Origin of the sequence: Delftia sp. DS1230 (assembly GCF_040112715.1) — a bacterium.
GTDB classification, from domain to species: Bacteria; Pseudomonadota; Gammaproteobacteria; order Burkholderiales; family Burkholderiaceae_C; genus Comamonas; species Comamonas tsuruhatensis.
Genome location: NZ_CP157763.1, coordinates 5408175 through 5464971 on the forward strand (window position 1 = coordinate 5408175; position 56797 = coordinate 5464971).

Annotated in this window: 51 protein-coding genes (2 of these 51 only partly in view); 5 read left to right on the top strand and 46 right to left on the bottom strand. The window is 64.5% G+C overall.

What is annotated here, in order from left to right:
* On the bottom strand, positions 1 to 89 hold the 5' end (the start) of the coding sequence (locus AAN986_RS24360) for a polymer-forming cytoskeletal protein (protein WP_016446423.1). 577 nt of this gene lie to the left of the window's left edge; 89 of the gene's 666 nt are visible here — the first part of the coding sequence; the start codon lies at positions 87 to 89; its stop codon lies off the left edge, out of view.
* A gap of 218 nt (positions 90 to 307) precedes the next feature.
* Here AAN986_RS24360 and AAN986_RS24365 point away from each other — a divergent pair, with 218 nt between their 5' ends.
* Both AAN986_RS24365 and AAN986_RS24370 read left to right on the top strand, forming a co-directional pair.
* A complete protein-coding gene (locus tag AAN986_RS24365; RefSeq protein ID WP_043789930.1) occupies positions 308 to 775 on the top strand; it encodes a MarR family transcriptional regulator in 468 nt (155 codons plus the stop codon).
* A complete protein-coding gene (locus AAN986_RS24370; protein ID WP_047217711.1) occupies positions 772 to 2151 on the top strand; it encodes an MATE family efflux transporter in 1380 nt (459 codons plus the stop codon). The genes AAN986_RS24365 and AAN986_RS24370 overlap by 4 nt, the downstream gene beginning before the upstream one ends.
* 41 nt (positions 2152 to 2192) lie before the next feature.
* Here AAN986_RS24370 and AAN986_RS24375 read toward each other — a convergent pair whose 3' ends face one another.
* From AAN986_RS24375 to AAN986_RS24470, 20 genes are all read right to left on the bottom strand, one after another.
* Entirely contained in the window at positions 2193 to 2684 is a 492-nt protein-coding gene (locus AAN986_RS24375; protein ID WP_047217712.1) for a thioesterase family protein, read from the bottom strand.
* Positions 2678 to 3472: an enoyl-CoA hydratase gene (locus tag AAN986_RS24380; RefSeq protein WP_013804194.1), complete on the bottom strand. Its 795-nt coding sequence runs from the start codon at positions 3470 to 3472 to the stop codon at positions 2678 to 2680. The genes AAN986_RS24375 and AAN986_RS24380 overlap by 7 nt, the downstream gene beginning before the upstream one ends.
* A gap of 16 nt (positions 3473 to 3488) precedes the next feature.
* Positions 3489 to 4319 carry a thioesterase family protein gene (locus AAN986_RS24385; RefSeq protein ID WP_034365068.1) on the bottom strand — a complete coding sequence of 277 codons (831 nt, stop codon included), beginning with the start codon at positions 4317 to 4319 and terminating at the stop codon, positions 3489 to 3491.
* A 37-nt stretch (positions 4320 to 4356) separates the two neighbouring features.
* Positions 4357 to 5259 carry an alpha/beta fold hydrolase gene (locus tag AAN986_RS24390; RefSeq protein WP_016451807.1) on the bottom strand — a complete coding sequence of 301 codons (903 nt, stop codon included), beginning with the start codon at positions 5257 to 5259 and terminating at the stop codon, positions 4357 to 4359.
* A gap of 104 nt (positions 5260 to 5363) precedes the next feature.
* On the bottom strand, positions 5364 to 6560 hold the full coding sequence (locus AAN986_RS24395) for an acetyl-CoA C-acyltransferase (protein WP_017405913.1): 1197 nt from the start codon (positions 6558 to 6560) through the stop codon (positions 5364 to 5366).
* A 140-nt stretch (positions 6561 to 6700) separates the two neighbouring features.
* Complete coding sequence (locus tag AAN986_RS24400) at positions 6701 to 9103, bottom strand: 3-hydroxyacyl-CoA dehydrogenase/enoyl-CoA hydratase family protein (protein ID WP_047217713.1); 2403 nt, start codon at positions 9101 to 9103, stop codon at positions 6701 to 6703.
* Between the two features lie 54 nt (positions 9104 to 9157).
* On the bottom strand, positions 9158 to 9598 hold the full coding sequence (locus AAN986_RS24405; protein WP_016446431.1) for a DUF2147 domain-containing protein: 441 nt from the start codon (positions 9596 to 9598) through the stop codon (positions 9158 to 9160).
* An 80-nt stretch (positions 9599 to 9678) separates the two neighbouring features.
* Positions 9679 to 11484: an acyl-CoA dehydrogenase C-terminal domain-containing protein gene (locus AAN986_RS24410; protein ID WP_047217714.1), complete on the bottom strand. Its 1806-nt coding sequence runs from the start codon at positions 11482 to 11484 to the stop codon at positions 9679 to 9681.
* Between the two features lie 62 nt (positions 11485 to 11546).
* A complete protein-coding gene (locus AAN986_RS24415) occupies positions 11547 to 12254 on the bottom strand; it encodes a TetR/AcrR family transcriptional regulator (protein ID WP_047217715.1) in 708 nt (235 codons plus the stop codon).
* Between the two features lie 144 nt (positions 12255 to 12398).
* Entirely contained in the window at positions 12399 to 12908 is a 510-nt protein-coding gene (locus AAN986_RS24420) for a hypothetical protein (RefSeq protein ID WP_349335501.1), read from the bottom strand.
* Between the two features lie 26 nt (positions 12909 to 12934).
* Positions 12935 to 13216 (bottom strand): hypothetical protein, encoded by a 282-nt coding sequence (locus tag AAN986_RS24425; RefSeq protein WP_139223824.1) that lies wholly within the window; start codon positions 13214 to 13216, stop codon positions 12935 to 12937.
* Between the two features lie 3 nt (positions 13217 to 13219).
* On the bottom strand, positions 13220 to 13900 hold the full coding sequence (locus AAN986_RS24430; RefSeq protein WP_047217716.1) for a hypothetical protein: 681 nt from the start codon (positions 13898 to 13900) through the stop codon (positions 13220 to 13222).
* Positions 13900 to 14799 (bottom strand): hypothetical protein, encoded by a 900-nt coding sequence (locus tag AAN986_RS24435; RefSeq protein WP_349335502.1) that lies wholly within the window; start codon positions 14797 to 14799, stop codon positions 13900 to 13902. Before AAN986_RS24435 ends, AAN986_RS24430 begins: the two co-directional genes overlap by 1 nt.
* A 25-nt stretch (positions 14800 to 14824) precedes the next feature.
* A complete protein-coding gene (locus AAN986_RS24440) occupies positions 14825 to 15532 on the bottom strand; it encodes a collagen-like protein (RefSeq protein WP_047217718.1) in 708 nt (235 codons plus the stop codon).
* On the bottom strand, positions 15532 to 20310 hold the full coding sequence (locus AAN986_RS24445) for a tape measure protein (protein WP_349335503.1): 4779 nt from the start codon (positions 20308 to 20310) through the stop codon (positions 15532 to 15534). The genes AAN986_RS24440 and AAN986_RS24445 overlap by 1 nt, the downstream gene beginning before the upstream one ends.
* A gap of 283 nt (positions 20311 to 20593) precedes the next feature.
* Complete coding sequence (locus AAN986_RS24450) at positions 20594 to 20884, bottom strand: DUF1799 domain-containing protein (RefSeq protein WP_016446439.1); 291 nt, start codon at positions 20882 to 20884, stop codon at positions 20594 to 20596.
* A 29-nt stretch (positions 20885 to 20913) separates the two neighbouring features.
* Positions 20914 to 21369 (bottom strand): hypothetical protein, encoded by a 456-nt coding sequence (locus tag AAN986_RS24455; RefSeq protein ID WP_012203259.1) that lies wholly within the window; start codon positions 21367 to 21369, stop codon positions 20914 to 20916.
* Positions 21370 to 21412: 43 nt separating this feature from the next.
* Positions 21413 to 22339 (bottom strand): phage tail tube protein, encoded by a 927-nt coding sequence (locus AAN986_RS24460; protein ID WP_012203258.1) that lies wholly within the window; start codon positions 22337 to 22339, stop codon positions 21413 to 21415.
* A 130-nt stretch (positions 22340 to 22469) separates the two neighbouring features.
* A complete protein-coding gene (locus AAN986_RS24465) occupies positions 22470 to 22955 on the bottom strand; it encodes a hypothetical protein (RefSeq protein ID WP_047217720.1) in 486 nt (161 codons plus the stop codon).
* A gap of 441 nt (positions 22956 to 23396) precedes the next feature.
* On the bottom strand, positions 23397 to 24011 hold the full coding sequence (locus AAN986_RS24470; RefSeq protein ID WP_026062523.1) for a S24 family peptidase: 615 nt from the start codon (positions 24009 to 24011) through the stop codon (positions 23397 to 23399).
* Positions 24012 to 24157: 146 nt separating this feature from the next.
* On the opposite strand from AAN986_RS24470, the gene AAN986_RS24475 reads away from it, so the two are divergent.
* Positions 24158 to 24670: a Mor transcription activator family protein gene (locus AAN986_RS24475; RefSeq protein ID WP_047217721.1), complete on the top strand. Its 513-nt coding sequence runs from the start codon at positions 24158 to 24160 to the stop codon at positions 24668 to 24670.
* A gap of 102 nt (positions 24671 to 24772) precedes the next feature.
* On the opposite strand, the gene slmA is transcribed toward AAN986_RS24475, so the two are convergent.
* From slmA to AAN986_RS24505, 6 genes are all read right to left on the bottom strand, one after another.
* Entirely contained in the window at positions 24773 to 25468 is a 696-nt protein-coding gene (gene slmA, locus AAN986_RS24480; RefSeq protein WP_012203254.1) for a nucleoid occlusion factor SlmA, read from the bottom strand.
* A gap of 82 nt (positions 25469 to 25550) precedes the next feature.
* Positions 25551 to 27038 (bottom strand): ATP-binding protein, encoded by a 1488-nt coding sequence (locus tag AAN986_RS24485; protein ID WP_047217722.1) that lies wholly within the window; start codon positions 27036 to 27038, stop codon positions 25551 to 25553.
* Between the two features lie 37 nt (positions 27039 to 27075).
* On the bottom strand, positions 27076 to 27795 hold the full coding sequence (locus AAN986_RS24490) for a response regulator transcription factor (RefSeq protein ID WP_016446445.1): 720 nt from the start codon (positions 27793 to 27795) through the stop codon (positions 27076 to 27078).
* Between the two features lie 121 nt (positions 27796 to 27916).
* The gene (argB, locus tag AAN986_RS24495) at positions 27917 to 28807 is read right to left on the bottom strand and encodes an acetylglutamate kinase (RefSeq protein ID WP_012203251.1); all 891 of its coding nucleotides are present in this window, start codon (positions 28805 to 28807) and stop codon (positions 27917 to 27919) included.
* 109 nt (positions 28808 to 28916) lie between these two features.
* Positions 28917 to 30020: a glycosyltransferase gene (locus tag AAN986_RS24500; protein WP_082138054.1), complete on the bottom strand. Its 1104-nt coding sequence runs from the start codon at positions 30018 to 30020 to the stop codon at positions 28917 to 28919.
* Between the two features lie 5 nt (positions 30021 to 30025).
* Positions 30026 to 30799, bottom strand: coding sequence for a glycosyl transferase (locus tag AAN986_RS24505; protein ID WP_047217724.1), 774 nt, complete (start codon positions 30797 to 30799; stop codon positions 30026 to 30028).
* Positions 30800 to 31147: 348 nt separating this feature from the next.
* Between AAN986_RS24505 and AAN986_RS24510 the strand changes: the two genes are divergently transcribed.
* Together AAN986_RS24510 and AAN986_RS24515 are read left to right on the top strand one after the other, a co-directional pair.
* Positions 31148 to 34939: a methyltransferase domain-containing protein gene (locus AAN986_RS24510; RefSeq protein WP_047217725.1), complete on the top strand. Its 3792-nt coding sequence runs from the start codon at positions 31148 to 31150 to the stop codon at positions 34937 to 34939.
* 152 nt (positions 34940 to 35091) lie between these two features.
* On the top strand, positions 35092 to 37602 hold the full coding sequence (locus AAN986_RS24515) for a hypothetical protein (RefSeq protein ID WP_227468576.1): 2511 nt from the start codon (positions 35092 to 35094) through the stop codon (positions 37600 to 37602).
* Positions 37603 to 37628: 26 nt separating this feature from the next.
* Here AAN986_RS24515 and AAN986_RS24520 read toward each other — a convergent pair whose 3' ends face one another.
* The 19 genes from AAN986_RS24520 to AAN986_RS24610 form a co-directional block, all read right to left on the bottom strand.
* Positions 37629 to 38489 carry a class I SAM-dependent methyltransferase gene (locus AAN986_RS24520; protein WP_016446450.1) on the bottom strand — a complete coding sequence of 287 codons (861 nt, stop codon included), beginning with the start codon at positions 38487 to 38489 and terminating at the stop codon, positions 37629 to 37631.
* A gap of 40 nt (positions 38490 to 38529) precedes the next feature.
* A complete protein-coding gene (locus AAN986_RS24525) occupies positions 38530 to 39426 on the bottom strand; it encodes a class I SAM-dependent methyltransferase (RefSeq protein ID WP_016446451.1) in 897 nt (298 codons plus the stop codon).
* 54 nt (positions 39427 to 39480) lie between these two features.
* Complete coding sequence (locus AAN986_RS24530) at positions 39481 to 40770, bottom strand: ABC transporter ATP-binding protein (protein WP_047217726.1); 1290 nt, start codon at positions 40768 to 40770, stop codon at positions 39481 to 39483.
* Positions 40767 to 41567 (bottom strand): ABC transporter permease, encoded by an 801-nt coding sequence (locus AAN986_RS24535; protein WP_034365077.1) that lies wholly within the window; start codon positions 41565 to 41567, stop codon positions 40767 to 40769. Before AAN986_RS24535 ends, AAN986_RS24530 begins: the two co-directional genes overlap by 4 nt.
* A 72-nt stretch (positions 41568 to 41639) precedes the next feature.
* The gene (locus AAN986_RS24540) at positions 41640 to 42584 is read right to left on the bottom strand and encodes a peptidylprolyl isomerase (protein ID WP_047217727.1); all 945 of its coding nucleotides are present in this window, start codon (positions 42582 to 42584) and stop codon (positions 41640 to 41642) included.
* 87 nt (positions 42585 to 42671) lie between these two features.
* Complete coding sequence (locus tag AAN986_RS24545) at positions 42672 to 44405, bottom strand: hypothetical protein (RefSeq protein ID WP_034365079.1); 1734 nt, start codon at positions 44403 to 44405, stop codon at positions 42672 to 42674.
* Positions 44406 to 44633: 228 nt separating this feature from the next.
* Entirely contained in the window at positions 44634 to 45068 is a 435-nt protein-coding gene (locus AAN986_RS24550; RefSeq protein ID WP_034365082.1) for a hypothetical protein, read from the bottom strand.
* A 58-nt stretch (positions 45069 to 45126) separates the two neighbouring features.
* The gene (gene gspD / locus AAN986_RS24555; RefSeq protein WP_082138053.1) at positions 45127 to 47601 is read right to left on the bottom strand and encodes a type II secretion system secretin GspD; all 2475 of its coding nucleotides are present in this window, start codon (positions 47599 to 47601) and stop codon (positions 45127 to 45129) included.
* Entirely contained in the window at positions 47598 to 48038 is a 441-nt protein-coding gene (locus AAN986_RS24560; protein ID WP_241150334.1) for a hypothetical protein, read from the bottom strand. The genes gspD and AAN986_RS24560 overlap by 4 nt, the downstream gene beginning before the upstream one ends.
* Positions 48039 to 48268: 230 nt before the next feature.
* Positions 48269 to 48844, bottom strand: a complete 576-nt coding sequence (gspM, locus tag AAN986_RS24565; protein ID WP_047217731.1) for a type II secretion system protein GspM — start codon at positions 48842 to 48844, stop codon at positions 48269 to 48271.
* Entirely contained in the window at positions 48841 to 50004 is a 1164-nt protein-coding gene (locus tag AAN986_RS24570) for a PilN domain-containing protein (RefSeq protein ID WP_241150335.1), read from the bottom strand. The genes gspM and AAN986_RS24570 overlap by 4 nt, the downstream gene beginning before the upstream one ends.
* A 95-nt stretch (positions 50005 to 50099) precedes the next feature.
* Positions 50100 to 50891, bottom strand: a complete 792-nt coding sequence (locus tag AAN986_RS24575) for a general secretion pathway protein GspK (protein WP_047217733.1) — start codon at positions 50889 to 50891, stop codon at positions 50100 to 50102.
* Complete coding sequence (locus tag AAN986_RS24580) at positions 50888 to 51568, bottom strand: prepilin-type N-terminal cleavage/methylation domain-containing protein (RefSeq protein ID WP_034365088.1); 681 nt, start codon at positions 51566 to 51568, stop codon at positions 50888 to 50890. Before AAN986_RS24580 ends, AAN986_RS24575 begins: the two co-directional genes overlap by 4 nt.
* Positions 51565 to 51939: a type II secretion system protein gene (locus tag AAN986_RS24585; RefSeq protein WP_264675414.1), complete on the bottom strand. Its 375-nt coding sequence runs from the start codon at positions 51937 to 51939 to the stop codon at positions 51565 to 51567. Before AAN986_RS24585 ends, AAN986_RS24580 begins: the two co-directional genes overlap by 4 nt.
* A gap of 29 nt (positions 51940 to 51968) precedes the next feature.
* The gene (locus AAN986_RS24590; protein WP_034365095.1) at positions 51969 to 52415 is read right to left on the bottom strand and encodes a GspH/FimT family pseudopilin; all 447 of its coding nucleotides are present in this window, start codon (positions 52413 to 52415) and stop codon (positions 51969 to 51971) included.
* A 61-nt stretch (positions 52416 to 52476) separates the two neighbouring features.
* Positions 52477 to 52917, bottom strand: a complete 441-nt coding sequence (gene gspG, locus AAN986_RS24595) for a type II secretion system major pseudopilin GspG (protein WP_034365098.1) — start codon at positions 52915 to 52917, stop codon at positions 52477 to 52479.
* Positions 52918 to 52949: 32 nt separating this feature from the next.
* Entirely contained in the window at positions 52950 to 54167 is a 1218-nt protein-coding gene (locus AAN986_RS24600) for a type II secretion system F family protein (protein ID WP_016446466.1), read from the bottom strand.
* A complete protein-coding gene (gene gspE, locus AAN986_RS24605; protein ID WP_016446467.1) occupies positions 54160 to 55866 on the bottom strand; it encodes a type II secretion system ATPase GspE in 1707 nt (568 codons plus the stop codon). The genes AAN986_RS24600 and gspE overlap by 8 nt, the downstream gene beginning before the upstream one ends.
* 199 nt (positions 55867 to 56065) lie before the next feature.
* Positions 56066 to 56797 carry the 3' portion of a type III pantothenate kinase gene (locus AAN986_RS24610; RefSeq protein ID WP_016446468.1) on the bottom strand. It continues 81 nt past the right edge of the window, so 732 of the gene's 813 nt are visible here — the last part of the coding sequence; its start codon lies beyond the right edge, outside the window; its stop codon occupies positions 56066 to 56068.

Genomic DNA, 56797 nt, shown 5'->3' on the forward strand with positions numbered 1-56797 from the left:
CCGGTGGCGCCTATGCCGCTGCCCAGGGTGTTGCGGGAGGTGAAAGCATCGTTGTCGCGCTTGCCAAAGAACGGGTTCTGAACAGCCATGGGTGGGTCTCCTTCGGAAAAATCCGATGCTACGCACACGAACTGGCAACAAATGCCGGCATCTCGCAAGAAAAGTAACCAGATGGTTCTCCCGTTTCATGTGCTTGCAAGCCTTTCTCGATCACACACCGCGCATGCGCAGGTCGCGCAGCGGACATGCGCAAATCAATAGGTGCATCTACACTCATTTCCATTCCAGGCCACCTGCCCCACGCCCCATGACCTCCTCCACCTCAAGCGCCGCCAGTCCGGTCTGCACCTGCTTCATGGTGCGCAGCCTGTCGCGCAAGATCTCCCAGCTCTATGACGACACGCTCGCGCCCAGCGGCCTGCGCGGCACGCAGTTCAGCCTGCTGGTGCAGGCGCGCAATGCGCCCGACGGCCCGCCCACCGTCTCGGCCCTGGCCGAGCAGTTGCACACCGACCGCACGACGATGACGCGCAACCTGCGCACGCTGCAGCAGGCCGGCTTCATCGACCTGGTTCCCGGCGCGGATGCGCGCAGCCGCTGCGTGGTGGTCACGCCCGAAGGCCGCGCCCGCATCCGCGAGGCTGCCGCCCTGTGGCGCCAGGCCCAGCTGCGCGTGCGCGAGCTATGCGGCAGCGAGCAGATCGGCGCGCTGGAAAGCCTGGTGCTGGGCATGCTGCCCGTGCTGGAAACCGCCACGCAGGAGAGCGCGGAATGAGCGCCGCCCTGTCCTCCGCAGCCCCTGGCGCTGCGGCCAGCGGGTCCGCGCATCCGTTGGTCAGTGGCCCCATCGCCTCCACCCTGATGCGCCTGGCCGTGCCCAACATGGTGGCGCTGAGCATGTCGGTGCTGGTCGCCGTGGCCGAGACCTACTACGTAGGGCAGCTGGGAACCGTGTCGCTGGCGGCCATGGCCCTGGTGTTTCCGCTGGCCATGCTCACGCAGATGATGAGCAACGGCGCCATGGGCAGCGGCGTGTCCTCGGCCATCAGCCGCGCGCTGGGCGCGGGCGACGGCGCGCGTGCCTCGGCACTGGCCCTGCACTCCATCGTCATCGGCACCATCGCAGGCCTGCTGTACTCGCTCATCTTCGTGCTGTGCGGCGCCACCTTCTACGGCTGGCTGGGCGGGCGCGGCGAGGTGCTGGCAGCGGCCACGGGCTTCGGCGCCGTGCTGTTCAGCGGCGCCATCCTGGTGTGGCTGTGCAATACGCTGGCCTCGGTGGTGCGGGGCACGGGCAATATGCGCATGCCGTCGGCCGTGATCTTTGCGGCCTCGCTGGTGCAGATCGCTGTCGGCGGCACGCTGGGGCTGGGCCTGGGACCCATGCCGCGCTGGGGCATGCCGGGCGTGGCCGTGGGCAACATCGTGGCCATGGCACTGGCCGTCGCAGTCTTCCTGGCCTATCTGCAATGGGGCCAGCAGCGCCTGCAACTGGACTGGCGCAGGCCCCGCCTGGCCTGGCCCATGTTCCGCGACATCCTGCGCGTGGGGGCCCTCGCCTGCCTGTCCCCCGTGCAAACGGCGCTGGCCGCGCTGCTGCTGACAGGCATGGTCGCCCGCCTGGGCCCGCTGGCACTGGCCGGCTACGGCATTGGCCAGCGGCTGGAGTTCCTGCTGATCCCCATGGCCTTCGGCGTCGGCATGGCCGCCGTGCCCATGGTGGGCATGGCCATGGGCGCCGGCCAGGTGGCCCGTGCGCGCCGCGTGGCCTGGTCGGGCGGCGCCATGGCAGCGGCCCTGCTGGGCGTGCTGGGGCTGGTGGTCATGGTCTGGCCGCAGCTGTGGTCGGGCATTTTCACCGGCGACCCGGCCGTGCGCGCCTACGCCGACCTCTACCTGCGCACCGTGGGCCCGGCCTTCGGGCTGTTCGGCCTGGGACTGGTGCTGTACTTCGCCTCCCTGGGCGCAGGCCGCGTCTGGGCACCCGTGCTGGCCGGCACGGTGCGCCTGCTGATCGTGGTGGTGGGCGGCGGCTGGCTCATGTCCAGCGGCCTGGGCAGTGCCCAGTCGCTGTTCATCCTGGTCGCCGTGGCCATGGCCGCCTATGGCGCAGGCACGGCCTGGGCCGTGTGGCGCGCGCGCTGGGGGTGAAGAGACGCAAAAAAGAAGGCCCGCAGTCAGCGGGCCATGCATCAAGAAACGATGTACGCCGCCGTCCCCGTGGACAGCAAGCTGCCATCGGCCCCCAGGAATTCCATGCGCGTGTTGGCCACGCGCGAACCCAGCCGCAGCACCTCGGCGCGCAGGGTGAATTCGCTGCCGATGCCGGGGCGCAGGTAGTCCACGCGCAGGTCGATGGTGCCCAGGCGCGAGAAGCGGTGCAGGCGCTGCAGCGGCGCGTCGTCCATGTGCTTGGCACCGATGGCGGCCATGACGGCCAGGCCGCCCATGGAGTCCAGGCCGGCGCTGATCACGCCGCCGTGGATGCGCTGGTAGGCCGCGTGGCCTATGAGCTCGGGCCGCATGGTGATGCGGCCTTCAACCCGCTCGGGCAGCACTTCGGTGATGCGCAGGCCCAGCACCTGGTTGAAGGCGATCTGGCGCTCGAACACCTCGCGCAGCCCGGCGATGAACTCGGGCTCGAACTGCACGGGCACCTCAGAGGCCTTCGTGGATTTCAGCACTGGCTGAAGTCCGGCTTGCGCTTCTCCATGAACGCGGTGAACGCCTCCTTGGCAGCAGGCCCGCCCATCAGCTTGCCGAAGCTCGCGCCCTCCTCGGCCATGCGCTCGCGCACCAGGCCGGACTGGCCGGCCTTCATGAGGCGCTTGGTCTCGATCAGGGCCGACAGCGGCTTGGCCGCCAGCTTCCTGGCCTGGGCCTGGGCCAGCGCATTGCATTCGCTGGGCGGCACGACGCGGTTGACCAGGCCCACTTCCAGGGCGGCCTCGGCCAGGAAGGGCTCGCCCAGCAGCAGGGCCTCGGCCGCGCGGTGGTAGCCGAGCATCTGGGGCAGCAGCAGGCTGGAGGCCGCTTCGGGGCACAGGCCCAGGTTCACGAAGGGCAGCGAGAAGGCCGCGTTGTCGCCCGCATAGACCAGGTCGCAGTGCAGCAGCAAGGTGGTGCCGATGCCCACGGCCGGGCCGCAGACGGCGGCGATCACGGGCTTGGGAAAGGCGGCAATGTTGTGCAGGAAGCGCCAGACGGGGCGCTGCTCGCCCTCCGGCCTGGCGGCGCCGCCGGCCGACTGCTTGAGGAAGTCGGCAATGTCGTTGCCCGCGCTGAAGATGGCCATGTCGCCCTGGAAGACCACGCAGCGCACGGCGGCGTCTTCGCCGGCCTGGGCCAGCGCATCGGCCATGCTGGCGTACATGGCCTCGGTGATGGAGTTCTTCTTGTCTGCGCGGTTGAAGGTGATGGTGCAGACACCGGCTTCGGTGTGCACGAGGATGTCCTGGGTGGTTTCGCTCATGATGGTCTTGCCTTGCTTATTCCTTGAAATACACGATCTGGTGGCTGCTCGCCAGCATCACGCCGGCCTCGCTCCACAGCTGGGCGCTCTGGTCGAAGAAGCCGTTGCGAAATTCCTGGCCGCGCGCCTGGGCCAGCAGGTGGCCCGTGCCTGCGGCGGCCAGTTCCTCGCGCCCCGCATGGAAGTAGACGGTGATGGACACCGTGCCCGCCGGGGTGCGCTGTGCGCGGCGCAGCCACACGCGCGGGAAGAATACGTCAGCCAGGCCGGCCAGCGCGCAAAAATCCAGTGCGCGCGGCGGCTCGTCGCGCACCCACAGGCGCGTGAGGCTGTCGGTCTCGCGGCCATCCCAGGTCTGGGGAATGATGCCGTCGAGAAAGCGCATGTCGTAGCGGTTGAGCCATTCCACGCCGCCCAGCGGCGGCACGCGCGGCACGGCGGCGGGCGACGGCACCTCGGGCATGGCCAGGTCGGTACCGCCCCAGGTGCTGCGCCGCACGGCCGTGACGGCCGTGGCCGTGGTCACGACCTGGGCATCGCCGTCCTGGTCGGGCTGGGTGATGGTCAGCAGCCAGTGCTGGGTGGAGCGGTTGGTGCGCACGGGGCGGGCCTCGATATCGAAGCGCCCCGCGCCCAGCGCGGCCGCGTAGTTGACGGTGATGGACAGCGGATCGCCCAGGCACAGCGGATGCTGCTGGATGGCCTGCACCAGTGCGGCGGCGGTGATGCCGCCGTACGGGCCCACCATGTTCCAGTAGTCCTGCGTGGTCTGGCCCTGGTAGTGGCCAACGGCGCCGGTGGGCGTGAGCGCCACGGCCTGGTCGAGAGGATGGATGTCTGTGCTCATGGCAAACGAGTGTGATGGCAAGCGGCGCCCGCGTCCGTCAAGCCGGCGACTCTGCGGGTGAGGGAAAGCGCGGGTGGGCCGCGGCGGCCGGCGCCTTGGTCCAGCCCGAGAACACGTCCACGGCCCGGCCCCAGAGCGCGTCGCGCATATCGGCGCGGAAGAAGCCGAAATGCCCTATGCGCCGCAACTGCAGGGCCTTGGGTTCGATGCGCTCGATGCGGCTGGGGGCATTGGCGTAGAGCGCGAACAGGTGCTCGGTGCCGCGCCAGGTCATGAGTTCGTCGTCGCTCATGGACAGCGCCATCACCGGAAAGCGCACGGCGGCGTAGCTGCGCGCGGCGGCCTCGCCCTCGGCACCCACGCTGTAGCGCGGATTCAGGCACCAGCGGCGCCACTGCAGCATGACGCCGGCCGGCAGGTCGCCCACCTTGCGCAGGCGCCGGCCCGGAAAGTAGCCGCACAGGCGCGTGGCCACGGGCACCAGCACATGCCAGAAATAGGGAACCATGCGCTTGAGGCGGGGCGCATTGTCGCGCCAGTAGCCGCTGCCGGCCGCAATGCTCAAAAGGCCGTCCACCAGCTGCGGGGAGCGCAGCAGGCCCGGCAGCTGGGCGCCCAGGCTGTGGCCGATCAGGAACAGCGGCTGGTCCGGCAACTGCGCCTTGGCATGGGCGATGACTGCCTCGTAGTCGCGCGCCCAGTCGCACAGGTCGGCACGCACCTGGCGCAAAGAGCCTTGCAGGGAATCGCCATGGCCCCGGTAGTCAAAGCTGGTCACCCGATAGCCCTGGCCCGCAAGCCAGGTGGCAAAGGCCTCGTAGAAGGCCTGGCGCACCCCCATGGCCCCGCCGATGACCACGCTGGCGCGCGGCGGGCCAGCGGGCGTGTAGACGCGCAGCGCCAGCGTGGCGCCGTCGCTGCTGAGTTGGTGTTGTTCCATGGCTGTCTCCTGGTCGGTGCCGTTTCTGTGCCGGCTCGCATGGATGGGAAAAAATGGGATGAGCGAAAAAGACAAAGCCCCGCGAACGGGGCCTTGAGCAACGGTCAGACCCGCTCGAAGATGCCGGCGGCGCCCTGGCCCATTCCGACGCACATCGTCACCATGCCGTAGCGCAATTGCTTGCGGCGCAGCGCATGCACCACGGTGGCCGAGCGGATGGCGCCTGTGGCACCCAGCGGGTGGCCCAGGGCAATCGCGCCGCCCATGGGATTGACCTTGGCGGGGTCCAGGCCCAGCGTGTTGACCACGGCCAGCGACTGGGCGGCAAAGGCTTCGTTGAGCTCGAACCAGTCGATGTCGTCCTGCTTGAGGCCCGCATAGCGCAGCGCGGCCGGGATGGCTTCGATGGGGCCGATGCCCATGATGGCCGGCGGCACGCCCTTGCTGGCATAGCTCACGAAGCGCGCCAGCGGCGTGAGGCCGAAGCGCTGCACGGCGGCGCCGCTGGCCAGGATCAGCGCGCCTGCGCCATCGCTGGTCTGCGAGCTGTTGCCGGCCGTCACCGAGCCGCGCGCCGCGAACACGGTGCGCAGCTTGCCCAGGCCTTCCAGGCTGGTGTCGGGGCGTGCGCCCTCGTCCAGCTCCACGGTGCGCGTGCGCACCACGGGCTCGCCCTTGGCCAGGTCCAGGCTCCGGTCAGTGACCTCGATGGGCGTGATCTCGTCCTTGAACTCGCCGGCCTGCTGCGCGGCCAGGGCACGGCGGTGCGACTCCAGCGCAAAGGCGTCCTGCGCATCGCGCGAGACCTTCCACTGCTGGGCCACCTTCTCGGCCGTCAGGCCCATGCCGTAGGCAATGCCCACGTCGCCATCACGCTCGAAGATGGACGGCGACAGCGAGGGCGCGTTGCCCATCATGGGCACCATGCTCATGCTCTCGACGCCGGCCGCGATCATCACGTCGGCCTCGCCCACGCGGATGCGGTCCGCCGCCATGGCCACGGCCGACAGGCCCGAGGCGCAGAAGCGGTTCACGGTAATGCCACCCACGCTGGTGGGCAGGCCCGCCAGCACGGCGCTGATGCGCGCCACGTTCAGGCCCTGCTGGGCCTCGGGGATGGCGCAGCCGCAGATGATGTCCTCGATGGCAGCCGGGTCCAGCCCCGGCACCTGGGCCAGCGCGGCCTTCAGCGTGGTCGCCAGCAGGTCGTCGGGACGGTAGTTGCGGAAAAAGCCCTTGTGCGACTTGCCGATGGGCGTGCGCGTGGCGGCGACGATGTAGGCGTCTTGGATTTGTTTCATGGAGATTGCTCCTAGATCTCAGTTATTCGCGGCCCGCAACGCAGGCATGTCCCAAGTCAGGGACAGCAAGCAAGGGCCGCCCCGCCGCGAGGCTGTCGTCCCCCTGGGGGAAGGCGCGAAGCGACTCAGGGGGGGACATATCAATTCCGGACGGGCTTGCCGGTGTTCAGCATTCCGAGAATGCGTTCATGGGTCTTCGGATGGCCGATCAGGTGGCAGAACGCCTTGCGTTCGAGCTTCATCAGATAGGCCTCGTCCACCAGGGTGCCCGCATCCACGTCGCCGCCGCAGACCACGTTGGCGATCAGGCTGGCCACATGCTGGTCGAACTCGCTGATGAAGCCGCCGTCACGCATGTTGACCAGCGAGCCCTTGATGGTGGCCACGCCGCTGCGTCCCGCCACGGGGAAGCTGCGCGGCAGCGGCGCCCGCCAGCCGCCTGCGGCCATGGACTTGGCCTCGTTGATGGCGACGAAGAGCAGCTCGTCCTTGTGCGGCACGATGAGGTCGCTGTCCAGCAGGTAGCCCAGCTTGCGCGACTCGATGGCGCTGGTGCCCACCTTGGCCATGGCCGCGGCCGTGAAGCCTTCGGTCAGAAAGGGCAGCAGGTCCTTGCCCGTGCTGGTGGCGGCGTTCTCTGCCGCGCGGCGCGCGATGTAGGTCAGGCCGCCCGCGCCGGGCACCAGGCCCACGCCGACTTCCACCAGGCCGATGTAGCTTTCCATGTGCGCCACGCGGCGCGCGCTGTAGACGGCCAGCTCGCAGCCGCCGCCCAGCGCCATGCCATGGATGGCCGCAACCACGGGCACCTGGGCGTAGCGGATGCGCAGCATCAGGTTTTGCAGCTCCTGCTCCACGCTTTCGATGGCGTCGGCGCCGCCGATCACGAAGGCCGGCATGGTGGCTTCCAGGTCGGCGCCCACGCTGAACGGCGCATCGCCCGACCAGATGACCATGCCCTGGAAGTCGGTCTCGGCCACGTCCACGGCCTCCATCAGCGCTTCCATGACTTCGGGGCTGATGGCGTGCATCTTGTTCTTGATGCTGGCGATCAGGATCTGGCCGTCCAGCGTCCAGCTGCGCAGCGCCTTGGATTCGGCGATCGTGGTGCCGGCCGTCTTCCAGTCGGGCAGGCTGTCTTCGCCCAGCAGCCTCTCAGGGAAGATCTGGCGCTCGTAGACGGGCAGCACGCGGCGGGGCACGAACTGGCCCTTGGCAGGGCTCCACGAGCCCTGCGCCGTGTGCACGCCGCCGGCCTCGGCCACCGGGCCTTCGAAGACCCACTTGGGCAGGGGCGCCTTGCTCAATGCCTTACCGGCATCGATGTCCTCCTGGACCATCTTCGCCACTTCCAGCCAGCCGGCTTCCTGCCACAGCTCGAACGGGCCCTGCTTCATGCCGAAGCCCCAGCGCATGGCCTGGTCCACGTCGCGGGCGGACTCGGCAATGCTCTCCAGGTGGATGGCCGCGTAGTGGAAGCTGTTGCGCAGGATGGCCCACAGGAAGCGGCCCTGCGCCCCCTCGGCATTGCGCAGCAGCTTCAGGCGCTCGGCAGCGGGCTTCTTGAGCATGCGGCCATAGACCTCGTCGGCCTTGCCGCCTGCGGGCACGTAGTCCTCGCTGTCCAGCTCGAACTGCAGGATGTCGCGGCCGACCTTCCTGTAGAAGCCCTTCTTCGCCTTCTGGCCGAGGTTGCCCAGCTCGATCAGCTTGGCCAGCACGGGCGGCGTGCCGAAGCTGGCGTAGAAGGGATCGGTCTCGGCGCTGAGGTTGTCCTGCAGCGTCTTGATCACATGGGCCATGGTGTCCAGGCCCACCACGTCGGCCGTGCGGAAGGTGCCGCTGGATGCGCGGCCCAGCTTCTTGCCGGTGAGGTCATCGACCACGTCGAAGGTCAGTCCGAAGTTCTCGACCTCCTTCATCGTGGCCAGCATGCCGGCGATGCCGATGCGGTTGGCGATGAAGTTGGGCGTGTCCTTGGCGCGCACCACGCCCTTGCCCAGGCCGCTGGTGACGAAGGCTTCGAGCTGGTCCAGCACCACGGGCTGCGTGGTCGGCGTGGCGATCAGCTCCACCAGCGGCATGTAGCGCGGCGGGTTGAAGAAGTGGATGCCGCAAAAGCGCGGCTTGATCGCGTCGGGCAGCGCCTCGGACAGCTTGGTGATGGACAGGCCCGAGGTGTTGGACGCCACGATGGCGTGCTTGGCCACATGGGGCGCGATCTTGGTGTACAGATCGAGCTTCCAGTCCATGCGCTCGGCAATGGCCTCGATGATCAGGTCGCAGCCCTTGAGCAGCTTGAGGTGCTCCTCGTAGTTGGCGGGCTGGATCAGGTCCGCGTCCTCGGCCACGCCGATGGGCGAAGGCTTGAGCTTCTTGAGGTTGGCGATGGCGCGCTCGGCGATGCCGCTTTTCGGGCCTTCCTTGGCAGGCAGGTCGAACAGCACCACGGGCACCTTGACATTGACCAGATGGGCGGCGATCTGCGCTCCCATCACGCCAGCGCCGAGCACGGCGACTTTCTTCACATTGAATCGGGACATGGATGTTCCACAAGTGGGAGGAAGGAGGCCGCTGCGGCCGCCTTCCGGAATGGTTTACTGCACGCGCACCCAGGTCTGGGTGCGGCCAAAGGGGCCGATGGAGCCGCGCACCTCGAGCTTGGCGCCGCCCTCGATGGGCGTCAGGCGCAGGGTGTAGGTCTTGCCGTTTTCGGGGTCGAGGATCTTGCCGCCTTCCCAGACGTCCTTGCCCTCGGCCTTCTTGGCGCCGCGGATGATCTCCAGCCCCTTGAGCGGCTGGCCCTTGCGGTCGTCAGAACACTCGGTGCAGGTGGCGGCCGGATCGGCGCCCTTGCGCAGGATCTGCTCGATGCGGCCCGTGACCACGCCATCGTTCTCGGCCACGCGGATCTCGGACTTGGCTTCGCCGCTCTTGTCGTCCACGCTCTTCCACAGGCCCACGGGCGTCATCTGCGCCTGCGCCGCGACGGCCGTGAGGCCCAGCACCATTGCTGCCAGTGCTTGATATGCCTTCATTTCAAACCCCTTTCGCCTAGAAAGGCGCACAGACCACGCTGATGCGCACAGCCCGTGCTCCCATGTTGGAGTGAAGCCGTTCAGGCCAGCGCCGCGTCCGTGTCCATCAGGGACTTGCTGCCTGCGCGGGCCGTGCGCATCAGCGTCGCGGTCTCGGGGAACAGCTTGGCGAAGTAGAAACGCGCGGTCTGCAGCTTGGCCTGGTAGAACGGGTCGGTGTTGCCCTTGGCGATTTCACGCAGCGCCACCTGGGCCATGCGGGCGAAGAAGTAGCCGAACACCAGGTGGCCCGCCACACGCAGGTAGTCCACAGAGGCGGCGCCCACCTCGTCGGGGTTTTGCATGCCCTTGAAGCCGATCTCGGTGGTGAACTTGGTCATCTGGTCGCCCAGGTAGGCGATGGGATTGATGAACTCGGCCATCTTCTCGTTGACGCCCTCTTCCTCCACCAGTTGCGCCACCAGCTTGCCGAACTTCTTGAGCGAGGCGCCCTGGTTGCCCAGCACCTTGCGGCCCAGCAGGTCCAGCGCCTGGATGCCGTTCGTGCCTTCATAGATCATGTTGATGCGCGCATCGCGCACGAACTGCTCCATGCCCCATTCGGTGATGAAGCCATGGCCGCCATAGACCTGCTGGCTCATGGTGGTGGCCGTCCAGCCGTTGTCGGTGATGAAGGCCTTGACGATGGGCGTCAGCAGCGCCACCAGCTCGGCGCTGTCCTTGCGCACCTTCTCGTCGGGGTGGTTGAACTCCTTGTCGATCAGGAAGGCGCAGTAGGTGACCAGTGCACGGCCTCCTTCGGCATAGGCCTTGGCCGTCAGCAGCATGCGGCGCACGTCGGGGTGGACGATGATGGGGTCGGCCGGCTTGTCCTTGGCCTTGGTGCCCGACAGGCTGCGCATCTGCAGACGGTCCTTGGCATAGGACAGGGCGTTCTGGTAGGCCACCTCGGTCAGGCCCAGCGACTGGTTGCCCACGCCCAGGCGGGCGGCATTCATCATCACGAACATGGCCTGCAGGCCTTTGTTCGGCTGGCCCACCAGGGTGCCGATGGCGCCGTCGATATTGATCTGTGCCGTGGCATTGCCGTGGATGCCCATCTTGTGCTCCAGCGCACCGCAGAAGATGGGGTTGCGCTCGCCCAGCGAGCCATCGGCCTTGACCACGAACTTGGGCACCACGAACAGGCTGATGCCCTTGGAGCCGACCGGCGCATCGGGCAGGCGGGCCAGCACCAGGTGGACGATGTTGTCAGTGAAATCGTGCTCGCCCGCGCTGATGAAGATCTTGTTGCCGGTGATCTTGTAGGTGCCCTCGGGCGCGCCGGCCACGGGCTCGGCCTTGGTGCGCAGCAGGCCCAGGTCGGTGCCGCAATGGGGCTCGGTCAGGCACATGGTGCCGGTCCACTCGCCGCTGGTCAGCTTGGGCAGGTACAGCTTCTTTTGCTCTTCCGTGCCGTGCACATGCAGGGCTTCATAGGCGCCGTGCGACAGGCCCGGGTACATGGTCCAGGCCTGGTTGGCGCTGTTGAGCATCTCGTACAGCGCCGAGTTCACCGCAAAGGGCAGGCCCTGGCCGCCATAGGCCGTGTCGCAGGACAGCGAAGGCCAGCCGCCTTCCACGTACTTCTGGTAGGCCTCCTTGAAGCCCTTGGGCGTGGTGACCTCGTGGGTTTCCTTGTTCAGCACGCAGCCCTCGGCATCGCCGCTGATGTTCAGCGGAAACGTCACATTGGCCGCGAACTTGCCCGCCTCTTCCAGCACGGCGTTGATGGTGTCGGCATCGACCTCGGCATGCGCCGTCATCTGCCGGTAGTCATCCGTGACCTTGAACACCTCGTGCATGAGGAATTGCATGTCGCGCAGGGGCGGGTTGTAGCTGGGCATTTGTCTTCTCCTGTGTTGGCGGGGTTTGCAGTGGATGTGGTGAAAACGGTGAAACTGAAAAATCAGGTCGGGCTGGCGTAGCGCGCCAGGATGCTCTCGAAGCCGTCGATGGCGCGCTGCATGGAGCCTTCGTTGCGCAGGAAGCGCGCCTCGTAATGCAGGGCCAGGATCAGGCCGTGGATCTCGAACAGCAGCTGGTTCTCGTCCAGGTCGGCGCGCAGGTCGCCGCATTCGCGGCACTGCACGATGGTGCGGCGCATGGCTGCGTGCCAGGTCTGCACCGAAGCCGTCAGCGCATCGCGCACCGGCCCCGTGCGGTCGTCGAACTCCACGGCGCCGCTGATATAGATGCAGCCCGAGTCCAGCTCGATCGAAGTGCGCTTCATCCAGTTGTCGAACAGCGCCCGCAGACGCGCCACGCCGCGCGGCGCCTGAAGCGCGGGAAAGAACACTTCCTGCTCGAAACGGTCGTGGTACTCATGCACCACGGAAATCTGCAGCTCCTCACGCGAGCCAAAATGCGCGAACACGCCCGACTTGCTCATGCCCGTCAGCTCGGCCAGAGCGCCAATAGACAGGCCCTCAAGGCCGATGTGCGTGGCCAGGTTGAGGGCAGCCTCCACAATGGTGGCCTTGGTCTGCTGCCCCTTGTGCAGCGCGCGGCGCGGCGCGGGCGCAGCCGCTTCGTGCACGGAAGAGCCGGCCTTGGGATCGGCATTGGAGTTGGCCGGAGAGCGGGCGGTGCGGCGTGGGGCGGAAACGCTGGACATGCGAAATTCTTGTTAAAACGAACGTTCGTGCTATTTTGCATGGAAAGCTTGTCGCGGCGAAGACATGCGGGGGAAAACACCTAGCTTGTGGGCTGGCGCAAAAAAGCCGGCAGGTGCCGGCTTGGTTTCATTGCTTGGGGCGGGTCAAGCCTCCACGACAAACATCTTGATACCCTTGAACCGCATGCGGCGTTCGGATGGGAGGTCGGCGTTAATCATTGCTTCGGTCAGCTCCCATATGCGGCTGTCTTCAAACCGAATGGAGAACGTCATAGCCCCTTGAGCCAGCGTCATTCTCAAAACCCGCTCGCGGCCATCACGACTGCGGATAAGCGATCTAAAAGATTCATCACGCTTGAGCAACGAATCTTGACGATATAGCTCAGTATGGAACGTCACGGTTGCGCCGACGGGCACAGTGATATCTGTAAGATCCGACGATGCCACAAATCCATTTCGCACATCTGATGCAATGCCTGTGACAACAAGTCGAGGCCACTCCATTGCACCAGCCAATGCAGAAAAATCATTTCCGTCCCAGTATTTTCCAAGTTCATGCTCGTCGTATGTTGGTCGGGCAATCATGTATGGCAAATCAACAATTTCTGAAGATTGCAACAGTGATTTACCGATATTATCTGCATCAATCTGCATGTAATAAAACATCTTTGCATGCCCTTTCAATTGAATTCCACGACTTCCCAGGCGATAGCTGGCGCAAAGGTTGTTGTATTGGTAATAACATACGACTCGACCACAAGTGTTGTGGAGTTTAATATCCTTACACTGACCCTGGATTCATATTGAGGAAAGAAATGTGAAGTCAATATATTTACAAATGCCTTTGCAGGATTAACAGCAGAAATGGTGACATTAACTTGTGTGGAACCAGGAGATGTAGCACCACGCTGAACATTTTTAATCCCGCCACCACCCCCAAAAAGCTGAGAAAAATTCGGCATTTCTTACACCCATCCTTTCGCTGAGCCGGAATACACAAGCGAGCCGGCTGCCCGCAGAACATCGAGAGTCATCACGCCGCTCGCTCCGCGAATGAGAGAGCCGTTGGGATGGATGGCCACGGCCATCGAATCGGACAGATCCGTGATCTGGACCACATCGCTCAGTGCGGGCGCTGCCGGCAAAGTGAGCGTGAGTGCCGCTTCGATCACGTAATGCATGCGTGTCTGCGCCAGCGTATCGGAGCTGATGCGCTGGATGGGGGCCGACATGGGCGCCCCCATCACCCACCAGTTGAAGGTATCGGAGCTGGGGTCATTGCCGCCGCTGCCGGCAAGCTTGCGGCGGTAGTTGAGGCCATTGGCCGGACTCCAGACCACGGCGCCCTCCGCATAGGCTGTACCCGCAGTCCATTTCACGGCACCAGCGGCTGCCGCAGCAGCTATGGCGCTTTGCGCGGCGGCGGCCTCGGACTGCGAGGCACCGCGCGCGGCGCCCTCCGCAGATCCGGCGCGTTCCTCCACGTGCAAGGCATTGGTATACGTCGCATCGTTCGTGGCGTTGATCTGCTGGCGATGCGATTCGAGCTGCCCCAGCAGGGCATCGGCATGCGCGTCGAAATCGGGATCTCCGACATAGGGAGCGACGGGAAGTTGTGCAATCAGAGGTGGTTTGACAATAGGCATTACATGGACTCCAAATCAATTTGGCTGTACGAGTCTTTCGCGTTGTTGAGGTCGATGGGAAAGCGCCGGTAAGGGCCGAAGATCGACGCGGCTTCGGCATATCCATCGGTGGTGTCGTCATCCAGTGCAGCCCACAGTGCCGGGGCCGCATCCAGCTCCCTGCGCAGGCGCAGTGCGGTATCGACGTTGTCCTTGGGGATGCGGACCTTAATTGAAAGAGTTGGAACGCTACGCACAGGCTGCAACTTGATGCCGCCGTACTTGTCGCGATCGACCACCGAGAAATTCAGCGCGTCATTGCGCGGCGCCCATTCCGCATCGCCAATCCAGCTCTTCATGCCTAGTGCCGCATGCTCCACACGTACCGGGCGGCCACCTGCACGCACCAGCGTGACCACGATTTCCGCTCCGGTGAATGGAGGCAGGTCCGATATCAGAACCGTGGGAATCAGCGGAAATTCGCCAAAGAAATAGCCTGACCAGGTGCGCGTGGCGCGCGCGTTCAGCTTGCGTTCGCGTTGGGCGACGACGGCGCCCGCGGACTTGACCTGCATCACCACCTTGTCGGCCTGTACCCCCCGCATGAACAGGGTGTCGAAGCGCTTGCCTGGGCGCAGGGTGAAGCTCAACGTCGCAGGGGCTTCGGTGGCATCGTTCGTGAGATGGCGGAACATGGCCCAGCGATTGCTGGGACGCAGGGGCATCCAGCGCCTGGAGTCCTGTTCGGGAGGCGTCGCATCGACTCCCGCAATGCTGTTCTCATAGCGCATCTGCGTCTCCAGCCGCAGAACCTGCGCGCCACGTTCATAGTGGGTTGTTGGCGACCACAGTTTCTCGCCTGCAGAGGCGTCCACTTCCGGAACACTGCAGTCGATCAGGCCAGCCGCCGTGATAGGCATGGGGGGGACAACTATCATGGTTTCCTCAAACGATGTTCCACCAGATGTTGGTGCCGTCCTTCCAGACGCACACCAGCCGAAAGCCACCCACGGCCACGTCGCAGACGAGATGGCTGTCGTGGCCATGGATGTAGGTGCCCGACTCCTGCCGGGCAACGGTGAACTGCGCGGACGCAGGCCAGGTGAGGTGAAGATTCGTGAACTCGACGAAATCGCCGAGCGCAACCTCGCTCTTCTTGGGCAGATGCATGGTGATCGCGCCGCCACCCGTCCAGATGGCATAGCGCCCCCCGAGCTGAAGCACGCCACCATTGGCCTCGCGCAGATAGCCGGCTCTCGCCAGTTCGCGACCCCACGCCAGGGTTGGAATGGCCACCGGGCCCTGGGGTCCGGGAACGCCGGCATCCCCCTTGGCACCAGGCGTGCCCGGTAGACCCTGGGGTCCTGTTGCTCCCTGCGGCCCCTGCAGTCCCTGAGCACCCACATCCCCCTTGGGCCCGGCAGGTCCCTGAAGTCCTTGCTGCCCCTGCAGGCCTTGCACGCCGGCCTCGCCTTGAGGACCTGTCGCCCCACGCGGACCTGTTGCTCCCGCAGCGCCCGGATCACCCTTCGGTCCCTGCGGGCCGGCGATGGCCGCCGCAGCAATGGCATACGTGCGGCCCGTCCGGCGCAGCAGTGTCAGGTCGCCCGGCATCAACGATGCCGCCTGCTCGAGTTGATCGATCGTTGGCATCAGAGCTCCAATACGGCGCTGCCGCCAGCCGATTGCATGGCCACGCCGCCACGCGTTACACGCAACAGCACCTCAGCCGTATCGCGCACATGCTGTTTGATGTCCTGCAAAGCAGGATCCTGCTGTTCGATAGCGCGAATCAGGCGCTCGATAGCCAAAAGCAAGGGAGTGCCAGCAGCATCCGCGCCACCGATCAGCGCCTGTCCCAGTTGGCTCTGGTTCCAAAGGCGCGCGGGTCCGGTGGCTTCGATCTCCCAACCACTTTCACCCACCATGCGCAAGCCACCACCGTGCAGGCCACCCTTCGCGAAGGCCGGAATGCCAGCGCCTTCGAACCACCTGCGCCAATCGGATTCATAAAGACCGGAAAGCTCCGCCAGATCTGCGGCGGTCAGCTTGTTGTCCTTGATCCATTGGTTCAGTCCGCTGGCGTCCCCGGTTCCGTCGAAGGCGTGATAGCCATCGTTGTACTTGTCCAGATGCGCTACACGATCCTTGTCGGTGACTGGCTCGTACCAGGTGCCACCCGAACCATCCGTGCGTGCACGGCGGTAACGCGCATCCTGGCCCGCTCCAGGCGAAGGCGCCCCCCCAGGCCCCAGTACGGCCACATCGCCACCCCCAGGGCCGGACTTTCCGCCGCTCTTCTCCGCCAGCAGCTTTGCCTGGAAATCACGCACCGCTTCATCGACGCTGCGCACGCTGATGTCTATGCCACGAGCAGCGTCCAGTTGCTGCTTGGCGGAAAGGATCAGTTCATCCAACCGCGCCAAGGAAGTCTCTTCGGCCGCCAATTGCTGTTCGGCCACTGACAACTGCTCCTGCCCCTTCTCACCGAGTTGTTCCAGATCTGCGGCCAGCGCTCGCCTTGCCCGCTCCTCATCGATACGACTGGCGTAGGCCGTGCGCGAAAGGCCATCGCGCGCCGCAGTGATGGCTTCGTCGAGTGCTTTTTGCTCTGGCAGGTAGCCGGTATTGCGGACAGCCGAGACTGCATCCTGGATGAACCGTCCGGCCAACGATGCATCCATTGCGGCAACCGTATCGACCTCACCCCAGAGATCACGTGCGGCACCGCGCGCCAGGTCCACCACACCACGTGCAAGCTCGACCTGCTCGCGGGCGGCATCCAGACGCGCCTGCGCCAGGGTGCGCTCCGCATCGACAGAACGCTGCAGCAGGCTCCACGCCGCATCCGTATCGGCCTCGTTCTTCTTCCTCGCCTCCTGCGCCTGCTCCTCCTGCTTGCGCTTGGCTTCCTCCGCCTGTTTGGCCGAAGCCGCCGCAGCATCCTCGGATGTCTTGGTAACGGCCTTGAACGTGTCGTTGAGCTTGAGCAGCTCGGCAGCAGTCTCGGCCGAAGATTTGCCGGTGCCGCCGATATTGCCGATCAGCTTGTCCATACCGGCAGTGAAGTCGGCCAGCGACGTGCTGGTGTTCGCCAGGTTCTCGAGATCGGCCGCGAGTTTTCCGATATCGCCAGAACCTTCTTCCAGGGTGGTGCTGGCCCAGTCCTTGAAGGCGCCAGTCTTGGCCATGTCCTTGAGGCCTTGCGTGCCCTGGACCTTCGAGATGGCGTCCTTCAATACCTTGGCATTCGCCTCCTCGGAGTTGGCTGCCTTGAGCTTGTCCTCCACCAGCGTGCGGAACCGGGCCTGGGCGTCATCGGCGTCCAGGTCGATGTCCACGCCCAGGTCCTTGAGCTTGCTGCCCATCTCGCGCTTGGCGATGGTCTTGCGCTCATCCTCGCTGTAGAAGTTCTGGTAGAAGCTGCCCGCGTTGGCATTCAGCGCCTCGATGCCGCCCGAGGCCTTGATCAGGGACTCGAAGGCCAGGTCGGTCAGGTCGGCAAAGCCCGTGATCTTCTTGCCCAGTTCCTCGAAGGAGCGGCCGATCAGGTCAATGGTCTGGAAGGCTGCCTGCAGAGCCTCGACATTGGGTGCTTCGCCCAGCGAGTCCAGCGTGGTGCGCATCCAGCTGGGCAGGTCCGCCTTCTTGAGTTCGGACACCAGCAGGGAACCGGTCTGGCCCAGGAAGGCCTTGTAGGCCTCTTCCGGGTTGTTGCCCAGCGAGCGGTTCTCGAAGCCGGCCAGGATCATGCCGGTCGTCTTGTCGATGATCTTGGCGTAGCCGTAGGCGTCCTCGTCGGTGTACTTTCCGTTGGCGGCAAAGCCGCCCACCAAGTCGATGTCGCGCACTCCGCCCGTGGCGTACTTGCCCAGGGATCCGTAGACCAGGGCCAGTCCGTCCAGACTGGTCTTGAGCTGCTTTTCGATGCCATCGCTGTGGCGGCGTGTCAGATCGTCGTACCAGTCGCCTGCCGCGCGGCCAAACAGCTGCTCGGCCGCCTTGTCATTGCCAATGCCGGCCGTGCTGTAGGCCGCGCCGCCATGGTTGGCGCCGCGGGAGCCGAAGGCCTTGTCGAGCGCTCCACCGAGGAAGCTGCCGATCATCGAGCCGATGCCCGGAAGAATCCAGGTTCCCACCGCCTGACCCACAGCGGCTCCGTACTGTCCTTGGGACAGGCTGTACAGGCTTCCCAGGTAACCGGCAGCAGAGCCAATCCCTCCCTGGAAACCGGGAATGTCTTTCAGCCAGGTGTCGAACCGGCCCACGGTCTTGCCCAGGTCCTGCAGTGCTTCACCGGCCATGTTCCAGCCATTGGACATGAGCTTGAGTGCGGATTCATTCAGGTACTTCTGCGCCGAGGTGCCCCAGGTGGACCAGTCCGTCAATCCACCGCCCAGGCCCGTGCCCTGCGCATCACCAGCGCCCGCTGTTCCCGGAGCACCGCCTTGACCGAGGAAGTTGCCGACGAACCCCCTGAGCTGAGCGAAGACAGGCACGAGAAACGGCCGCGCAAACGCCTTGTACATCTCATCGGCCACAGAGGCCTTGAACGTCGCACTCAGGCTCTTGGTGAAGGTACGCCAGCCTTCGGTGCCGTTGGCCAGCATGTCCGTGAAGCCCTTGCGGAACATCTCGTCCATCTGGTCGACCGATTTCTGGGTCTCCTGCATGCGGACACGTTCGGCAACATTGGCCTTGGCTTGGTTGGCTGCGGCCGTGGCGTCGTCCTTGAGTTTCTGGGCGCCAGCCGCATCATCCGGATTCTTGGCCGAGATGTCTTCGAGCTTTTTCTTGAGCTCGATCGCGACCTGGTACTGCTCCAGCGCGATCTTGCGGTCGCGTTCCGACATGGCTGCCAGAGACTGCTCGAACTGCACCGCCTCACTGGCCGCCTTCACGCTTTTGGTGTACTCGTCCACCTTGCTGGCAGACTCGTTGTAGCCCTTGACCCGGGCGAGTTCGCGCGTGGCCTCGGCCTCTTTGCCAACGGCCTCGGCGACCTCCCTGGAGCAGCGGACACTCTCTTGCCCGGCCGCGTTGTCTTCCATCTCCGCGATGGTCTTCTCGACCTGCTCCTGGCGCAGTTGTCCCAACGCCTCACCGGTCAGGCCAATCGCGCGCGTTTCCTGCCGGGCGAGTTCCAGGTTCTTTTCGGCCAGTCCGGCCTTGGTCTGGTGCTCCTTGACGAGTTGCGCCACCTCCTGCTGCCTTTTCTGCAGTTCCTGATCGCGCTTGAGCTCCTCATCGTCCTGCTGCGTTCTGGCTGGCACGGCCGGTGGCGCGTAGCTGACGGTGCGGGGTACCGCAGGCGGCTCTTTCTTCTGCGCAGGCGCGTCGGTTTTCTTGCTTTGCTCCTGCGGCTGTGGCTGTCCCACCAGCGGCGGATTGATGAACCCGCGGCCGCCGCCTGCATTGCGCTGACCCTGTGCCGCCATCAATTCGCGCTGCACCTGCTGCAATTTTTCGACCAGGCGCTGGGCATCGTCATGGGCCGTGCGCACCCATACGTTGCGCGATGTCGCTGCCCCCTTGGCCTGCAGCATCTCCAGTTCAGCCCTGGCGCGCGGAAGCTCCTTGGCCAGATAGGCTGCCTTTTCCGCATTCGACTGGAAGGCCGTGCTGATGTATTGCAAGCCCACCGCGCGCCCGGCGATGTTGCCCAGGCCGCTGCTGATCTGGCCCAGGAAGCCCGACCCGTTGTCACGCGCCCGCGACATGGACTCCGAAAAGGCGTTCATGTCGTTGGCCGCTGCATTCATGCCAAAGGAGATCATCTGGCTGATGCCGGAATCTCCCACGGCGGACTTGAGCTTGTCCCAGGCGTTGGCCATGCGTTGGGTGCCGGCATCCAGCCTGTCCGCCGCCTTGTCCGTCCCCTCTCCCAGGGAGCTTTGCAGCGCCTGCGAGAAACGGGGCAGAAAGTCCTGCGTCACGACCTCGCCGGTCTGCAGCATCTGGGAGAACCGCTCCTGTGTCACACCCAGGGCCTGAGCGCCGACCAGCGCCGCCTCCGGGATATGTCCCAGTTTCTCGCTGAAGTCCGACGCGCCTATCGTCCCCTTGCCCATCAGGTCGAGTACGGCTGCCAACGAGGCATTGCCCTGCTCCACGGAAAGGCCCATGGCCGCGTTGGCCGAGGCAATCCCCGTGAAGATGGCCTGCACCTGCGCGCCCTCCAGCGCCGTACCTCGCGCCTTGGTGGCGAAGTCGGCGTAGGCCTGGCCGGTGGCATTGAGCTGCAGGCCCAGCCGATCGGCCAGGGCCGTGACATAGGCCAGTTCCTGCGCGCCCTTGCCGCCGGTGGCAAGGTCCAGCCGTGTACGCAGATTCTCTGTCTGGGCACTGGCCGTGTAGAGCGCCTCTCCCACCTTGGCCGCCGAACCCGCCACTTCCAGCATGGCATTGGCGCGGCCTGCAATCTTGCCCATGGAAGTAGACAGGCTCTCGATATCGACGCTGGCACGCGCCGACACAAGCGCCGTGTCCGTTGAGGCACCTGCGAACTGTGACATGCCGGCATACGCCTGCTGCAGCTTGCCGTGGAGTTTGTCGAGCTCCTGGGAGAACTGGGCATTCTGCGCACGCAGCTCGCTCAGGCTGGGCGTCTCGGCGATGCCTATGCTTTTGACCGCTGTACTCATGCTGATCTCTGTTCGGTATGCTTGACCGCTTGTGTTTGTCTTGAAAGGCCGGAGCCGAGGCCCCTATGCCTCAGCCCCGGTTGAGCTGGCGCAGCGCCTGCGCCTCCAGTACCTGCAATTGCGCGAAGACCTCGCCGCGCTGCGCGGCGGGCACCGCGTAGCGGCGCATCACGATCTCGACCCCGGCGTAATCCAGCCCGTCCCAGTGCCACTGGCCCCAGGGCGTGGCCGTCCTGCGCCACTGGGTGGAGCAGCCGAGGTACACGCTCCAGGCCATCGCATGCTCCGGCCACAGTTCGTAGTCCTCGGGGTGCTGCCGTTGCAGATCGCCGGGCACCATCCGGTCGGGGTCGATCCCCATCTGCGCGCACTGGGCACGCAGCTCGTCGTCTACGAGATAGCGGTCTGCGCCGTCGAGGCCGAGGTGATGCCGGACAGCGCCACGGAGTTTTTTGTGGCGGCATCCCGCTGGTGCACGTTGAGTCCGTCGAACCAGGCTACGGCCATGGCCTGCTCCAGTCCCGGGTAGGCCTCCTCGGCCGCCAAGCGTTCGTCGCGGCTGTAGGGCACGGGTGTTCCTTCGTCGCCCAGCATCCCCTCCCAGCCCACAACCACTTCGTCGAGCAGTTCAGGGATGGTCATGCGCCGTACCTCCTGCGAGCCATCGGGCTGCGTGGCGGGCTTGCCGACGACGATGAGTTCATTGATCTCGTCGCGCCGCGCCTTGCCCAGGCGCTTGAACACAACGGCAAAGTGATGGGCTCCGAACCTGCCCTCATCGACGGGCAGGTACAGCGTTGCGGGAACGGAGATGGTGGGCTTGAGCCCGGAAATCTTGACGGCCATGGTGATCCTTGGATGTGTAGTTGTCAGGCAGGGAGGTACGGCGTCAGATCTCGATGGACCACTCGTCGTTGCCCGCGTCGGAGGGAATGAACGACAGGGGGATCGTGATCATCTGCACGCCATCGCTGTCGCTGTAGGTCGGCTTGCCGATCTGGGCGCGCGCGCTCTTGAAACTGACGGTGTTGGTTGCGCCGGGGCCATGCTTGAGCGTGACGGGCACGATGGCGCTGGCGCGCGCCAGGCCGATCCAGTCCTTGGTGGCCACGCTGGTGTTCTCGAAGGTGACGCTGCCCGTGGACTTTCGGTCCGTGATTTCCACGGTGTCCACGTTCATCAGGTCGCGCTTGACCACCTGGTTGCCGCACTTGAAGCTGAAGGCGCTGCAGGCCACCGCCAGGCCGTCGAGGGTCAGTTGGGTGTTGGTCTTGTTGACGCCCAGGGGAGCGACGAAGTCGCTGTAGTCCACTGCCGGCAGGGCCTCATCCACGGCGGGGACGAAGGAGCCCGTGAACTCGAACTTCCACTTGGGAATGGCCTTGGCATCGGTGCTGAACTCCACCTCGCCGCGTGCGCCATGCATCTTGTAGAGGGTGCCGTCCACGTTGCCGTAGATGGTCACGCTCTGGATGCCGTCGGTCACGGGAGAGAAGACTGTCTTCACGCCAGTCTCGGTGCTGGCGCTGGCGGCACACGCACGCAACAGGTCGGTCACGCCGGGACGCTCGCCCGCTGCGGCCACACCCGCGAATTCCACGGAGAACGCCACCTTCTGGTATTCGGTGACCAGGGTGCTGCCGCTGGAGCCGAAGAAGGGACGGATGTTGTTGCGCTCGACCACGTCGCCCTCGATGGGGGTGAGGGTCACGTCGCTGACCAGCATGGCATTGGCCGCCAGCGGTACGACGGCCGTGCCGACAACGGTTTCAACCAGGGCCAGGAGGGCCATCTTGCGCATGATCTTTGCTGCCATTTGGAAAATCCTTTGAAGAGATGAGGAGAGGTTTCGCGGCCTTGGGCGCCGTTCTCCAGCGCCGCGGACCACAGGGGTTGCGGGAAAGTTGCGAGGTGTCCGGTCTAGGCCCGGTTCGGTGGTGTGCAGGTCACAGGTAGCTCCAGGTTCTGAGTTGCAGGACAACGGAGTGGCAACGCACTCCCGCGAAATCCACCGGCTCGGCACGCATGACCTGCACGCCATCGGTGCTGTCGTCGCTGCCTGCCAGAGGACCGGGCTGGCACACGCCACCCAGGGTCGGATCGGCTCGCACCAGGGCGCGGAACTGCTCGACCAGGTCGTCCAGCAGCAACTCGCTGGCCTGGGCGTCGGCGATGGCCAGGTAACCATGCAGCGTCCATTGGTGCACGCTTACCGTGCGGGCCGTGCTGCTGCCGTGCTCGACCGTGCTGCTTCTGCGCAGCCACCAGCCGCGGACATGGGCCGTGCCTGCTGCAGGCGGCGTATACGTGAACAGGGCGGCCAGCTCGGCATCGCTGGCGGCATAGCGTTCGCGGTCCTGCACAACGCCGATCTGCGGCACCGAGGCCAGGATGGCCACGATGGCGTTGCGATGCTGGGCCAGTGCATTCATGAGCGCAGCACCGGAAAGGCCGCCACCACACTGGCCGCAGCCTCGGCCACGATGGGCCGCAGATGAGCGGCAAAGAGCAGGAACAGTTGTGCGATGGCGTACATGGGTCACTCCGTTGGGGGACGCAGAAAAAGATGCGTCGTTGCGATGGAGTGACTGTGCCGAGGCAGGCAAAAATGAATAAGGCCTGCATATGCAGGCCCGGTTTCAGCGTCCACAGGCGCGCGCCTTCTCAGGCGCAGCGGACCTGGATGCCAGGCACATGTGCCTTGGCCCGGCACATCCCAACGGCCAGGCAAGCGCAAACGTCCTGCCGCTCCTGCAGGCACGGATGCACGAAAGAGGAGGACGAGAAAGGCTGGGAGAAGACGGAAGCGCGCAGGCTGGCCTCAGGCCTGCGGCAAAGTCTCTGGAGCGATGCCGGGCGGCGCGGCCCGGGGGCTAGAGTTCTCCGCCGTGCCAGAGGACCCGGCCGCAGATGCGCAGCCGGTTGGCCGCTTCGCCTTCCAGAACCTGGGGCGGATAGGCGGGGTTGTAGCTGACGATGCGCACACCGCCCGTGCTGAAGTCGCGCTCCAGCAGCTTGACGTAGTTCTCACCCTCCAGCTCGATCACATAGACACCATCCTGGGTCAGCGTATCGACCGAGGTGTTGACCAGCAGGATGTCGCCGTCGTTGATGCGGTCCGCCATGGATCTTCCACGGGCACGCACGATCTTGGCGTTGTGCCTGCCCAGTCCCTTGGACTGCAGCCAGGACGAACGGAAGGCGAAGCGGCCTATCACCTCGTCGGGGCCATTGACGGCCCCATGCCCTGCGCTGACGTGCGCATCGAGCATCTCGATCTGTGTGAACTCGTCTTCGGCCGCCCCACCATGCCGAGCGACAGGCTTCGCCGCGCCCGTGCCGTTGAAATACTCCAGCGGCCGGCCCGCTCGCTGCGAGGCCCGCAGCAGTTGCCGTGCTGGCACTTCCCCGCGCTTGCGCCATGTCCGCACCGTTTCAGGCTGAACCTCCATGCCGGCCATCCAGTCGGGTCCCAAGGCTTCAGCCATGCGCGCCAGTACCTCATCAACGTTGGATGTAAGCGCATCAGTCACAGGTTTTGCAGGCATGGCGAATCTTGACAGTGGTTCGTTATGGACCAAGAATATGGTTCAAATTGAACCGTTTCCTTTTGAACCAAGAGCGTACAGCCAAAATGCATTCCGAACACCATCCGGCACCTGTCTCCCAGGGCTTTCGGCCTGCTGCCCTGCCCCCCACCATCGGCATACCCACGCCCGCAGCAGCTGCCATTGACCCGCGCCATGGCACTTGCAGTGATCTGCTCCCGCCCCTGCTGCAGGACTTCGAGCGCCTGATCGGACTGCAGCCCACGATGGCCTTGGTGCAGCGCTGGGGTGGGCTGCGCATCTACGTTCCCACGCCGGACAAGGTCACACCCGAGCATCCCTATGCGGCCACCATAGGCGTGAAAGCCTTGCTCCAGCTCGCCCGTGAGTATGGAGGCCTGCCCCACTTCCAGCTGCCCAGGGCAGCGCGCGCACTGCAGGCATTACGCAACCAGCGTATCGCCGCAGACTACGCCACGGACAAGACGGCCCGGCAACTGGCTGCCGAGCATGGTATTACGGAAGGCCAGGTGGGGCGCATCGTTGCGGCGCTGGGCGTGACAGCACCGGCCAGGCGACGGCGCAATCTTGCCGGCTGAGCACTGCCACCGCGAAGAAGCAAGGCCCTGGTCGCAAAAAAGCCACCGGCGCAAGCGGGTGGCTTTGCTGCAGAGCGGACCCTGGGGTCCGCTGGGCCGTGTTCAGACCATCAAGGCCAGGCTGGCTTCCAGATGCTCGGTCGGCAGGCGGCGGAAACCCGAGCGTGCGTAGCGCTGCAGGCGGCCCAGCGCGAACGACGTCAGCACGCTGGCGGCGACCTGGGCATCGACCGTCGGGGCGGAGGAGCCCAGCGCACCGGCGGCGGGGCGCAGGCACTGGCGCAGCGTGGATTCGATGCGGTCGAAGAACTGGTTCATGCGGGCCTGCAGACGCTCGTGCTCGAAGACGATGGCATCGCCCACCATGACGCGCACCATGCCGGGGTTGCGCTCGCCGAACTGCAGCACCAGCGAGATCACGCGGCTGGCCTGGCGCATGCCATCCACTGCGGGACGCTCTTCCTCCGGCACATCCCGCCCGACGATCTGCTGCACCAGCGTGAAGACGGATTGCTCGATGAACTCGATCAGTCCTTCGAACATCTGGGCCTTGCTGGCGAAGTGGCGGTACAGGGCCGCCTCGCTGACGCCCAGGTGAGCGGCCAGCGCTGCCGTGGTGATGCGTTCTGCGCCGGGCTTTTCCAGCATGGCCGCAAGCGCCTGCAGGATCTGCTCGCGCCGCTCCCCGGGTTTGGGGCGTTTGCGCGCAGGCGTGGGGGCGGAAGCGGAGGCGGCTTCGTCGGAAACGACATCAGCGCCAGGAGCGGATAAAGGCGACAGGACTTCAGACTCGGACATAAGCAGATCAACTATTTGTAAGTAATTCTCTCACAGCCCTCGGCGGCAACTCCGCACAAAGCTGTCCCCATGAGCGCAACCGTCAGGATCGCGTCCCTGTTGGCTGCGCTGCTACTGTTTCCGAGAGCACGGCCGGCATTTGCAATGGAAGCTCCAAGCGTACCAGCAGGCCCTTGCCCTGCGCGCCGGCGCCAAAGGCCAGAGTGCCCTGGTGCAACAGGGCGATTTCATCGGCAATCGCCAATCCCAGCCCCGTTCCATCGCCGGACGCACCCTGGGCGCGGTAAAAGCGCTGCGTGATCTGCGAGCGCTCGGCCTCGGGCACGCCGGGGCCATCGTCCTCGATCTCCAGGAAGGCCCACCCTGGCGGCTCATCCGCGGACTGCCCCGCGCCATGGTACATGCCGCAGCGCAGCGTGACGCTGCCGCCGGGCGGCGTGTACTTGATGGCGTTGTCCACGAGATTGGACACCAGTTCGCGCAGCAGCCAGCTGTGGCCCCAGACACTGGCCGGAGCAACGTCAAGGCCGAAGTCCAGCCCCTTGGCGCTGGCCTGGTCGAAGAACATTTCCAGCATGCTTTCGCACAGGTCCTTGAGGTCCACCTGCTGCAGCGGCTGGACTTCGGCATTGCGGGCGTCGGCACGTGACAGCGCCAGCAGCTGGCGTGCCAGCTGCGAGGTGCGCCGCGTGGCGTCGCGCAATTGCTCGATCTGCGTCACGCTGAGCACCACCTGGGCCTCGGTGCCCTTGCGCCTCGCCTCGGCCTGGGCAGCCTGCGCGCTCAGCGCCCAGGCCTCGACCTGGGCCTGCAAGGCCGCCAGCGGCGTGCGCAATTGATGGGCGGCATCGGCCACAAAGCGCCGCTGGCCTTCGGCCTGGGCGTTGACCAGTGCAAACAATCGGTTGAGCGAGCGCACCAGCGGGCGGACCTCGGCCGGAGAGCTGTGCTCAGAGATGGGACTGAGGTCGCGCGGCGAGCGCCGCTCCACAGCCTGGGTCAGGGCCAACAGCGGCCGGAAGGCCCGGCTGACCGACCAGTAGATGGCAATGCCAGCGCCCGCGATCAGCAACACGCTGGGCAGCAGCACATGCAGCAGCAACTGGCGCACCCATTGCTGGCGTACGTCGCCACCGTCGGCCAGCACGAGCACCATTTCACCGGCGCCATAGGTTTCGGCGCGCATGACGGCCACGCGGTAGGTCAGGCCGTCATGCTCCTGGCTGTGGAACTCGGCCAGCGGCGTGGAAGGCACATCGAAGCGGATCCAGGTGTCGCCGGCAACGACATGGCCCTGCAGGTCGCCCACGGCATATCCGACGTCGTTGCCGCGCTGGCGCAAGACTTCCTCGATGGCGGGCGTCAGCGCGACCAGCGGCGGCGTTCCCTCGGCAATCGACGGTGCCAGCACGGAGTCGGCCAGCGCGGGCAGCAGGCGCAAAAGGCGCTGGTCATGCTGGGTGGAGGCCTCGTCTGCCGAGCGGTAGCCGAACCAGCCGCCCATCAGCGCCAGCAGCGTCAGCGGCACCACCAGCAGCACCAGCAGGCGAAGTCGCAGATTGGCTGTCATGGGCGGTCAGCGCCTGGGGCCATGCGCCATGTCCGCATCAGGCAACGGTATGCGAGAGTTCCAGCCGATAGCCGAAGCCCCGGATGGAGCGCAGGGCCACGCCGTGCGGCTCCAGCTTGCTGCGCAGGCGAGAGACATAGACCTCGACCGCATTGGGCGTGATCTCTCGGTCCCAGCCCGTGAGCGCCTGCAGCAGCTTGTCCTTGCTGGCGGGCTTGGGCGCGTGGATCAGCAGGTATTCCAGCACGGTCCATTCGCGCGGACCCAGGTCGATGGGCAGCAGCTTTCCCTCGCTCTCATCGTCTTGCGCAGGCTGGCGCGCGCCGGCGCGGCGGCCTGCCGTGTCCAGCTCGATGGGACCGAAGCTGAGGACGGCCGATGTGGCTGCCTGTGATCGGCGCAGCAACGCGCGCAGCCGGGCCAGCAGTTCAGGAAGCTCGAAGGGCTTGACCATGTAGTCGTCTGCGCCCTGGTCCAGGCCCTGCACGCGGTCCTGCAGCGCATCGCGCGCCGTCAGAATCAGCACGGGCATGGCCGAGCTCTCCACCGCGCTGCTGCGCAGGCGGCGTGTGAGCTCCAGCCCGTCGATACCGGGCAGGCCGATGTCGATCACGGCCAGGTCGAAGGCTTCCTGGGCCAGCACCTCCAGGGCGCGCTCGGCACTGCCGACCCAGTCCACGGCATACCCCGCATCGGACAGCCCCAGCTTGATGCCGCTGGCCACCATCACATCGTCTTCCACAAGAAGCAAACGCATATCAAACCTAAAAAACAAAAGCCGCCCAAAGGCGGCTTGCAGCAGACCGGCCCAGGCCGTCAGACCACGCCCGGGCCATGCGCGATGGTAACGCGAACCGCAAAGTCCGCGCCATCGGGCCTCAATGGCTGCGGATCATGGTGCCGTAGGCCTGGTCGGTCAGGATTTCCAGCAGCATGGCATGCGGCACGCGGCCATCGATGATGTGCACGGCGTTGACGCCGGCCTTGGCGGCATCCAGGGCGCCGCTGATCTTGGGCAGCATGCCGCCCGAGATGGTGCCGTCTGCGAACAGGGCGTCGATCTCGCGCGCCGTGAGGTCGGTCAGCAGGCTGCCGGCCTTGTCCAGCACGCCGGGGGTGTTGGTCAGCAGCACCAGCTTTTCGGCCTGCAGCACGGTGGCCAGCTTGCTGGCGACCACGTCGGCGTTGATGTTGTAGCTCTCGTTTTCCTCGCCAAAGCCGATGGGGCTGATCACGGGGATGAAGGCGTCATCCTGCAGCGCACGCACCACGCTGGGGTCGATGGAGACGATGTCGCCCACCTGGCCCACGTCGTACTCGATGTTCGGATCCTTGTTGTCGACCATCTTGAGCTTGCGTGCGCGGATCAGGCCGCCATCGCGCCCTGTCAGGCCCACGGCCTTGCCACCGGCCTGGTGGATCAGGCCCACGATGTCCTGCTGCACCTCGCCGGCCAGCACCCATTCCACGACTTCCATGGTCTCCGCATCGGTCACGCGCATGCCCTGGATGAACTCGCCCTTCTTGCCCAGGCGGTTCAGGGCCGTCTCGATCTGCGGCCCGCCGCCATGCACCACCACCGGATTCATGCCCACCAACTTCAGCAGCACCACGTCTTCCGCGAAGTCGGCCTGCAGGGCCGGATCGGTCATGGCGTTGCCGCCATACTTGATGACCATGGTCTTGCCATGGAACTTGCGGATGTAGGGCAGGGCCTGGGCGAGGATTTCGGCCTTGTCGCGGGGGGCAATCGAGAGGATATCGTTCATGGTGCTAGCCCGGGGGCGTGGAAGTAGTCAACAACAAGGCGGGCATTGTGCCGCAACTGCGCCGCAGTGTTGCATGCCCGGATGACGGAACGCCCATGGCGCCCGGTCATCATCCATTGTTCTGCATCCAGCCCGGCAGCTTGAAGCGCACGATGGCCAGATAGGCCACCACGTAGCTGACCACGAACAGCAGGCAAAAACCCACCAGAACGGGCGTATTGCTCCAGAACAGCAATGCCGGCACCACGGTCAGCAGCGTGAAGGCCCACAGATAGGGGGAGGTCCGGTTATTGCGGCGAAGCATGCGCCGGGCCAGATCATCGTCGAACACACCGCGCACCATGCGCCGATAGATAAGCTGGTGGAAATGCAGCGCATCCGCCATGCCCGGCGACATGCCGCGCATCAGCTTGCGGTAGATGGAGAACACCGTCTCCCAGACCGGATAGATCAGCAGCAGCATGGGAAACCATGGAGAGACTGCGGAATTGCGCTGCACCAGGGCGATGCTGGCCAGGGCAATCGCCAGGCCCCAGACATAGGCTCCGCCATCGCCGGCAAACATCATGCCGCGCGGGTAGTTCCAGACCAGGAAGCCGCAGGTGGCGGCGGCCAGCGTCACCAGCATGGCGGCCAGCGTGCGGTCGCCCACCTGCAAGGCCACATGGGCCAGCGCCAGGCAGATGATGGTGGCCACCATGCCCGCCAGCCCGTTGTAGCCGTCGATGATGTTGAAGGCGTGGGGCAGGCCCGTCAGGGCCAGCACGGCCAGGCCCATGCCCAGCCAGGGCATGGCCGGACCCAGTGCCTGTTCCAGCCAGGGCCAGCCGAGCCGAGGCACGGAGAGGCCGCACAGCAAAACCGCCAGCACGGCGCTCAGCAGGGTCAGCACCAGCCGGTAGCGCACGCTCAGGCGCTGCGATACATCCTCGATGATCCCCCCGACCACGGCCGGCAGCATGGCGGCCAGGCATACGACGACCCACAGCTGCATGCGCAGCGACGAAGGATCTCCGCGCATGCTCAGCCAGGTGCCGACTCCCCAGGAAACAGCCAGCCCGAGGTACATGGGCACGCCCCCCAGCCGGGGCACCTCGCCCATGTGGAAACGCTGAGGCTTGTCGTATCCGTAGGAGGACGTTGCGGACCGCCGGGCCCAGCGCAGCAGCAGCGCACAGCCGATGAAGGAGACCATGAAGGCCAGTACCGACATCCAGATCACGATGGTTCTCCACGCAGGCTGCGCAGCGAGAGCGCTGCCTGCGGCAGGGCCCTGGCCTTGCGGTAAGCCGGCCGGCTCCACAGCCGCAGCAGACTGGCCACGTGCCATGCGCCATGGCGCAAGCTGCGCCGGCTCGCCCTCTGGCCCGCATGGACCACAGGCAAACCGCCGCGCCTGAGTTCTCCGCCCAGCACCCGCAGGCGAAGGCACAGATCCACATCCTCACAATACATATAGAAACCTTCGTCAAACCCACGCAGCCGCAGCCAACTGTCCCGGCCCAGCACCAGGCAGGCCGCATTCACCCATTCCACACGCCGCTCCACGCGCCCGCGCAGCTTGCGCCGCAGCAAATTCCACAGCGATGGCAACTCCCGTTCGAAATCCTGCAGCGCGCCGTCTTCACCGATCTGCGGGGGATAGGCCAGGGCCAGTCCCGGACGGGCCACCAGCGCCAGAAGGTCTTGCAACGGCTCCTCCTGCTCGCTCCAGAACACATCGGGATTGATCACGCAGACAAACGGCTCCCGTGCGCTCGCCAGCGCCCGGTTGTGGTTGCAGCCGAACCCCAGAGGCTGCGCATTGCGCCGGATCTCCAGAGCAAAGGGCCAGCCGGCCACGGGCGCCTGGGGCTCCGCCTCGGGAATGTTGAGCGTCAACACCACACGGGACACCGGCGCAACGCGCGCCGAAGCCAGGCACTCAAGCAGCCTCTGGATATGAGCGCCATGTCCGTGGCTCACCACCGACACGACCAACGATGAACCCATCAATGCCGCCCTTCAGATCTTCAAATTCCCGCACGGGAATCACGCGCCGCAGAAACGGCGGCACAGAGTATTCCGCCGACGGCCTTCGTCAAGCGTCAGCGGCCATGCCGTAATGCAAAAAAATGCAACAGCCGCGCAATATGTCATTACCCGGCCATGCCATGCAGTCACTGCAGTGGCCGGCATTATGATGCGCGACAATCTGCCGCCCGGACTTCCGGGATTTTTTGCGCCCTGACGTGGGCGCAGCTTGCTGCCCGCTGCGGACTGGCCAAGGCCGTCTGGCGTGAATGAATATGGCCGCGGCACCTGCTCCCAGCGGAGAGATTGCCCGGCACCCCTTTTCCTATGACCACACCCATTCCCGATCCCCACGTCTACCTGCGCACCGTCGATCTGAACGAGCGCACGTCGCTGTCCGTGCTGGCCGGCCATGTCCGGGCCCAGGCGCACATACTGGATCTGGGTTGCGGCAGCGGCGCGCTGGGCGCCTTTCTCGCCGAGCACAAGCAATGCGTCTGCGACGGCGTCACCCTGAGCCAGGAAGAGGCACGCCATGCAGCGCCCTTCTACCGCCATGTCCATGTGGCCGACCTGGAAGACTGCGACCTGGACCAGCTCTTCGGCGAAGCACGCTATGACTACATCGTCTGCGCCGACGTGCTGGAGCACCTTCGCCAGCCCGAGCGCATCCTGGCTGCATGCCGCAAGCGGCTGACGCCCGAAGGCCGTCTGCTGATCTCCGTGCCCAATGCAGGCTACAGCGGCCTGGTGGCAGAACTGCTGCATGGCGAATTCCGCTACCGCGAAGAAGGCCTGCTGGACCGCACCCACCTGCGTTTTTTTACGCGGCGCTCGCTGTCGCGCTTTCTGGCCGAGCAAGGCTGGCAGGTGGACGACATCGACACCATCGAACGGGCGCTCCCCGAATCCGAATTCCGCGTCGCCTACGACAGCCTGCCCCCTGCCGTTGCGCGCCACCTGCTGGCCACACCCGATGCACTGGCCTATCAGTTCATCGCCAGTGCCGCCCCGGTGGCCCAGGCACAGGCCATCGAGCCGCCGGTGAACTATCCACAGGCACATGCCCTATTCACGGCACAGCTCTACATGGCACGCGCTGGCCGCTATGACGAAGAAAGCAAGCTCTCCACCACGGGCATCATTGGCCAGGCACGCCAGACACTGCGCTTTGCGCTGCCCGACCACAACACTTCACTGAGCCATCTGCGTCTGGACCTGGCCGACCGGCCGGGCTTCATACACCTGCACCGGCTGGCCTTGCTCGATGCGCAAGGCGCCGTCGTCTGGCAATGGCTGCCCGAGGATTCGGACGCCGCCCTGCTGGGGCAACGCCCTCATCATCAGCTCGTGTGGAATGGACTTCATCCGGCAGGCGCCTTCTCGCTGATGCTGCTTCTGACCGGAGATGACCCCTGGTTCGAACTGCCCATTCCCGCAGAAACCCTGGCTGCACTGCGTGGCGCCTCGCTGGAGATCGAGATGGGATGGCCCATGTCGGCCGACTATCTGGCGCTGGCGGGCGCCGTGCAGCCGCTTGAACGGCAGATCGCGCAGGAGCGCAGCCGGGCCAATGATCTGCAGGATCAGTGGCACACACAGCGCATGCTGCTTGAGCAGCAGCACGCGCAGGATGTCCAGCAACTGGAAGAGCGAAGCACTGCGATCCATAGGCTGCAGCACCGCAATGCCCTCCTGGAAGACAGCCACCAGTCGCAGAGCAAGGAGCGCGCCATCTGGCAGCAAGAGGCCACCCGCGTGCAGCGGGACTTCGCGCGCCTGGAGCAGCACCTGCGCGATATCGAGAACTCCACCGTCTTCCGGGCCACGCGCCCTCTCGTCCACGCCAAGATGCGCATTGACCGCCTGCTGGGCCGCACGCCCGTGCCTGCCCCCGTCCTCCACACACCCGTGCCCCAGCCGATGCCGCAGCAGCCCGTCGATGTGATCGTGCCCGTGTACCGCGGCCTGGACGACACGCGCAACTGCATCGAATCCGTTCTGGCCAGCCCCTGCCGCACGCACTGGCAACTCGTGGTCATCAACGATGCCAGCCCGGAGCCCGAAGTCACGACCTGGCTGCGCGAGAAGGCTGCGCAGGAGCCCCGCATCACTTTGTTGGAGAACGAGGAGAACCTCGGCTTCGTCGGCACCGTCAACCGCGGCATGGCGCTGAACACCGCCCATGACGTGCTGCTGCTCAACAGCGACACCGTGGTTGCCAATGACTGGCTGGACCGCATCCGCCAGGCTGCCTACGGCGATGCACGCATCGCCTCCGTCACGCCGTTTTCCAACAACGCCACCATCTGCAGCTACCCGCGCTTTTGCGAGGGCAACGACCTGCCGCCCGGCATGGACACGGCCGCCATCGACGCACTGTGCGCGCGCACCAACCCCGGCCAGGTGGTGGACGTGCCGACCGGCGTGGGCTTTTGCATGTACATCCGCCGCGACAGCCTGAACGCCGTCGGCCTGTTCGACACCGAGCACTTCGGCAAGGGCTATGGTGAGGAAAACGACTTCTGCCAGCGTGCCGCAGCCGCTGGCTGGCGCAACCTGCATCTGCTGGACACCTTCGTGCTGCACACAGGCGGCGTGAGCTTCGGAGAAAGCAAGAGCCCGCGTGAACGTGCCGCCATGGAAACCCTGCGCAGGCTGCATCCGCGCTACGAAGCCGATGTCATGGCCTTCGTCCAGGCCGACCCTGCGCGCACGGCACGCCTGGCGCTGGATGTGGCACGCCTGCAGGCCGAGGCAGCGCAGCAGCCCGTGGTGCTGGCCGTGCTCCACGATCGGGCGGGCGGCACCGTGCGCCATGTCCGCGAACTGGCGCAGTTCCTGCAAGGCAAGGCCCTGTTCCTCATGCTGTCCCCGGCCGCCGGTGGCGTCGTGGTCCTGCGCCGTGCCGAGGAGAAGGAAGCATTCGAGCTCGCCTTCCGCGTCGCCGACCAGATGGAGGAGCTGGTGCAGGCCCTGCGCCAACTGGGCGTGGTGCACGTGCACTACCAGCATCTCCTGGGCCATAGCGAAGCCATCCTGGACCTTCCCGCCCGTCTGGGTGCGGCCCATGACTTCACGGCCCATGATTTCTATACCTACTGCAAGAACATCTCGCTGACCGGCATCGACAACCGCTACGTCGTGCCGCCCCGCGCGGGCGAGTGCGGCTGCTGCGAACCCACGGACACAGCCCCCTACGCCGGCACCGTGGCCCAGTGGCGCCATCGCAATGCACTGCTGCTGAACAACGCGCGCCATGTACTGGCCCCCAGCCAGGACACGGCCAACCGGATTGCCGGTTTCGTGCCCGGTGCACGCGTCCAGGCAGTTGCCCACACCGACCTGCCGGCACAGCTGCCGGCCCCGGTGACACACCCGCTGACTGCCACGGCCCCGCTCAAGATCGTCGTACTGGGAGCCATGAGCGCCATCAAGGGCGCAGACGTACTGGAAGCCGTGGCGATCGAAGCCGCCAAGCGGGGAGCTCCTGTGGAATTCCATCTGCTCGGCTATGCCTACCGCAGCCTGCAGACCCAGCCCCGCGCACGCCTGACCGTGCACGGCGGCTACAAGGAAGAAGAACTGCCTGCTCTGCTGCAGTGGTTGCAGCCCGACCTGGCCTGGTTCCCCGCCCAATGGCCGGAGACGTACAGCTACACCCTGAGCGCCTGCCTGGCCGCCGGGCTGCCGATCGTCGCGCCGGATATAGGGGCCTTTCCCGAAAGGCTGGCGGGCCGCGACTGGTCCTGGGTCATGCCCTGGGACGCCAGCGCCGCCCAATGGCTGGACTTCTTCGCGCAAATACTCGAACACCACTTCATTGAAGGGCAGCCACCACAGCAACCCACCGCGACAGGGAGTGCGGTTGCCCAGCCGGGAGCCACTTTCTATGGTGACGGTTATCTCCAGGGGCTGCAGCCGCGCGATCAGGCCCTGCTCCAGCCACTGGATGCGGCCTTCCTGGCCACACATCGCCTGCAACGCCAGGACCATGCTGCAAGATCGGGGGCCTTGATCCTGCTGGCCCACCTGCGCTCGCTACCCATCCTGCGCGGCGTGGCAAGGCGTATTCCCGCGCACTGGCAGCGCCGGGTCAAGAATTGGCTGCAGGCCTGAGTCAGCAGGCAAGACCGTCGCTGGCGGGCTTGCAGCCCCGACTGCCCTGAACCTTGCGCGCTTCAAGGCAAGGTCCGCATCGCACAAAGGTTGACAACGCTTCTCAGGCCATGCACTCCATACGCCAGTCATTCCACAGGGTCATCCATCGGATGTCCTTCCTGCTGCTGACCATACTGCTTTGCGGCTTCCTTCTACCGGCCGGTGCAACTGATACGGCCTTCCATGACCAAGGAGTACTGGAGGATATCCATTTCGATGCGGCCAAACAGCAGTTGATCGCCAAGGGTTGGAGCGCCTCCGGACGCAGCCACGCCTTTCCGACCCAGGCTTCGATCTTCCTGGACGACCACCTTGTCTACCAAGGCCGGCTCAATGCCCTGTCGTATCCCAGGCCCGACGTTGTGGCGGCTACAGGCAATCCGAACTGGGCCAACGCCGGATTCCACATCCGTGCCCCGCTCGACCCGGACTTTGCCTCCGGCACCTACACCGTACGCATGGAAATCATGACCACGGACGGCAGGCGTTTTGCGCTGACCACCATGGACAAGGCGCGACAGATCACGCTGCACCAGGCTGCCCGCGCCGGCCTGCTGCCCAGAGCCGGCGCCCTTGTGGCCTTCTGCCTGCCTGCGCTGCTCCTGTTGCTGTCCCTGTCCGGATGGCAGTCCAGGCTGCGCATTGGTGCCAGGGCTTTTGGTGCGGCAACCGCAGCAGCCTTCATCATTCTGGTGGCGGGTGGATGGACCGGCTCCTCCGTTGCCCTGCTCTTTCAGAACGACGAGCTTGTTACCCATGACGAAAATGCCTGGCTTGGTACCCCCCAGATCATTCGCAGCGATGAATGGCAGGTCATCACCGCCATGGCCATCAGCCAATACCATGCCGCCGCACCCGGACACCTGCTGAAGAGCTTCGAGAACACCAGCACGGTTTTTTCCAGCGCCGGCCACAACATGAACACTGTGGGCATGAGCGGCGTGCCCGTCTCCAACCTGTCTGCGCTTGCCAAGCCAGCTACTTGGGGCTTTTTCATCCTTGACCTGCGGCGGGCGCTCGCATGGTACTGGTGGTTTCCTTACTTTGCCGGATTCGCTGCATGCCTGTGGGTCCTGGTGCGCATCGCACAACTGCGCTGGCAGCCCGCAGCTGTTCTTGCACTTAGCGTAAGTGCGTCCCCCATGTCAGTTGGCTGGTCGGGCTGGCCTGTCTACATCCTGTTTTTCGCACTGCTCGCCTTCGGCATGTTCCTGACCGCTTGGACAAGGCAATCCATCCGGCAGGTGCTGCCCAGGGCGTTGGTGGCAGGCTGGGCACTGGCAGGCTTTGCCCTTACCCTGTACCCGGCCTGGCTCGTAGTGGTGGCCAGCCTGCTGGGCCCGCTCGCCATAGCATGGCTGTATATGCACCGCGGGGACTGGCGCTGGAACTGGCAACAGGCACTGCTCGTGGTGGTCATGGCGCTTGTGCCCGCCCTTTTGCTCTACGCATGGTGGCTTCATGCTGCAGACGCCGTGTCGTCGATTGCTGCCACGGTCTACCCGGGAAGGCGCATGGAGACAGGGGGATACATGGATCCCTGGTATCTGACCAGAGGGCTTTTCGGTCCGGATCAGATGTTCCACATCACCGACATGCTTGTACCCAGCGATGCCGGCTCCTACATTTTCCTGGCCATTCCGCTGGCCTTGCTGTTTGCCTGGCAGCAAACGCAGGACATGCGGTGCAGGACGCCACGGCAACTGGATCTGGCGGGGTGCCTCTGCCTGACCTTCATTGGCTGGACCCTGTACTTTTCATACCAAGGCATACCTGCCTGGCTGGCTCAGGCGACGCAATGGGCCAAGGTTCCTGTCTACCGCACGGATATCGGCTTGCTGCTGGCTCAGACCTGGCTGCTGGCCAGCGTGCTCAGGAAACAATGGCCCACCCAGGCCTCGGAAATCATTCCAACCATCCCGGAAAGGCAGCGCCAGTTGTCGGCACTTGCGGTAACGGGAGCAACCGCCTGCGCATGGCTTGCGGTTTTCACCTATTCAACGCTGCCTGCGGCGATCTCCGAGACCATCAGTCCTGGGGTCGCCGTCATCACGGCAACGGCCTTTGCCGTCCTGGCCCTGCTGCTGGCAAACCGGCAATTTGTTGCCGCAATGGCCATCTACATGGTCTGGATGCTGGGAACAGCCCTGCCCTTCAACCCCTTGCTGCAGGCGCCATTGCATGTGGAACCAGGGCCAAAGCTGCAACAGCTGGACGCCGATGCCACGAGCCGCCAGGCCCGCTGGGTCGTGCTGGACAACAATCGGCAGGCCATGGCGCTGGCGGCATCTGGCATCAGGATCAGTTCAGGGATCTTCTACCACCCGCCTCTCGCGTTCTGGGAAAGACTGGACCCCGGGAGAAAATACTACGGTATCTACAACCGCTATCAGCACCTGACCATAGAAGGCGCCGAACTGCAAGGCACGGATTTCGAGCCCGTCCTCCATAGCCTGGACCATGTGCTGCTGCGTGTGAACACACGCAGCTTCGACTTCTCGAAGATTGCTGCCACCCACATCGCAGCACCGCAACGGCATGAGCAGGGCCTGAATCAGAATCCGCACCTGCGGCACCTGAAGTCCGAGGGCAGCTGGAGCTTCTATCGCACGATAGATTGATGGACGGGCCTGAGGCCCGATCCCGGCTATGGTTTACCCAGCAGCAGCAGGATCTCGTTGTTGCGCAACCAATCTTCGGGATAACGTCCCTGCAATGCCTCGGGAATGGGCATGTCCACATGGCGCCGCTCCTCACGCAACACCTCGAAACCGGCCTGCCGGGCGATATCGATCAGTTCATCAGCAGTGAGCCGGTTCAGCGCCTGGTATTCCTTGAACACGAAGCGCTTGTAGCCATCCGCACCGAAATCCGCAAAGCCAAAATCCACCTCGGCGGCATCGAGAGGGCCCTCATGCTTTTCGATGGTGTTCCACAACTCCTCTTCCGAGGCCATCAAATGGTGCCAGGGCATATCATCATAGCGACGCAGATGCGAGCCCCAAGGGGAGTGGAACAGGGGCTCGATCTGCAGGAAGAAGACGCCACCCGGCCGCAGACAGGCATGCAGGTCCGCCAGGATGGGCAGCACCTTGTCTCGCTGCACATGCTCGAAGGTGGACCAGCTTAGCAAGCCATCGTAGCCTGCATGCCTGCCCGCCAACGGCGAGTTTGGCACGATGGTCTCGAAGCTCAGCGCGGCGGGAATGCGCGACATGCCCAATTGCTCTCGTGCAATCCGGGGCAGCTTGGCATACTCCTGTCGAATGTCTATGCCGTGGATGGATGTCGCGCCGTGGCGCAATACCAAAGCTAGGTCGGTGATGCCGTCGCCACAGCCGAAATTCAGCAATTTGGCCTGGGACAGATTCAGCGACCGTCCCAGCCAGTCGTGGGCCAGATCAGCCGCATAGTTGAAATGCGCACGAAACCATTCATCCGTGATCTTGTCGGCATTCCATGGGGAAATGCCTAACAGCCGCTCCTGCAAACGCAGCATCCAACTCATGCGATCGTCCTCTTTGTTCTTTCTTTAGCCCAGATAACGTCTACAACAGCTGCAGTACATAGGCATCCTGGTGATTCCAGAAATGCACAAGAGAGCGATGGCGCAGCGCATCACTGCCCCAAGTCTCGGCAATGCGGTCCAGCACAAAGCGCTCAGAGGTAAAAGCTGTTCCGTATTCATTGGCGTCGATGGCGCTCGACTCGCTGGATGGGGCAAAGAAAAAACCATCATCATCGAGCTTCACGCTATCGAAGTCCGCCGCCTTCACACCATGCGTGCTGAACACCAGCAAACCGCCTGGTGCCACCGCATCGCGCAATACCTTCAGCCAGCGTGTCCAGGTCGAGCGCGGCAGATGGCTGAACAGCGACAGCACAAACACCAGCTCGTACTGCTGGGGCCAGCGTACCTGCTCCGGCACGCTGGCCGACGCAAAGCCGTTCACGCCGAATGTCTGCTGCGAGAAATCCACGGCATCGGCCACGATATCCGAGACCGTGACGCGTTCAGCCCCCAGGGCCTTGACCAAGTGCCGCGTGAAGCGGCCATGGCCGCTGGCGAACTCCAGCACGCTGGCCGTGCGCAACAGCGGCTTGTCCACGGCCTCCAGCAGCAGCATGAGTTCCGACAGCGTGCGCCAGCCGTCGGCGAAGTAATCGCGCAGCGGATTCACACTGGACGGATGACCTCGGAAGAAGCCAAAAATATCGTCCTTCGGGGAAATTCTGCAGTCCAGTCCCATTATGTTGGAGAACGAGCCCACAAGCCCATGGGCTTCTATCAGCGCATGCGCCTGCAGCAGGCTGTCGTCGTTTTCGCGTGCACGGACCAGCACCTGCGCAGCACCTGCGCGATCGCCACGCTCCAGGAGATGCAAAGCCTCCTGCAGCAATCGCTGCCCTTCACCGAGGGGATTCGAAGAATTGTCGGATGTCATGGGGTGTGGATTATGGCGCCAACGACAGGCAGCCGTGTATCCCGCCGTACGGGCTCAGCTCCAGTGGTGGGGCAACCGCACCAAGCCCGGCAAGGGTTTGGGAAAGATGAAGCGCAGGTGCAGGAACTGGAACCACTCGTCATAGACGGCCAGCCCTGTCTCATCGAACAGGAAAGCGCTGATCACGTAGTCGCCGCTGTGGAGCGGCAGCTCCGGGAACGTCAGTACGGTCTGCCAGGTTCCATCGGGCAACTGGCGAGGGACCGCTCCATCCTCATGCGTGGCCAGGGAGGTGATGCCCACGCCCTTGGACTGCTCGATCATGAAGCCGATATGGGGCCGCTCGCTCCCCCGGCCGCGCGCTGTGATGGTCACGACCAGATCCTGGCTTTGCAAGAGACCGGGCTGGTCGCCGGCAGGTTCGGCCAGATCCTTCACATCCACGGAAAGAATGCAGGCCGAACCACTGTCAACGGCCGCGACGGGACCTGCAGGCTCAGGCTGTACCTCCTGGTGTCCGGCACTCTCGCCCGCAGACACCTGCAGTGCGGCGACGGGAGCCTCCAGCGACTGCTGCTCACGCTCCTGGCGCTCGCGCGTATGCAGATCGTACGCGGCCAGCACTGGTTCGGTCGGGCCGAACTGCGCCACTTGGCCACCCCGCAGCCACAGGGCGGCATCGCAGAGATGGCGAATGTGATAGGGGCTGTGCGAGCAAAACAGGATGGTGCAGCCGCTTTTGCGGAACGCCATGATGCGTTCGATGCATTTCTTCTGGAAATGCTGGTCGCCCACAGCCAGGGCTTCATCGATGATCAGCACGTCCGGCTGCACCGCCGTCACCAGCGCAAACGCCAGCCGCACCGTCATACCGGATGAATAGGTCTTGACGGGCCGGTCCAGTGCTTCGCCCAGCTCGGCGAACGCCGCGATTTCGGGCTCGAGCTCGCGCATACGCTCATGGCTAATGCCGATCAGGCTGCCGCCGAAATACAGGTTGTCACGCCCGCTGAAGTCGGGGTGAAAGCCCGCCCCCAACTCCAGGATGGCAGTCACTCGCCCTACCCGCTCGATCTGGCCAAAGCTGGGCTGCAAGGTGCCCGCCAGCAGCTTGAGCAGCGAGCTTTTGCCCGCGCCGTTGTCACCGATCACTCCAATGCACTGCCCACGCCGCAGTTCGAAAGACACATCCCTCAGCGCCCAATGGCTGCGGTGCGTGGCAGCCCCCGTCAGCAGAGCCTTCAGGCGCGAGCGCGGAGAGGGATAGAGCTTGTATTCCTTGCCCAGCTGGCTCACGCGCAGCACCAGATCCTCGGGCAGGGCATCAACATGCTTCATGCTCATAGCCAATCCACCAGCTGGTCACGGCTGCGCCGCACCAGCGCATTCAAAACGATGGTGCTTCCCACAAGCCAAGCAAGTGACACACACCACACGCTCATCAGTGGCCAGGCCCCCTGCAACAGCACCTGCTGGTAGCCCTGTACAAGCCCTGTCATCGGATTGAGCCATAGCACCCAGCGCCAGCGTTCGGGAAACATGCTCAATGGAAACAGCACAGGCGTCAGGTAAATGCCGACGGACAGCAGAAAGCCCACCACCTGCACCGTATCACGCAGGGCCGCCGCCAGTATGGCCAGCACGTAGGCAAGCACCAAGCACAGCAGCACCTGCAATGCCAGCAGTGGCAGCAAAGCCAGAACTGCAGGCCTCAGTCCATGCGAGGGGATGTAGGCCAATGCCACCAGCAACAGCAGCGGGCCATAGATCAACGCACTGGCCAGTACCGAGCGCGTGACGAAGAGAACAGGGGGCAAGGCGTTCTTCTGCAGCAGCCCGCCTGCATCTATCAGGCTGTTCATACCCCGCGACACGGCGTCGCAGAAGGCCATCCATGGCAGAGCGCCTACGACGAGAAAAGCACCAACAGCACGCGTTGGGGCATGCTCACCCAGCCGCATGCCGAACACCACGTCGAACACCAGGTAGTAAGCCGCCACGGTCAGCAACGGCTGCAGGTAGGGCCAGGCAATGCCCAAGGCTGTGCCCTTGTGGCGCGAAGCGATCTCGCGGCGTATCAGCACCCACGCCAAGCTGCGCCCGCGCCACAGCGCAAGCGCTTCGTTCCATAAAGCGTTCATCGTAGAAAATTGGAGGCCACCACCACGCATCCCGCGTTGGTTGGCAGCCTTTGAAGAACAGTGTGCGTTGGATCAACGCCGGGTTGCAGAATCTCCGGCGGGAGGCAGTGCTTGCACCTTGGACTCATTGCGCACAGCAAAAGCTTCGATTGCCTTCACGTCCGGCACAGCCTTTTCCTGAGCCTTTCGGACTAGAGCCATTCTGGCCTCATTGGAGGCCTCAACTTTCACCTCACGCAAAAGCTCGTTCTTGACCTCATCGAAGGGGCGAGTCATTGGCGCATGACGCTCTTCCAACTGGATCAGATGGTAGCCGAACTGTGTCTGCACCAAACCGCTCAGATCCCCCTTCTTTTGCAACGAAAAAGCAGCGGCCTCGAACTCAGGAACCATTCGCCCCTTGGTAAAAAGGCCCACATCACCACCACGAGAGGCGCTGCCCTTGTCGCTTGAATGCTCTTCGGCCAGCTTTGCGAAGTCTGCACCGGCCTTGAGCTGTGTGAGCAACTCTTCTGCCTTGGTCTTGGACTCTGGCGTCACCCCCGCGATCAAGATATGGCGAACCCGCAACTGCTCGCCGACCTTGAAGCGCTCAGGCTTGGCTTGATAAACGGTGCGAGCCTGCTTCAAGGCCACATCATCGCTGATCTCTGCCTTGCCTGCTGCACGGTTGAGTAGCTCGTCCGACAGCACCTTGTCGCGCATCACCTGCAAGGCAGCCGCTACAACAGGGTCCTTGTCAAGCCCTGCTGCAACAGCCTGCTCGCCCAACGTCCTGCGCACAAACAGATTTTCAGCGATCTGCCCGGCCGTCTGCTTGCTGGCAAGCGCCTGGGCACGAACTTCAGGGGGAAGCCGCATCTGCACATCGGCCTCCACGTCGACCGAAGTGACAACAGCTTGCCCACCACGGACGAAGGTGACGGCATCGGCAGCCTGCACCGAAGGTACAACCATTGCCATGGCGGCCAGAGCCAGACTTTGCATTGGGAAGAGACGGATCATCGAAATCTTCATGGATGAGGAACAGTCATTGAAATAAAAAAAGGCAGGGGTAAACCCCTGCCTTTTCAGATCGCGTTACCGCGAAAAAGTGCCCACGAATTAACGCGTGAAGCGGTGCGGCCAAGTCACGCCGTACGTGCCGGACACGCCAGGACGTGCAGCGGGGTTTGCCAGCTTGATGAACGAAGCACCAACCAGGGGCAGACCCATGCCGGCGTTGGTCGTCGTCAGGACGCCCCAACCGTTTTCGTAGGTACCGCGGGTAGCCGTAGTACGAGCAACCGAGGCACCCAGCACGGAAGTGCCGGTGTCTTGGAATGCCAGCACGCTGACTTCGCCGCAGAACTGCACGGAGGTCGTGCCGCCGGGCGAGAACTCAGGAATCACACCGCTGGTGGTTTCTTCACGATCCCAGAAGCGTTGTGCGTCAGCCAGCACGCAGATGTTGCCCTTGGCATCAACGGATGTGTTGCCGTTTGCACGGAACGTACCACCGCCAGCAGCGATTGCACCAGTTGCAGCTGGGTAGAACCAGTTGTTGGCTTGGCTGACTGCAACAGTGTTCAGGTTGGTGAACACGCGGTAGTTGGCGTTAGCAGCAGCAGCACCGGCGCTGGTCACAGCGGCGTAGTTAGCAGCCACGTTGTAACGACGGGTAGGCATGGAGAACAGCCAGTCGGTCTTGGCAGCGATGATGGCATCGTTGGCATACTGGTTGGTCACCGAGCGAACAGCCAGAGCTTGCGTCAGGCGATTAGCTTGCGAACGGGGGCCGTTAGCACCCAGAGCAGCGTCTGCAGCCAAGTAAGGCGTAGACATGTCGGGCAGGTCGCTGTGGTTCAGAGGGATGGATGCCGAAGTCACAGCAGCGCCAGCTGCGTTGTACACGTCAGCGGTACGGAACAGCGGGTCAGCCGTCGTGTTGTTGGCAACAGCAGTGGAAGCCTGGTTGATCTGGGGGAAGTGCACGAAGTTGGCACGACCATTGCCACCAGTTGCCTGGATAGCAGTAGCACCACCAGAGAACGTGGTGGTTTGAGCCACGTTCAGAATGTACCAGTCAGCCATCAGGCCGCCGGTGGGGGTCTGCAGACCGGTGTCAGCAGCAGCTTGTTCGGTGTAATCGTTCACAGCTGCGCTGTCCACCAGGGTACGTGCGGGGGAGCCAGCAACCGAGCAGGGAGCCACGGCGTTCACATGCTTGGTGGCTTGGTACAGGGGAGACAGGCGAGTGCCGCCAGCAACGATCTGACCTTCAGCATTCCAAGAAGCTGCGTTCGTGATGTCTGCCATGTTGAAGATTTCAACGTAGCCTTCACGAGTTTGGTTCTTCTTGTCGTCATCCGACAGGTAGCCAGCCAGACGGCTCGTGCCGAAAGGCACAGCAACGCCCTTGGTCAGAGCGGGCACCGTGCAGGTGTTGTCTGCGGAAACCAGCGTAGCACCATCCGTGCCGTTAGCGGCAACAGCGCCAGTCCACACATCGCCAGGCGACAGGAAGACTTGGAAGTCCAGCAGGTCGTCAGAGTTGGCAGCGCTACGGAAACGGACCTTCACAACCTTACCGTTGAAGGTGTCGGTGTTGGTCAGGTGCAGCACGGTGGAGTTACCGTTTTGCGCGTTGAAGTAAGGCACCACCAGTGCATGACCCACGCCACCGTCAGCCACTTGCAGGCCGGTAGCAGTCGCTTGCGACAGCAGGCGAGCATCGACAGCCGTCTTCACGGTCGTGGCATCGCCAGTACCGACGATGACGTTGGCCGAAGCTGCGCCGGCAAAGCCCAGGCCACCAACCATGGCAGCAATGCTCAGAGCCAGAACATTTTTCTTCATAAGAACTATCTCCAGTAAAAAGATAAGGTAGTTGCAACCACCACGATTGATCGCCGGGGAATCGTAGCACAGGCATTTGTGCCGCTTACCGCTTATTTCAGGCACTCAGATCGTGTTTCGGAAAAAAACAACACTTTCAAAAGAGCACCCGATCAGGGACGGAGGATTATTACAAACATTCCAGACTGTGCCTACCCCTTCCGTCGGCATTCTTTCCGAAGTATTCACTTACTCCAGAAAGATCCACCACTGGCCGTCTTCACGAACCCAGACTTCCTTCATCCCCATGGGCACGCCAGTGCCTTTGAGCATGGGCAGTTGGGCAGTGAACTTCATGTTGAACTCGCAACGATCGGCCTCGCAGCGAGCCTGGCCCGGCTCAAGATTTTCCACAGAGGGAGCCATGCCGTAGGCACGGCGGAATTGCTCCTCCGACTTGAGGGAGCGGTAGGCAGGCGTCGTGAACCCATAGGCCTTTGCCACATTCCCATCCAGCCGTGCCTGCCAGTACGCCAGCGAGCGCTCGGCCACGATGGTTTCAGGGTCCTTGGGCTTGCCAAGGCCTGCGCAGCCGGCAAGAACGGTGATGCCAGCCAGAACGGCACCCCACCGCAGCCAGCGCACCTGGCTCTGCATCGGACGTTGGTTCGTCAAGAGATTCATGAGGTTGTTTTCTCCAAAAAGAAAGTTTCGAGGCATGGAGCCTTCATTGGTTCCGGCCTCAGCGCACACTTCCCGACGACAAGGGACCGATCTCCACTGCCGCCTTGGATCCGGCGGGCTCCGGCGTTTTGAGCAGCGGGACCAGGGCACGCATCTGATCGCGCAGATCATCGCTGACGCTGCGGATATCGACATCGGAGCGGACCACGCGCGGGGTGATGATGACCAGCAATTCGGTGCGCCGCCCCGAGTTGGAGGTGGAGCCGAACAGGTTGCCGACCACAGGCAAGTCGTGCAGGAACGGCACGCCATTGCGGCCATTGGTATTCGTTTCCTGGATCAGACCGCCCATGACGATGGATTCGCCAGAGCGAACAGACACTCGGCTGGAGAGCTGCCGCTGCAGGAACGAGGTCTGCCCGGTGATGTCATCCTTGCTACCCACATCGGTGACCTGCTGGTTGACCGTCATGGTGACGAGATTGCCCGCATTGACCGACGGCGTGACCTGCAGGTTCACGCCCGTGTCCTTGTACTGATAGGAATTGGTCGTAGTGCTGCCAACCGTCGCACTGGTGGAGGTCTCTCCCGAACGGTAAGGCTGCTGCGTTCCCACAGCGATGGCCGCCGTATGGTTGTCCAGCACCATGAGGCTGGGACTGGCCACCACTTTGACGTTGGTTTTGGTCGACAGCGCATTGAGCGTGGCGCGGATGCCGCTTGCGGAATTCTTCAACGTGTAATTGAAGCCCATGCCGAGCGCCTCACCCAAGGCAGAGCTTGTCGCCTTGTCCGTGTTGAGCAGAGTGCCGCCACCTTTATAGCCGTTGTTGCCCACATCACCACTGAAAGTCCACTGCAGACCGTACTGAAGGGCGTCATTGAGCGTCACCTCGACGATGCTGGCCTCGATCAGCACCTGGGTCGGCGGCAGGTCCAGCTTCTTGAGCGTCACCTCGATGCGCTCGAATTCCGCAGGTGTGCCCCAGACCAGCACGGAGTTGTTGAGCTCGTCAGCCATGACACGGATGTTGCCGATGCTGGCCGTGCCGCCGCCCTGGCCGCCTGCGCCGGTTTGCCCCAGGCGCTGCTGGTTGTTGCCGAAACCGCTATTGCCAAAACCACTGCTGCCGAAGCCACTGCTGCCGAAGCCACTGTTGCCAAAGCCACTATTGCCAAGGCCACTGCTGCCGAAACCGCTGTTTCCGAAACCGCTGTTTCCGAAGCCGCTGTTTCCGAAGCCACTGTTTCCGAAGCCACTGTTGCCGAAACCGCTGTTGCCCATGGAGGTCCCAAGTCCCGGCGCCACACCGCTGTTGGCTGTAGAGCCACCGCCCGATCCGCCAAAGATGCCCGACAGCACGCCTGCGAGATGCTTGGCATTGCCGTTTTGCACGTGATAGATGTTCAGTTGCGGCTGCGCGCCGCCCGAGCCGGGCTGGTCGAGCTTGGCGATCCAGCGGCGTGCTTCCTCGAGGTAGGCCGCACGGGGCGTGATCACCAGAATGCTGTTGAGCCGCTCGATGGGCATGATGCGCAATGCGCCAAACAGCGGATTGCCTTCGCCCAGGGCGACTGCGGCATTGGGTGCGGCCGCAGCCGCCGCCCCCCCAGGCCGAGCAGCACCGACCGCCCCCACCGCACCTGCAGCCGGTGTTGCCGCCTGGGCAGTAGCGCCGCCTCCGCTCATCAGTTGCAAGGCGGCATTGACCTCCTGGATGGTCACATACTTTAGCGGGAACACGCCCACCGACATGCCCTCCAGCAGGTTCACGTCAAAGGTGCGCACCATCTCCAGCCAGCCTTCGGCCTGGGCGCGCGACCCCACCATGACCAGCAGGTTGCGGACATTGTCCACGCGCACGATGGCATCACCCGGCACCATGGGGCGCAGGATGGACGCCATCTCGTTGGCGCCAATGTACTGAAGCGGAACGATGATGGTCCCATACCCAGGCGCAAGCGGTTTGTCGACCACCGCCTGGCGTACCGTGGCACCGATGCTCTTGAGCGCATCGATACGGCCCACATGGTAGGTGCCCCGCGCATCGCGGACCATGGCCATGCCATTGGCCTGCAATGCCGTCTCGAGCAGGTTCAGCGCCTGGTCGGCAGGAACTTCCTTCTGGGTGCTCAAGGTGACCGTGCCTGCGATGGGCGGGTGCAGCACATAGTCCTGCGACAGGATGTCGCCCAGCACGGTGCGGACCACCTGCGCCAGAGGAGCGTCCTCGAAACTGAGCTTGACCGGAGCCCCGGAGACAGGAGGCAGGGCCTGGGGCCCGGCAATCAGCTTGCCCGTACCCTCCATGATGCGGGGCTGCTGACCTTCGTTCGATTTGGCGTTGGTTTTTTTCTCCTCCGCCGGCTCGGTGAAGATGTAGTCCTGGGTGTTGCCCGTTCCAAAGTGGCTGACGAAGTTCTTCTGGGCAGGCTGCGCGCATGCCAGCAGCAGCTGGCACACGGCAATGGCCAATGCGGTGTGGACGGGACGGTAATGGAATTTCATGATTTTCTGACCGATCTCTTTCATTTCTGCGGCTGGGCGGCGGCTGGGCCACTGCTGCCGAACGACGGCACGGGCGCTCCCTGGCCGCTTCTGGCCAGCCCGGCGGGCAGCGGAAACTGGGGTCCCTCGGCTGCGGAGTCCGTCCGAGAGGAGGATCCGCGCGAGGGGTCACCCGGACGCGGAGCGGGGCCCTTGTCCATGCTGGATCTGGCAATGGTGAGCGTTCGGCGGCTGCCTTCGCGCTCGAGTTCGACATCGCGTCCGTCCACCCGGATGAGCTTCCAGCCATTAAGACTCTGGTTCATCATGAGACGCTGCTCCTTGCCATCAACGCGCAGGATGATGCCCGTCACCTTGCCCGCGAACGAGCCCAGCACCTGGGCATTGGCCAGGCGGTCAGGCTCGGGCTCCTTGGCAGGCGGTGGGGGTGGCGGTGGCGGTGGAGGCGGGCGACGCGTCATGGCGAACAACGGGCGCTCCTGCATCTGCAGCAGCTGCCTGTCTTCCTGGCGGGGAGCAGACCCGGACGGAGACTGGGGAACCATGGCTTGGATATCGCCCCGCTGCACTCCAGGCGGTTGCCAAGTCGTGTTCCGAAGTTGAAGCTCGGGGGTCAACCACAGGGCAGCCAGCCCTGCGCACAGTATGAGCTGGGTGCCTGCAATGCCCCAGACCGGTAGATTGGGCCGCCTCACGAGATTTTGCTCCGGAGAATGCTGAACGTGAATTGCGCGCTGAGCTTGGGCACTGCCTTTGGATCATTGCTCAGCAGGCTGCCCTGCAGACTGATTTCAAGATCGTCGAGCCATACGGTGGGAGAGAGGTCCTTGAGAGCCACCAGCGCCAACTGGATGGCGGACCATTCGCCCTCGGCCGTCATGGCCACGCTGATGCGTTCATAGGCGCCATCGTCGGTCACCGGCTTGACCTGGCTGCTAACCACCGACATGCCCGCCGCATCGAGCATAGTGCGCAACCTCTGCTGCATGCCATTGCCAGTCTGGGTCGCATCCAGCTCTCCGGGATAGACATGTTTGGCCTTGATTTCCGCCACCTGTACCAGGGCCTGGCGGATCTCATCTTCCTGGTCGCGCATTCCCAGCAGCCGCGCATACCGGGGCGCCAACGTATCAAGGGCTTCCTGCGCGGCCTGATGCCGGCCATAGATCCAGAGTCCAGCCAGGCTCAAAGGAACGAGCACCAGCAAAACGAGCGCGCCCAGCAACAGCAACTGGCGTGCCAGGGGGGCAGGTATCGCGATTTTCATTGACCCTCCTTGGCAGCCGGGGGCACAGGGGCAATACCAGGCTTCGCAGGGGTGCCTTCCGCCGGCGTGGCCGGCTCGTCAGGCAGAGCATGGGAGCCAAACACCTTTGGGTCGATCACGGCCTCCAGGACAAAACTGTCCTTGCTGGTCCCTGCGGCCCGCGTGACGGCACTGGGCAGTTGCACATCGACGAACCCCGGCACCTTGGAGAGCAGGTCCACAGCGTGCGACACATTGCCGCTCAACCCCAGCACCGTGAGCTTGTTTCCCTTGAATTGAATGCGCTGCACAGCGGTGTCGTCGGGCAAGGTGGCCGTCAACGCGGACAGGACACGCAGGTGGTCGAGTTGCTGGCGCTGACGGTCCAGCAAGGTGGCCACATCCTGCCCCCCTTCCGCCAGACCCTGCCGGGCAGCCACGACCTCCGAGACAGAACGTGAAAGCTGGGTGAACTGCCGCTGGGCATCCAGCGCGCGAAACCGCAGTTGCAAAGAGGGCGTGGCAGCGATCGCCAGAGCCAGGGCCAGCACGGCGCCCAGGCCCAGCATCAGCCAGCGCCAGCGCCATGCTTCTTTTTTCAGGCGCTGCTGCTCGCCGAAGCCGTCAAGCATGACCGGCATACCCGATGCGCTCATCGCCCAGACCTCGGGCTCGGCGCCCTTGGCCAAGGCCGGATGGTCGGCGAACGCCTTCAGAAGCCCGTCGATGTGAGCACGCGAGACGATCACCACATCGACCGGACCCTGCGACGGAATAGCGCCATGCGCCGCGTCGGGGGCCTTGCGTCGGACGTAGCCGCAGACGGTGTCCAGCGCGGAAAACGGGGACATGGTCTGCACGTCCAGCGCAACCGCCGCCTGAAGTGAGGCGGGCGGCATGGCGGGCAGGCGAAGGCTGCGTGACAGGACATTGCCTTCATCCACGAGCACCGCCACGCCAGCGGGGACGGAGCTGCCCTGCCCCGGCTCCTGCCAGCTCAGCCAGCGGCCTGCACGCACCCATGCACCTGCCTTGTGGCCCAGCACCTCGATCCCAGAGGCGGGCATGAGACGACGGAGCACCGGCCAATCCATCATCTGCGGCCATGCTTCCTGCCATTGGCGCCCCAGCGCCGACAGGTCCAATCCAAAAAGCTTGGCGTCGGAGGTCATCAATCCCATGAAGCCTGCCATTTCCTACAAAAAAACTGTCTCATCACGACGAATCCTTCTAGCAATTGCAGCGCGCTGCCCTGTACATCGCCACGGGGCACCCACTACATACGTCCTTGCCATACCTGCATGGAAGAGAAATCCGTCCACGGCAATTGCCCCATAGGCCGCTGCTGGCGCACGTCCACCTGGCGCATGACCAGCACCGCCCCCGCTGCCTCAAAAGGAACGCGCGCTATCACGGTGTACCGCGAACTGGACTGCGCCTGGCGAATCCCACCCACGTCCGCCGTCTCCAGCACCGCCCTCAGTGCCAGGGGCGATGCTTCGAGGTTGACGCCCGGGCGCCCATCTGAATCCGCGACGACGAAATGGCGCAGAGGTGCGTAGATGGCATAGGTCATACCGGGCACCTGCAGCAGGTCTTCAGTGGTTTCGAAAGGCACTCTTATAGAGCGCCGCCTCATCTCCTCGCGGGTCTGGACAATGGCCTGGGCCATCGCTTCCGCCTGCCCGCTTCCGAGTCCCGAAAACCGGGACAGCACCAGTGCCAGCAGGGCAGGCGGCGCATTGTTGATGTTGACCAGGCCACTCCAGGGTATGACTTCGACCGGGATTATCCGTCCCGCGACCGGAACCGTCACCGATTCAAAGGCCTTCAGGTTTGTCGGGCTGGCCGCCATGCGCTGCAAGGTCAGGTAAATCGCCGCCTCACCCACGGCCCGGCCTTCGGCCATGTTGCGGGTCACCCCTCCAACCGCAGCCTCCTGGCGGACGACCCCGCCCAGGCTGCTGGCAAAAATGGCCAGTGCAGCGACAATCCAGAGCACCAGCACCAGCGCCATGCCCTGATCGTCCCTTGCCACGGCCGCCCGCCGTCTGACGCGCGACATCATTGCTGACCTCCACCGAACGAAGGCATCAGAACGCTTCGAGGGTTCGATCCAACCGGTGTGCGCATGGCGATGACCATCATGGGCCACACACCCGACGCCGCCTGCAACTCTATCTGCACAGCGGATGGCAGCTCCTTTTCATTGTCTTTCTCGGGTCCCCATTGCGGCTGCCAATGTGCCACGCCCAGCTTGGCATTCTGGTAACGCAAGGCAAAAGCCGTGACACCGCGATCAATCACATAGGACTGGCTCTGCCCCCAGTCGGGCATGACATCGGGCCCCTGCCAGGGCGCGAAGCGCAACACCAGAGCATCCCCCTCGACCGAGAGCTGGAAGTGGGTTCGGCCACCCATGCCGAAGCGCGCGGGCATGATACCCAGCCAGCGCATACCTTGTGGGCCGCCTTCGAAGAACAGTTCGCTCTCGCCCTGCTTGCGCAGACCCGCCTGCCGCCGTATGGCAGAGGCCTGGCCCAGGACGGAACGCAGAAAAGCGACGGACACGCGCTGATGGTCCATGCGGTCCAGCCGCGCATCGACACGCTCCTGCGTCTGCGAAACCGTGGACATGGCCGATGCCAGTCCAAGCATGAGCAGGGACAGCAAGGCCATGACCACCAGCAACTCGACCAGGGTGAAGCCCCGCTGGCCTGCCGGCAAACGGCCATGCCGGCTCATCGTGCCACCTCGCCCTGCTGCAATGGGCGCTGGGGGCGCAGAGTCTCGAAGACCCAGCTGCGCCCTTCGGCGGAGATGGTGATGCGCAAGGCATGGAGCGGAACTGCGGTCTCGGGCAGATCGGCCACGGGAAAAGGTGCCGAGGCCACCTGCCATGCATAGGCGCCATCCTGGCCCGAAGCCTGCGTGCCTCCAGGATCTACCATGGGAAATGCATCCATCAGCGAATCTGCCAGCAGGGCCACGCCCTGGTTCTGCTCCAGCTTGGCCACGCCCCGCGCAGAGCCGCCGACCGCGCGATAGATGAGGGCCAGTGAGAGGGCCATGATGGACAGCGCCACCAGCAACTCCAGCAGGGTCATGCCCCGCATCCTGGGGCGGAAACCGGCGTGCCGACTCACTACAGGGCCTCTTTGGTGACCTGGCCGGACAGCCAGTCAACGCGCAGGCGCACGCCACCGCCGCTTTGCGCGCGGGCCAGAGAGATGCTGCCCCCCGTGGCACCGCCTTCCGGCAGGAAGACGATGGTCTGGCTGCCGTCGGCCAGGGCCATGCCCGCCGCCGTGGTCAGTTGCACGGTCAGGCTGTCCGGCAGCCTCACCGAGGCCTGCCCGGCGATACCGTACTGGCGGCTATTCGTATTGACCGCAAAGGTCACGGGCATGCCCTGCAGCGTGGCCTGCTGGCGTGCCTTGCGCAGCAGGGCCGTGACATCCTGTACGGTCTGTCGGTAGTCCACGGCATCGCGCAGCTTGCCCATGGCAGGCGGGATGATGCCGATGATCGCGCCGAGAATGGCGAACACCACCAGCAGTTCGATCAGCGTGAAACCCTGGACGCGATTCAAGACTCATCCTTGGCGAAACGGTACGGCAACGGCTGCTGCTGAAAGGGTGTTGCGCAACGCGTTACTTGGTGTTGCGCACGTCAGAGGCCTCGCCCTCGCCGCCAGGAGCACCGTCCGAGCCCAGCGAGAGGATTTCCACATCGCCGTTGGCAGCCGGATAGGTGTAGCGGTAGGGATTGTTCCAGGGGTCGTTGGGCACGCCACCCTTGAGGTAGGGGCCAGCCCAGCCTGCTGCACCTGCCGGCTGCTTGACCAGCGCGTCCAGGCCCTGCTGCGAGGTGGGATAGCGGCCCACGTCGAGCTTGTACAACTCCAGCGCCTTTTCGATGTCGGCAATCTGCACGCCGGCCGTCTTGGTCTTGGCTCCGCCCAACTGATTCAGCACCTTGGGGCCGACCAGGCCGGCCAGCAGGGTCAGGATGGCCAGCACGACCAGCAGTTCGATCAGCGTGAAGCCACGCTTGCGGGCGCGGGAGGACAGTTGCTTTTGCATGCGCATCATCTTCTACATACCTTTCAGACAATTCAGATTCATCAGACGGCCAGATCGTTGACGGACAGGATTCCGAGCAGGATCGACACGATGATGGAGGCGATAAGGATACCGAGGACCAGGATCAGCGCCGGCTCCAGCATGGTCAGGAGGCGTTTGATCGCGTTTTCGACCTCGCGGTTCAATATGTTGGACAGCTCCAGCATCATGTCGCCCAGGCGGCCGGTTTCCTCGCCCACCCGCACCAGATTCAGGGCCAGGGGCTCGAATTCTCCGGTTTTCTGGGCAGCATGGGCCATGCGATGGCCTTCCTTGACCATGGGACCCATTTTTTCCAGGCGCTCGCGGATGGCGACGTTGGAGACCGTGTCGCTGGCAATGCGCAGTGCGGTCAGCAGCGTGACGCCGTTACCCAGCAGCGTGCCCAGCGATCGGCTGAACAAGGTGAGCTGGTACTTGCGCACCACGCCACCCAGGCCCGGCAGGCCCAGCAGCCACGATTGCCAGGTCTGGCGGCCCTTGGGGCTCTTGGCCCAGCGGGAAAAGGCCCAGCCCAGCGCGCCCAGCACGATGAACACCGCCCAGCCGTAGCTGCGAAACGCATGGCCCAACCCCATCACGAACTGCGTGGGAAGGGGCAGCGCGTCGCCCATGTCGTTGAAGAGCTGTTCGAACTGCGGGACCACGAAGCCCAGCATGGCCACCAGGGACAGCACGGCCACGCCCAGCAGGATGGCCGGATAGATGGTGGCCGAGACCACGCTGTCGCGCAGGGCACGCTGGCGCGCCATGTGTTCCACCAGCCGGTTGAGCACGCCCGACATCTGGCCGCTGGCCTCGCCCGAGCGCACCATGTTGATATAGAAGTCGCCGAACAGGTCATGGTGCTTGCCCAGCGCCTGGCTCAGCGGCATGCCGGCCTTGACGCTGTCGAGCACGGACTGGAGCATGGCCTGCATCTGCACCTTGTGGCTCATCTCCACCAGGACCTTGAGCGCATTGTCCAGCGACAGGCCGGCACGCATCATGATGGCCAGTTCGGTGGTCATGCCCTGGATGTCGTCGGCCTTGATGCGGCCTTTCTTGAGCGCACGCGCCGCCAGCGGCACATTGCCCAGGCTTGCGGCTTCCTCGACCTTGATGGGCGACAGGCGGCTCTTGCGCAGGTGCACCACCACCTCGGCCACGGCCGCAGCGGAAAAAGTGCCCTTGACCATCTGACCGCGGCTGTCCACGGCCTCCCAGCTGTAATCAGGCATCGCTCTGGTCCTGGGTCACGCGCAGCACTTCGTCGAGCGTGGTGACGCCCGAAGCCACCTTGCGCAGGCCGTCGTCATAGAGGCTCAGCATGCCGCTCTTGGCGGCCATGGCATGCAGGGCGTTGGCATCCTGGCCTTCGATGATGGCGCGGCGCAGCGGCTCGTCGATGACCATGAGTTCGTGGATGCCGGTACGCCCCTTGTAGCCCGTGCCGCGGCAGTGCTCGCAGCCGACGGCGCGGTAGATGGGCGAGCCCTCGCGCAGAAAGCGCTTGAGGCCGCTGCCCTCGATGGCGGCCGTCGGCAGTGTGTCGGGCTGCTTGCAGCGCGAGCACAGCGTGCGCACCAGCCGCTGGGCCAGCACGCCGTTGACCGAGGAGGTGATCAGGTAGCTCTCCACCCCCATGTCGCGCATGCGGGTGACGGCGCCTGCGGCGGTGTTGGTGTGCAGCGTGGACAGCACCAGGTGACCTGTCAGGGCGGACTGCACGGCGATCTGCGCGGTTTCTCCGTCACGCATTTCGCCGATCATGATGATGTCCGGGTCCTGGCGCAGGATGGAGCGCAGGGCGTTGGCGAAGGTCAGGTCGATCTGGGGATGGACCTGGATCTGGTTGATGCCGTCGAGCTGGTATTCGACCGGGTCCTCGACGGTGATGATCTTGTTGGAAACCGCGTCGATCTTGGACAGGGCTGCATACAGCGTGGTGGTCTTGCCAGAGCCCGTGGGGCCCGTGACCAGCACAATGCCGTGCGGCTTGGCCAGCAGCGTGTTGAATTTCTCGAGCGTGTCCGCCTCGAAGCCCATGCTTTCCAGGCGCAGCCTCACGCTGGCGCGGTCCAGCACCCGCATGACGATGCTCTCGCCATGCACTGTGGGCGCGGTGGAGACGCGCAGGTCCAGTTCGCGGCCCTTGGCGCGGGTCTTGATGCGGCCGTCCTGCGGCAGGCGGCGCTCGGCAATATCCAGATGGGCCAGCAGCTTGACGCGCGAGCCGACGGCGGCGCTCAGGCGCGGCGGCACGAGTTCGGCCGCGTGGATCACGCCGTCCATGCGGTAGCGCACCTGCAGGCCGGCTTCAAAGGGCTCGAGGTGGATGTCGGAGGCGTGCAGCTCGATGGCGCGGGAAATGATGCCTGTGACCAGGCGGATGACGGGCGCCTCGCTGGCCAGGTCCTTCAGATGTTCGACGAAGTCGCCACCCGTGGCGTCCGATTCCCAGTCCTGGCCTTCTTCCCCTTCGGGTTCCTGGCCTGCTTCGGACAGTGCCTTGCGGATGTCGGCCTCCAGCGCCAGCACGGGCTTGATCTGCAGCCCCGTGGCCAGGCGCAGCGCCTTGGTGATGAAGGGGTCCTGCGGCACGGACATGGCCACTTCGAGCACGCCGTCCTGCAGCGAAATCGGGCAGACGCACTGCGCATCCAGAAAACTGGCCAGCAGGCCCGGCACGTCGGGCAGCAGGTCGGGAAACTCTTCCGCACGCAGCCAGCGCATCTGCAGCTGCTCGGCCAGCGCCTGGGCCACGTCGGTTTCCGCCACCACACCCAGCTGTACCAGCACCTGGCCCAGGTAGCCGCCCAACTCCTGCTGCGCCTGCAGGGCGTTTTGCAGATCGCGCTCGTTCAGCTTGCCGGCGGAAAGGAGGCGTTCGCCCAGCCGCCCCTTGATCGGGGCTTCGACAGCGGCAATCGGTTCCATGAGGTGATTGGTGGAAGACATTGCCGCGGATTATCCACTGTCGCCGCATCCCCCGCCAAAGGCATAGCATGCGACACCCAGGGGCGCCGCCTTCCCGTCATCAACTGTTACGCGCGCAATCGTGCGGCGCGATGCTGCGCTGCACGATGAAAAGTGGCCTCAGGCGGGTTCAGGCGTTGTCAGGTGGTTCAAGGCGGCTTCAAGCCGCCTTCACCGCCTCCGCGGGCAGGCCGCTGGCATCACCCCAACGGCGCTGGGCCATGACCAGCAGCCCCTCGAAGATGAGGTTGTCCACCAGTTCGAAAGGCCGCGTCATGCTGGGCACCATCTTCCAGCCGGCGCCGCCGGCCATGACGCAGGCAGGCTCCATGCTGCAGTGCATGTAGAGATGCTGGTACATGCGCTCCACGGCACCGGCGATGGCGTAGGTGCCGCCGCTGGTCAGGGCGTCGCTGGTGTTGGTGGGAAATGGCGTGACCGCGCCCGTGGGCACATGCAGGCCGGCCGTGCCGCTTTCCAGGGCGCGCAGCATGATGCCGTGGCCCGGAAGAATCAGCCCGCCCATGAAGTGGCCATGCTGGTCCAGCGCGTCCACGGTGACGGCCGTGCCGACCATGACCACGATCAGGGGCCGCTCGGGGCCGCGCTGCAGGATGTGCTGGCGCGCACCGATCATGGCCACCCAGCGGTCCGCACCCAGGCGCGACGGAAAATCGTAGCCATTGGTGACGCCGGCCTCGGCTGCGCTGGGCACGGCCCACTGCGGCTCGAAATCCCAGCCCAGCATCATGTCGATCTGGTCGTGCACGCGCCGTCGCGCCGTGTCGCCAGCCACCACGCAGCCCAGCATGCGCGTGGGCGTGGGCAGGTCGCTCCACGGCCCTTCGGCCAGGTGCTCGATGTGCTCAAGGAACTCGGCGCCGTGCGCCAG

What these genes read in the sequence shown, in the direction of transcription:
- AAN986_RS24365 (WP_043789930.1), top strand. Translation starts at nt 308, where the DNA reads ATGACCTCCTCCACCTCAAGCGCCGCCAGTCCGGTCTGCACCTGCTTC.
- AAN986_RS24370 (WP_047217711.1), top strand. Translation starts at nt 772, where the DNA reads ATGAGCGCCGCCCTGTCCTCCGCAGCCCCTGGCGCTGCGGCCAGCGGG.
- AAN986_RS24380 (WP_013804194.1), bottom strand. Translation starts at nt 3,472, where the DNA reads ATGAGCGAAACCACCCAGGACATCCTCGTGCACACCGAAGCCGGTGTC.
- AAN986_RS24385 (WP_034365068.1), bottom strand. Translation starts at nt 4,319, where the DNA reads ATGAGCACAGACATCCATCCTCTCGACCAGGCCGTGGCGCTCACGCCC.
- AAN986_RS24390 (WP_016451807.1), bottom strand. Translation starts at nt 5,259, where the DNA reads ATGGAACAACACCAACTCAGCAGCGACGGCGCCACGCTGGCGCTGCGC.
- AAN986_RS24395 (WP_017405913.1), bottom strand. Translation starts at nt 6,560, where the DNA reads ATGAAACAAATCCAAGACGCCTACATCGTCGCCGCCACGCGCACGCCC.
- AAN986_RS24400 (WP_047217713.1), bottom strand. Translation starts at nt 9,103, where the DNA reads ATGTCCCGATTCAATGTGAAGAAAGTCGCCGTGCTCGGCGCTGGCGTG.
- AAN986_RS24405 (WP_016446431.1), bottom strand. Translation starts at nt 9,598, where the DNA reads ATGAAGGCATATCAAGCACTGGCAGCAATGGTGCTGGGCCTCACGGCC.
- AAN986_RS24410 (WP_047217714.1), bottom strand. Translation starts at nt 11,484, where the DNA reads ATGCCCAGCTACAACCCGCCCCTGCGCGACATGCAATTCCTCATGCAC.
- AAN986_RS24415 (WP_047217715.1), bottom strand. Translation starts at nt 12,254, where the DNA reads ATGTCCAGCGTTTCCGCCCCACGCCGCACCGCCCGCTCTCCGGCCAAC.
- AAN986_RS24420 (WP_349335501.1), bottom strand. Translation starts at nt 12,908, where the DNA reads ATGCAGATTGATGCAGATAATATCGGTAAATCACTGTTGCAATCTTCA.
- AAN986_RS24425 (WP_139223824.1), bottom strand. Translation starts at nt 13,216, where the DNA reads ATGCCGAATTTTTCTCAGCTTTTTGGGGGTGGTGGCGGGATTAAAAAT.
- AAN986_RS24430 (WP_047217716.1), bottom strand. Translation starts at nt 13,900, where the DNA reads ATGCCTATTGTCAAACCACCTCTGATTGCACAACTTCCCGTCGCTCCC.
- AAN986_RS24435 (WP_349335502.1), bottom strand. Translation starts at nt 14,799, where the DNA reads ATGCCTATCACGGCGGCTGGCCTGATCGACTGCAGTGTTCCGGAAGTG.
- AAN986_RS24440 (WP_047217718.1), bottom strand. Translation starts at nt 15,532, where the DNA reads ATGCCAACGATCGATCAACTCGAGCAGGCGGCATCGTTGATGCCGGGC.
- AAN986_RS24445 (WP_349335503.1), bottom strand. Translation starts at nt 20,310, where the DNA reads ATGGGCAAGATTGCAGGCCGCGCCAATGCCATGCTGGAAGTGGCGGGT.
- AAN986_RS24450 (WP_016446439.1), bottom strand. Translation starts at nt 20,884, where the DNA reads ATGGGGATCGACCCCGACCGGATGGTGCCCGGCGATCTGCAACGGCAG.
- AAN986_RS24455 (WP_012203259.1), bottom strand. Translation starts at nt 21,369, where the DNA reads ATGGCCGTCAAGATTTCCGGGCTCAAGCCCACCATCTCCGTTCCCGCA.
- AAN986_RS24460 (WP_012203258.1), bottom strand. Translation starts at nt 22,339, where the DNA reads ATGGCAGCAAAGATCATGCGCAAGATGGCCCTCCTGGCCCTGGTTGAA.
- AAN986_RS24465 (WP_047217720.1), bottom strand. Translation starts at nt 22,955, where the DNA reads ATGAATGCACTGGCCCAGCATCGCAACGCCATCGTGGCCATCCTGGCC.
- AAN986_RS24470 (WP_026062523.1), bottom strand. Translation starts at nt 24,011, where the DNA reads ATGGCTGAAGCCTTGGGACCCGACTGGATGGCCGGCATGGAGGTTCAG.
- AAN986_RS24475 (WP_047217721.1), top strand. Translation starts at nt 24,158, where the DNA reads ATGCATTCCGAACACCATCCGGCACCTGTCTCCCAGGGCTTTCGGCCT.
- slmA (WP_012203254.1), bottom strand. Translation starts at nt 25,468, where the DNA reads ATGTCCGAGTCTGAAGTCCTGTCGCCTTTATCCGCTCCTGGCGCTGAT.
- AAN986_RS24485 (WP_047217722.1), bottom strand. Translation starts at nt 27,038, where the DNA reads ATGACAGCCAATCTGCGACTTCGCCTGCTGGTGCTGCTGGTGGTGCCG.
- AAN986_RS24490 (WP_016446445.1), bottom strand. Translation starts at nt 27,795, where the DNA reads ATGCGTTTGCTTCTTGTGGAAGACGATGTGATGGTGGCCAGCGGCATC.
- argB (WP_012203251.1), bottom strand. Translation starts at nt 28,807, where the DNA reads ATGAACGATATCCTCTCGATTGCCCCCCGCGACAAGGCCGAAATCCTC.
- AAN986_RS24500 (WP_082138054.1), bottom strand. Translation starts at nt 30,020, where the DNA reads ATGTCGGTACTGGCCTTCATGGTCTCCTTCATCGGCTGTGCGCTGCTG.
- AAN986_RS24505 (WP_047217724.1), bottom strand. Translation starts at nt 30,799, where the DNA reads ATGGGTTCATCGTTGGTCGTGTCGGTGGTGAGCCACGGACATGGCGCT.
- AAN986_RS24510 (WP_047217725.1), top strand. Translation starts at nt 31,148, where the DNA reads ATGACCACACCCATTCCCGATCCCCACGTCTACCTGCGCACCGTCGAT.
- AAN986_RS24515 (WP_227468576.1), top strand. Translation starts at nt 35,092, where the DNA reads ATGTCCTTCCTGCTGCTGACCATACTGCTTTGCGGCTTCCTTCTACCG.
- AAN986_RS24520 (WP_016446450.1), bottom strand. Translation starts at nt 38,489, where the DNA reads ATGAGTTGGATGCTGCGTTTGCAGGAGCGGCTGTTAGGCATTTCCCCA.
- AAN986_RS24525 (WP_016446451.1), bottom strand. Translation starts at nt 39,426, where the DNA reads ATGACATCCGACAATTCTTCGAATCCCCTCGGTGAAGGGCAGCGATTG.
- AAN986_RS24530 (WP_047217726.1), bottom strand. Translation starts at nt 40,770, where the DNA reads ATGAGCATGAAGCATGTTGATGCCCTGCCCGAGGATCTGGTGCTGCGC.
- AAN986_RS24535 (WP_034365077.1), bottom strand. Translation starts at nt 41,567, where the DNA reads ATGAACGCTTTATGGAACGAAGCGCTTGCGCTGTGGCGCGGGCGCAGC.
- AAN986_RS24540 (WP_047217727.1), bottom strand. Translation starts at nt 42,584, where the DNA reads ATGAAGATTTCGATGATCCGTCTCTTCCCAATGCAAAGTCTGGCTCTG.
- AAN986_RS24545 (WP_034365079.1), bottom strand. Translation starts at nt 44,405, where the DNA reads ATGAAGAAAAATGTTCTGGCTCTGAGCATTGCTGCCATGGTTGGTGGC.
- AAN986_RS24550 (WP_034365082.1), bottom strand. Translation starts at nt 45,068, where the DNA reads ATGAATCTCTTGACGAACCAACGTCCGATGCAGAGCCAGGTGCGCTGG.
- gspD (WP_082138053.1), bottom strand. Translation starts at nt 47,601, where the DNA reads ATGAAAGAGATCGGTCAGAAAATCATGAAATTCCATTACCGTCCCGTC.
- AAN986_RS24560 (WP_241150334.1), bottom strand. Translation starts at nt 48,038, where the DNA reads ATGACGCGTCGCCCGCCTCCACCGCCACCGCCACCCCCACCGCCTGCC.
- gspM (WP_047217731.1), bottom strand. Translation starts at nt 48,844, where the DNA reads ATGAAAATCGCGATACCTGCCCCCCTGGCACGCCAGTTGCTGTTGCTG.
- AAN986_RS24570 (WP_241150335.1), bottom strand. Translation starts at nt 50,004, where the DNA reads ATGGGATTGATGACCTCCGACGCCAAGCTTTTTGGATTGGACCTGTCG.
- AAN986_RS24575 (WP_047217733.1), bottom strand. Translation starts at nt 50,891, where the DNA reads ATGATGTCGCGCGTCAGACGGCGGGCGGCCGTGGCAAGGGACGATCAG.
- AAN986_RS24580 (WP_034365088.1), bottom strand. Translation starts at nt 51,568, where the DNA reads ATGAGCCGGCATGGCCGTTTGCCGGCAGGCCAGCGGGGCTTCACCCTG.
- AAN986_RS24585 (WP_264675414.1), bottom strand. Translation starts at nt 51,939, where the DNA reads ATGCGGGGCATGACCCTGCTGGAGTTGCTGGTGGCGCTGTCCATCATG.
- gspG (WP_034365098.1), bottom strand. Translation starts at nt 52,917, where the DNA reads ATGATGCGCATGCAAAAGCAACTGTCCTCCCGCGCCCGCAAGCGTGGC.
- AAN986_RS24600 (WP_016446466.1), bottom strand. Translation starts at nt 54,167, where the DNA reads ATGCCTGATTACAGCTGGGAGGCCGTGGACAGCCGCGGTCAGATGGTC.
- gspE (WP_016446467.1), bottom strand. Translation starts at nt 55,866, where the DNA reads ATGGAACCGATTGCCGCTGTCGAAGCCCCGATCAAGGGGCGGCTGGGC.